Source organism: Lysobacter sp. (assembly GCF_035655815.1).
GTDB lineage: Bacteria > Pseudomonadota > Gammaproteobacteria > Xanthomonadales > Xanthomonadaceae > Lysobacter_J.
Map to the genome: position 1 here is coordinate 1 of NZ_DASRTS010000009.1, position 42,011 is coordinate 42,011.

General features: G+C 68.6%; 39 protein-coding genes and 2 pseudogenes. 34 read left to right on the plus strand and 7 right to left on the minus strand.

Translation table 11 applies throughout. The features are described 5' to 3' along the window. Positions 1–223 (plus strand): annotated as a pseudogene (locus tag VFE83_RS19480) (AAA family ATPase); the annotation flags it as partial. On the opposite strand, the pseudogene VFE83_RS19485 reads toward VFE83_RS19480, so the two are convergent. After that, a pseudogene (locus VFE83_RS19485) lies at positions 194–1,171 on the minus strand (Clp protease N-terminal domain-containing protein); the annotation flags it as partial. The pseudogenes VFE83_RS19480 and VFE83_RS19485 sit on opposite strands and share 30 nt — an antisense overlap. Positions 1,172–1,314: 143 nt before the next feature. On the opposite strand from VFE83_RS19485, the gene otsB reads away from it, so the two are divergent. From otsB to otsA, 3 genes are read left to right on the plus strand one after another with little or no spacing between them, the layout of a single operon-like run. Next, a complete protein-coding gene (otsB, locus tag VFE83_RS01585) occupies positions 1,315–2,064 on the plus strand; it encodes a trehalose-phosphatase (RefSeq protein ID WP_324903112.1) in 750 nt (249 codons plus the stop codon). A gap of 57 nt (positions 2,065–2,121) precedes the next feature. Continuing rightward, on the plus strand, positions 2,122–3,918 hold the full coding sequence (locus VFE83_RS01590) for a glycoside hydrolase family 15 protein (protein WP_324903113.1): 1,797 nt from the start codon (positions 2,122–2,124) through the stop codon (positions 3,916–3,918). Next, positions 3,915–5,279 (plus strand): alpha,alpha-trehalose-phosphate synthase (UDP-forming), encoded by a 1,365-nt coding sequence (gene otsA, locus VFE83_RS01595; RefSeq protein ID WP_324903114.1) that lies wholly within the window; start codon positions 3,915–3,917, stop codon positions 5,277–5,279. Before VFE83_RS01590 ends, otsA begins: the two co-directional genes overlap by 4 nt. 177 nt (positions 5,280–5,456) lie before the next feature. On the opposite strand, the gene gloA is transcribed toward otsA, so the two are convergent. The 6 genes from gloA to flgA form a co-directional block, all read right to left on the minus strand. Continuing rightward, on the minus strand, positions 5,457–5,987 hold the full coding sequence (gene gloA / locus VFE83_RS01600; protein ID WP_324903115.1) for a lactoylglutathione lyase: 531 nt from the start codon (positions 5,985–5,987) through the stop codon (positions 5,457–5,459). Positions 5,988–6,039: 52 nt separating this feature from the next. Continuing rightward, positions 6,040–7,656: a hypothetical protein gene (locus VFE83_RS01605; RefSeq protein WP_324903116.1), complete on the minus strand. Its 1,617-nt coding sequence runs from the start codon at positions 7,654–7,656 to the stop codon at positions 6,040–6,042. Between the two features lie 81 nt (positions 7,657–7,737). Beyond that, positions 7,738–8,985, minus strand: coding sequence for an ATP-binding protein (locus tag VFE83_RS01610; protein WP_324903117.1), 1,248 nt, complete (start codon positions 8,983–8,985; stop codon positions 7,738–7,740). Further along, positions 8,982–9,320, minus strand: coding sequence for a flagellar protein FlgN (locus VFE83_RS01615; protein WP_324903118.1), 339 nt, complete (start codon positions 9,318–9,320; stop codon positions 8,982–8,984). The genes VFE83_RS01610 and VFE83_RS01615 overlap by 4 nt, the downstream gene beginning before the upstream one ends. Before the next feature lie 11 nt (positions 9,321–9,331). Further along, entirely contained in the window at positions 9,332–9,649 is a 318-nt protein-coding gene (flgM, locus tag VFE83_RS01620) for a flagellar biosynthesis anti-sigma factor FlgM (protein WP_324903119.1), read from the minus strand. A gap of 88 nt (positions 9,650–9,737) precedes the next feature. Next, positions 9,738–10,316, minus strand: a complete 579-nt coding sequence (gene flgA, locus VFE83_RS01625; RefSeq protein ID WP_324903120.1) for a flagellar basal body P-ring formation chaperone FlgA — start codon at positions 10,314–10,316, stop codon at positions 9,738–9,740. A gap of 1,229 nt (positions 10,317–11,545) precedes the next feature. Here flgA and VFE83_RS01630 point away from each other — a divergent pair. The 30 genes from VFE83_RS01630 to VFE83_RS01775 all read left to right on the plus strand — a co-directional run. Beyond that, positions 11,546–12,472: a chemotaxis protein CheV gene (locus VFE83_RS01630; RefSeq protein ID WP_324903121.1), complete on the plus strand. Its 927-nt coding sequence runs from the start codon at positions 11,546–11,548 to the stop codon at positions 12,470–12,472. 212 nt (positions 12,473–12,684) lie between these two features. Next, the gene (flgB, locus tag VFE83_RS01635; RefSeq protein ID WP_324903122.1) at positions 12,685–13,044 is read left to right on the plus strand and encodes a flagellar basal body rod protein FlgB; all 360 of its coding nucleotides are present in this window, start codon (positions 12,685–12,687) and stop codon (positions 13,042–13,044) included. 11 nt (positions 13,045–13,055) lie between these two features. Beyond that, positions 13,056–13,463, plus strand: coding sequence for a flagellar basal body rod protein FlgC (flgC, locus tag VFE83_RS01640; protein WP_324903123.1), 408 nt, complete (start codon positions 13,056–13,058; stop codon positions 13,461–13,463). Between the two features lie 83 nt (positions 13,464–13,546). Continuing rightward, complete coding sequence (locus tag VFE83_RS01645; protein ID WP_324903124.1) at positions 13,547–14,212, plus strand: flagellar hook capping FlgD N-terminal domain-containing protein; 666 nt, start codon at positions 13,547–13,549, stop codon at positions 14,210–14,212. 62 nt (positions 14,213–14,274) lie between these two features. Next, entirely contained in the window at positions 14,275–15,498 is a 1,224-nt protein-coding gene (gene flgE / locus VFE83_RS01650) for a flagellar hook protein FlgE (RefSeq protein WP_324903125.1), read from the plus strand. 31 nt (positions 15,499–15,529) lie between these two features. After that, positions 15,530–16,273 carry a flagellar basal body rod protein FlgF gene (locus tag VFE83_RS01655; RefSeq protein WP_324903126.1) on the plus strand — a complete coding sequence of 248 codons (744 nt, stop codon included), beginning with the start codon at positions 15,530–15,532 and terminating at the stop codon, positions 16,271–16,273. Positions 16,274–16,383: 110 nt separating this feature from the next. Beyond that, positions 16,384–17,169 (plus strand): flagellar basal-body rod protein FlgG, encoded by a 786-nt coding sequence (flgG, locus tag VFE83_RS01660; protein ID WP_324903127.1) that lies wholly within the window; start codon positions 16,384–16,386, stop codon positions 17,167–17,169. A 143-nt stretch (positions 17,170–17,312) separates the two neighbouring features. After that, a complete protein-coding gene (gene flgH / locus VFE83_RS01665) occupies positions 17,313–17,996 on the plus strand; it encodes a flagellar basal body L-ring protein FlgH (protein WP_324903128.1) in 684 nt (227 codons plus the stop codon). Between the two features lie 141 nt (positions 17,997–18,137). Further along, positions 18,138–19,256 (plus strand): flagellar basal body P-ring protein FlgI, encoded by a 1,119-nt coding sequence (locus VFE83_RS01670; RefSeq protein ID WP_324903129.1) that lies wholly within the window; start codon positions 18,138–18,140, stop codon positions 19,254–19,256. Between the two features lie 339 nt (positions 19,257–19,595). Continuing rightward, entirely contained in the window at positions 19,596–20,555 is a 960-nt protein-coding gene (flgJ, locus tag VFE83_RS01675) for a flagellar assembly peptidoglycan hydrolase FlgJ (RefSeq protein WP_324903130.1), read from the plus strand. 22 nt (positions 20,556–20,577) lie between these two features. Continuing rightward, the gene (gene flgK / locus VFE83_RS01680; RefSeq protein ID WP_324903131.1) at positions 20,578–22,458 is read left to right on the plus strand and encodes a flagellar hook-associated protein FlgK; all 1,881 of its coding nucleotides are present in this window, start codon (positions 20,578–20,580) and stop codon (positions 22,456–22,458) included. After that, a complete protein-coding gene (gene flgL / locus VFE83_RS01685; RefSeq protein WP_324903132.1) occupies positions 22,455–23,654 on the plus strand; it encodes a flagellar hook-associated protein FlgL in 1,200 nt (399 codons plus the stop codon). The genes flgK and flgL overlap by 4 nt, the downstream gene beginning before the upstream one ends. Positions 23,655–24,078: 424 nt before the next feature. Then, on the plus strand, positions 24,079–25,203 hold the full coding sequence (locus VFE83_RS01690) for a flagellin (protein WP_324903133.1): 1,125 nt from the start codon (positions 24,079–24,081) through the stop codon (positions 25,201–25,203). Between the two features lie 38 nt (positions 25,204–25,241). Then, positions 25,242–26,378, plus strand: coding sequence for a flagellin (locus VFE83_RS01695; RefSeq protein ID WP_324903134.1), 1,137 nt, complete (start codon positions 25,242–25,244; stop codon positions 26,376–26,378). Positions 26,379–26,514: 136 nt separating this feature from the next. Continuing rightward, positions 26,515–27,846, plus strand: a complete 1,332-nt coding sequence (gene fliD, locus VFE83_RS01700; RefSeq protein WP_324903135.1) for a flagellar filament capping protein FliD — start codon at positions 26,515–26,517, stop codon at positions 27,844–27,846. A gap of 18 nt (positions 27,847–27,864) precedes the next feature. Beyond that, complete coding sequence (fliS, locus tag VFE83_RS01705; RefSeq protein ID WP_324903136.1) at positions 27,865–28,260, plus strand: flagellar export chaperone FliS; 396 nt, start codon at positions 27,865–27,867, stop codon at positions 28,258–28,260. Then, positions 28,257–28,547, plus strand: a complete 291-nt coding sequence (locus VFE83_RS01710; RefSeq protein WP_324903137.1) for a hypothetical protein — start codon at positions 28,257–28,259, stop codon at positions 28,545–28,547. Before fliS ends, VFE83_RS01710 begins: the two co-directional genes overlap by 4 nt. Next, positions 28,544–29,107 (plus strand): PilZ domain-containing protein, encoded by a 564-nt coding sequence (locus VFE83_RS01715; protein WP_324903138.1) that lies wholly within the window; start codon positions 28,544–28,546, stop codon positions 29,105–29,107. Before VFE83_RS01710 ends, VFE83_RS01715 begins: the two co-directional genes overlap by 4 nt. 216 nt (positions 29,108–29,323) lie before the next feature. Continuing rightward, positions 29,324–29,953 carry a response regulator transcription factor gene (locus VFE83_RS01720; RefSeq protein WP_324903149.1) on the plus strand — a complete coding sequence of 210 codons (630 nt, stop codon included), beginning with the start codon at positions 29,324–29,326 and terminating at the stop codon, positions 29,951–29,953. A 112-nt stretch (positions 29,954–30,065) separates the two neighbouring features. Continuing rightward, entirely contained in the window at positions 30,066–31,004 is a 939-nt protein-coding gene (locus VFE83_RS01725; protein WP_324903139.1) for a class I SAM-dependent methyltransferase, read from the plus strand. Positions 31,005–31,328: 324 nt separating this feature from the next. Continuing rightward, complete coding sequence (gene rpoN / locus VFE83_RS01730) at positions 31,329–32,711, plus strand: RNA polymerase factor sigma-54 (RefSeq protein WP_324903140.1); 1,383 nt, start codon at positions 31,329–31,331, stop codon at positions 32,709–32,711. 10 nt (positions 32,712–32,721) lie between these two features. Continuing rightward, positions 32,722–33,105 carry a response regulator transcription factor gene (locus tag VFE83_RS01735; RefSeq protein ID WP_324903141.1) on the plus strand — a complete coding sequence of 128 codons (384 nt, stop codon included), beginning with the start codon at positions 32,722–32,724 and terminating at the stop codon, positions 33,103–33,105. Continuing rightward, positions 33,102–34,559 carry a sigma-54 dependent transcriptional regulator gene (locus VFE83_RS01740; RefSeq protein WP_324903142.1) on the plus strand — a complete coding sequence of 486 codons (1,458 nt, stop codon included), beginning with the start codon at positions 33,102–33,104 and terminating at the stop codon, positions 34,557–34,559. The genes VFE83_RS01735 and VFE83_RS01740 overlap by 4 nt, the downstream gene beginning before the upstream one ends. Before the next feature lie 1,129 nt (positions 34,560–35,688). Beyond that, a complete protein-coding gene (gene fliE, locus VFE83_RS01745; RefSeq protein ID WP_324903143.1) occupies positions 35,689–36,048 on the plus strand; it encodes a flagellar hook-basal body complex protein FliE in 360 nt (119 codons plus the stop codon). Positions 36,049–36,179: 131 nt separating this feature from the next. After that, positions 36,180–37,874 carry a flagellar basal-body MS-ring/collar protein FliF gene (gene fliF / locus VFE83_RS01750; protein WP_324903144.1) on the plus strand — a complete coding sequence of 565 codons (1,695 nt, stop codon included), beginning with the start codon at positions 36,180–36,182 and terminating at the stop codon, positions 37,872–37,874. 10 nt (positions 37,875–37,884) lie between these two features. Continuing rightward, complete coding sequence (gene fliG / locus VFE83_RS01755) at positions 37,885–38,871, plus strand: flagellar motor switch protein FliG (RefSeq protein ID WP_324903150.1); 987 nt, start codon at positions 37,885–37,887, stop codon at positions 38,869–38,871. Further along, entirely contained in the window at positions 38,868–39,497 is a 630-nt protein-coding gene (locus tag VFE83_RS01760) for a FliH/SctL family protein (RefSeq protein ID WP_324903145.1), read from the plus strand. Before fliG ends, VFE83_RS01760 begins: the two co-directional genes overlap by 4 nt. A gap of 217 nt (positions 39,498–39,714) precedes the next feature. After that, positions 39,715–41,115 carry a flagellar protein export ATPase FliI gene (gene fliI / locus VFE83_RS01765; RefSeq protein ID WP_324903146.1) on the plus strand — a complete coding sequence of 467 codons (1,401 nt, stop codon included), beginning with the start codon at positions 39,715–39,717 and terminating at the stop codon, positions 41,113–41,115. Next, a complete protein-coding gene (gene fliJ / locus VFE83_RS01770; protein ID WP_324903147.1) occupies positions 41,112–41,558 on the plus strand; it encodes a flagellar export protein FliJ in 447 nt (148 codons plus the stop codon). The genes fliI and fliJ overlap by 4 nt, the downstream gene beginning before the upstream one ends. Next, positions 41,555–42,011 (plus strand): hypothetical protein (locus VFE83_RS01775; RefSeq protein ID WP_324903148.1); only part of this gene is annotated, 457 nt, incomplete at its 3' end. The genes fliJ and VFE83_RS01775, both read left to right, overlap by 4 nt.

Here is a 42,011-nt window from a genome sequence, read left to right on the forward strand (position 1 = left end):
CGGTAAGACAGCCATCGTGGAGGGGCTGGCGCAGCGCATCGTCCGCGGGGACGTGCCGGAGGGGCTGAAGGACAAGACCGTCTTCGCTTTGGACATGGGCTCCCTGATTGCCGGCGCGAAGTATCGCGGCGAGTTCGAGGAGCGGCTGAAGGCGGTACTGAACGAGGTCAAGCAAAGCGACGGGCGTATCCTGCTCTTTATCGATGAACTGGCGGTATTCGTCCAGCGTCGTCGCGCCGATGCAGTGCAGCTCGCCGCGCGCGAGCGCCGGCTTGAGCATGTTGCCGGCATCCATGGCGCCCTCGGCCTTGCCGGCGCCGACCATGGTGTGCAGCTCGTCGATGAAGAGGATGATCTGGCCCTCGTTCTTGGCCAGGTCGTTGAGCACGGCCTTCAGGCGTTCCTCGAACTCGCCACGGAACTTGGCGCCGGCGATCAGCGCGCCCATGTCCAGCGACAGCACGCGGCGGCCGCGCAGGCCCTCGGGCACTTCGCCGTTGATGATGCGCTGCGCGAGACCTTCGACGATGGCGGTCTTGCCGACGCCGGGCTCGCCGATCAGCACGGGATTGTTCTTGGTGCGGCGCTGCAGGACCTGGATGGTGCGACGGATTTCCTCGTCGCGGCCGATCACCGGATCGAGCTTGCCGCTCTCGGCACGCGCGGTCAGGTCGATCGTGTATTTCTCCAGCGCCTGGCGCTGGTCTTCGGCGCTTTCGGACTGCACGGTCTCCCCTCCGCGGATCTTGTCGATCGCTGCTTCCAGTTTCTGCCTGTTGGCGCCGGCGGCCTTCAGTGCGCGGCCGAGGTCGCCGTTGTCGTCCAGTGCGGCCAGCACGAACAGCTCACTGGCGATGAAGGCATCGCCGCGCTGCTGCGCCAGCTTGTCGGTCACGTTGAGCAGGCGCGCCAGATCGTTGCCGACGCTGATGCTGCCGGCCTGCCCGGTGACCCGGGGCAGCTTTTCCAGTGTTTCGCCCAGGCGCTCACGCAGCAGAGGCACGTTGATGCCGGCCTGCGCCAGCAGCGGGCGCGTGCTGCCGCCGCTCTGGTCGAGCAGCGCGGTCATCAGGTGCACGGGCTCGATGACGTTGTGGTCGCGGCCCAGCGCCAGCGACTGCGCGTCGGCCAGCGCCTGCTGGAAACGCGACGTCAGTTTGTCCATTCGCATGGAGGTTCCCTCTCGGTATCGGTGGCGGCCCACTTGTCGTGATCGGGCCGCGATGCGCACCAGATGTGGCCCGTTCCGGGCCAATTCAACCGAATGTCGACGCGTGCACCTGATGCTGACATAGCCGCGTTCACAATGCGTGTATGTCTGCGCTTCCCAACCCCCTGCCCACCCCGCCGGCAGTGTCGTCCGACTGGGCCTTGTTCCTCGACGTGGACGGCACCCTGCTGGATTTCGCCGACGTGCCCGGCGACGTGCTCGTGGACCCCGGCCTGGTCGACGTGCTGGCCGTGCTGCACGGCCGCCTGGACGGCGCGCTTGCGCTGGTGAGCGGCCGGCGCCTGGCGCAGCTGGACGAACTGTTCGCGCCGCTCAAGCTGCCCGCCACCGGGCTGCATGGCCTGGAGCGTCGCGAGGAAGGCCATCTGGAAAAACACCCGCGCCCGCGCGCACTGGACGAAGCCGTCGCGTGGGGCAAGGCGCTGGCGCAGCGCTATCCCGGCGCGCGCGTGGAGGACAAGGGCACCACCATCGCGCTGCACTGGCGCGCCGCGCCCGATGCGGAAGACCTGCTGCGGCAGTACGCCGATTCCATCCTCATCGAACTGCCCGGCTATCACCTGCAGCCGGGCAACATGGTGGTGGAACTGCGACCCGACGGTGCGCACAAGGGCACCGCGGTCATCGACATGCTGCAGCATCCGCCCTTCAAGGGGCGTCGGCCCGTGTTCGTGGGCGACGACCTGACCGACGAGCATGCCTTCGCTGCGGTCAGCAGCCACGGCGGTTTCGGCGTGCTGGTCGGTTCGCGTCCGTCCAGCGGTGCGCGCTATGGCCTGCACGATCCCGCCGCGGTACGCGAGTGGCTGGAGGAAGGCCTGTCGCTGGCCTGAGCCACTGCGCGATGCCGTCCACGCGATCCCGATTGTTCCATTGATCCTGGAGTACGGATGACATCGAACGCCAGCCTTCCTTCCAGTCTCGAGCTGGGCCTCATCGGCAACGGCAGCGTGGCTGCGCTGGTCGACGCGCGAGCGCGCATCGTGTGGGGCTGCGTGCCGGCCTTCGACGGCGACCCGGTGTTCTGTGCGCTGCTCTGCCCGCGCGAGCACGCCGGCGGCGACTGGACCATCGAACTGGAAGACTTCGCCTACAGCGAGCAGCACTACATCACCAACACCGCGATGCTGCGCACGGTGTTGTGCGACACGCACGGCGGTGCGGTGGAGATCGTCGATTTCGCGCCGCGGTGGCACCAGAACGATCGTTTCTATCGACCGGTGATGCTGATGCGCCGCCTGCGTCCGCTGTCGGGCTCGCCGCGCATCCGCATGCGCCTGCGCCCGCTGTGCAGCTACGGCGCGCACCGGCCGGAAACCACCTGGGGCAGCAACCACATCCGCTACCTGGTGCCAGACTTCACGCTGCGACTGACCAGCGACCTGCCCGTGCGCCTGATCCGCGACGAGCTGCCGTTCGTGCTCGATCGCGACGCGCACCTCGTGCTGGGCCCGGACGAAACGCTCACGCAATCGGTGAGCGGATTCGTGCGCAATTCCGAGGAGCAGACCCTCTCGTACTGGCGCAACTGGGTGCGCAACCTGTCGATCCCGCTGGAATGGCAGGACGCGGTGATCCGCAGCGCGATCACGCTGAAGCTGTGCCAGTACGACGAAACCGGCGCCATCGTTGCCGCGATGACCACGTCGATCCCGGAAGCACCGCACACCGTCCGCAACTGGGACTACCGCTACTGTTGGCTGCGCGATTCGGCCTTCGTGGTGCGTGCGCTCAATCGTCTGGGCGCCACGCGCACGATGGAGGAATACCTGCGCTACGTGGGCAACGTTTCGACCTCGATGGGCGAACTGCAACCGCTGTACGGCATCGGCTATGAGCGGCGCCTGGAAGAGTCCGAGGTCGAGTCGCTGACGGGATATCGCGGCATGGGCCCGGTACGCCGCGGCAACCTCGCATGGCTGCAGAAGCAGCACGACGTGTACGGCAGCGTGGTGCTGGCCTCCACGCAGATGTTCTTCGACCAGCGCCTCACGCGCATGGGCGATGCGTCCACCTTCGCGCGGCTGGAACAGGTCGGCGAGCTGGCCTACGCCATGCACAACCAGCCCGACGCAGGCCTGTGGGAATTCCGTGGCCGCGAGGAAGTGCATACCTATTCCAGCGTGATGTGCTGGGCCGCGTGCGACCGCCTGGCGCGCATCGCCGTGCATCTGCGCCTGGCGCCGCAGGTTCGCCTGTGGCGGCACCGTGCCGACGAGATCCACGCGCGCATCCTCGAACACGCCTACAACGAGGAACTGGGCTATTTCGTCGAGGCACTGGACGGTAACCGCCTCGACGCGTCGCTGTTGCTGCTGGCCGACCTGGGCTTCGTCAAGCCGGACGACCCGCGCTTCGTGCGCACGGTGGAAGCCATCGGCAGCCAGCTCAAGCGCGGCGACGCGCTGTTCCGTTACATCGCGCCGGACGACTTCGGTGCGCCTGAAACCAGCTTCACCATCTGCACGTTCTGGTACATCGACGCGTTGGCTGCGATCGGGCGGCAGGAGGAGGCGCGGATCCTGTTCGAACGCATCCTGTCGCGGCGCAATCCGCTGGGACTGCTGTCCGAGGACCTGGACTTCGACGGCGGAGAAGCGTGGGGCAACTTCCCGCAGACCTACTCGCACGTCGGCCTGATCAACGCCGCCATGCGATTGTCCCGACCCTGGCAGGACGCCGCATGAGCCGGCTGGTCGTCGTTTCCAACCGCGTCGCCGTGCCCGGCCAGGCCAGCGCAGGCGGCCTGGCGGTGGCGTTGCAGGCGGCGCTGGAAGAGATCGGCGGACTGTGGTTCGGCTGGAGCGGGCGCATCGATCCGGACGAGTCCGGGCGCCTGAACGAAGTGGACGCCGGCAACATCCGCTACGTCACGATGGACCTGTCGCGGCGCGACCATGACGACTACTACAGCGGCTTCGCCAACCGCACGTTGTGGCCGCTGCTGCACTTCCGCATGGACCTGGTGGACTACAGCCGCGCGACCTACGCCGCGTATCGCCGCGTCAACGCGCTGTTCGCCGAGAAGCTCGCGCCGCTGCTGCGCGAAGACGACATCGTGTGGGTGCACGACTACCACCTGATCCCGATGGCCAAGCTGCTGCGCGAACTGGGCGTGCGTGCGCGGCTCGGCTTCTTCCTGCACGTGCCGATGCCCTCCTCCGACCTGCTGGCGGCATTGCCGCAGCATGAGCGGCTGTTCGAGGGCTTGTCGTCGTACGACCTGGTCGGCTTCCAGACCGAGCGCGACCTGGAACGCTTCCAGGACTACGTGCGCCTGTTCGGACGCGGCCGCGTGATCTCGCACGGCGTGCTGGAAACGCACCGTGGCCGACGTCTGCGCGCGGGCGCGTTCCCGATCAGCATCGACACCGCGCACATCGCCAGCCAGGCGGCCGCGGCGGTGAACCGACCCGGCGTGAAGCGGCTGGACCGCAGCCTGTCGGGGCGCGCGCTGGCGATCGGCGTGGACCGCCTGGACTATTCCAAGGGCCTGCCGGAACGCTTCCGCGCGTTCGGCCGCTTCCTCAAGCGCTATCCCGAGCATCGCGGCAAGCTCACCTTCCTGCAGATCGCGCCGGTCTCGCGCGGCGAAGTGCTCGAGTACCAGAACCTGCGCAACGAACTGGAACAACTGGCCGGCCACATCAACGGCGCGCACGCCGAGCCCGACTGGACGCCGGTGCGCTACGTCAACCGCAACTACCCGCACACCTCGCTCACCGGCTTCTACCGGCTGGCGCGCGTGGGCCTGGTCACGCCGCTGCGCGACGGCATGAACCTGGTGGCGAAGGAATACGTGGCCGCTCAGGACGCGGAGAACCCCGGCGTGCTGGTGCTGTCGAGCTTCGCTGGCGCCGCCCGCGAACTCGACGCCGCGCTGCTGGTGAACCCCTACGACCTGGACGGCGTGTCGGACGCACTCGCCGCCGCGATGGAGATGCCGCTGGAGGAGCGCCGCGAACGCTGGCAGACGATGATGGAACTGCTGCGCGTCAACGACATCACGGCGTGGCGGAAGAAGTTCCTGGCGGCGCTAAGGGAGTGAGGCTGCCGGAGTCTGTCGGTCCTCGGACCTTCACCGTGTACTGTCATTCCCGCGCACGCGGGAATCCATCCGTCCGGGTCGTCACGATTCCCGAAGGCTGCAGGTGCCGGAAAATGGATTCCCGCTTTCGCGGGAATGACGGCGGGAAGGAGCGTCTCGCGATTCGCCCATCGCGCCTTACACCCGCGCCGTCGGCTGCAGGATCTCCACCCAGTAGCCGTCGGGATCCTTGATGAAGGCGATGTCCTTCATGCGACCGTCGGTCAGGCGCTTCTGGAATGGCACGCCGAGTTGCTCGAAGCGTGCGCATGCGGCTTCCACTTCAGGCACCGACACGCAGATGTGGCCGAAGCCACGCGGATCGCTGTTGCCGTCGTGGTAGGCGAAGGACGCGTCGGACTCGGTGCCGTGGTTGTGGGTGAGTTCCAGCACGCCGCGCTGGCTGAGCAGCCACTCGCCGCGCGCGGGTTCCTCGGCGGGGATCTGCGCGGGGTCGTCCACCAGCACCAGGAAGTAGAGGCTGAACTTCGCCTCGTCGAAATCGCGCCGGCGCACCAGGGTGAAGCCGAGCACGCGCGTGTAGAAATCCAGCGACTTCGCGACGTCCCTGACGCGCAGCATGGTGTGGTTGAACACGAAGCCCTGCGTGGCGGGCTCGCGCGCGGCGGTGACGCCGGCGATGGCATTGAGTTCGGACTGCAGGGACATGGCGGGGCTCGCGTGTGGGGATCAGGTAAAGATGCGGACGTACGCGCGCGGATCAATGCGCCGGGCGATCGTCCGCGCCGCTTCCGGCAGGATCGGCATGGCGCTGCAGCGAGAGCAGCAGCAACAGGGCGGCCAGCGCGACGTACGCACCGAAAAACTGCCACAGGATGTTCTTCGCCAGGCCCTGCACCGCCCACGGCCAGTAGATGCTGCCGCGCGGGTCCACCGAGTGGATGAACCCGAACAGCGTCAGCACCGCGCCCACCAGCAGCACCACCGCAGCGCGGCGGAAGCGCTGGTCGATCATCGCCACCAGCGCGGTCGACCAGATCATCGCGGTGATGATGAAGCCGTTGCCCAGCGTGACGATGGTCGCCAGGTCCGGCAGGCCGTGGCCGTCCACGCCGTTGTACAGCGCGGCGAAACGCGACGGATCGATCCACGCCGGATTGCCCAGCTTGATCACCAGCAGGTACGCCACCGACGGCAGGAACGCCAGCGCCACGGCCGACGCATGCCGACGCGGGCTGTCGTGGAAGGCCTGCACGGTGATGTCCATGCCCACGTAGACGATGATCGGTGCCAGCACCGCGATCGGCAGCCACTGCACCAGCCCGGACACGTAGCCGAGCATCCCGCCCACCCCGATGAACAGCCCGGTGAGCAGCGTGTAGCCCATGCGCGCGCCCATGTGCTTGTACGCGGGCTGGCCGATGTACGGCGTGGTCTGCGCGACGCCGCCACAGAAACCCGCCACCAGCGTGGACACCGCCTCGGCCAGCAGCACGTCGCGGGTGCGGTAGTCGTCGCCCGCCGCGCGCGCGCTCTCGCTGACGTTGATGCCGCCCACCACCATCAGCAGGCCGAACGGCAGCAGCAGCGGGAGGTACGGCACGGTGTAGGCCAGCCCGTCGATGAAGCCCAGCGTCGGCAGCGGCAGGGTGAAACGCATCGCCACCGCGTCGGGCAGCCTGAAGCCCGGCGTGCCCAGGCCAGCCAGGCCCAGGCCGTAGTACAGGACGGTGCCGACGATGAAGGCCAGCAGCACGCCCGGCATGCGGATCGGCAGGCGTCCCTTCGCCACCAGCACGTACAGCAGCAGGCCGAAGGTGACGAAGCCCACCACCGGCGAGCGCAGCGTTTCGATCAGCGGCAGGAAGCCCAGCAGCGCCAGCGCGGCACCACCGATGGAGCCCAGCAGCGCCGCGCGCGGGACCGCGCGCGTGATCGCATCGCCGAAGAAGGACAGCACCAGCTTCAGCACGCCCATCACCACCAGCGAGGCCATGCCGAGCTGCCAGGTGGCGTTCGCCGCGGCCGCTTCGTCCATGCCCTGCTGCTTGAAGGCGACGAACGCCGGACCCAGCACCAGCAGCGCCATGCCGATGCTGGTGGGCGCGTCCAGGCCCAGCGGCATCGCGGTGACATCATCGCGCCCGCTCTGTCGCGCCAGCCGGTGCGCCATCCACGTGTAGATGCCGTTGCCCACCAGCACGCCGAACGCGGTGCCCGGGAACATGCGGCCGAACACGACGTCCGCGGGAAATCCGAAGATCCCGATCAGCGCGGCGGAGATGAAGCCCAGGATCGACAGGTTGTCGACCACCAGGCCGAAGAAGCCGTTGAGGTCGCCGGCGACGAACCAGCGGCGTTGCGAAGTGGACGGCATCGGATGCCTCGAGCGTGGGGTCGGCAGATCGTAGCCGCTTTGCGCGCGTGCGATGCGTCGCGAGCGCGCTGCGCCCGAGCGCTACTTGGCGCGCGGCCTCGACAGCTCGGGCTGCGCGATCGGCAGCACCACGCGGAACGTGCTGCCCTCGCCCGGGCGGCTGGTCACTTCGATGCGGCCGTGGTGCTTGGCGACGATGCGATAGGCGATGGCCAGCCCCAACCCGGTGCCGCGGCCGATCGGCTTGGTCGTGTAGAACGGATCGAAGATGCGCTGCTGCACTTCCTCCGGGATGCCGATGCCGTCGTCGGCCACGCTCACCCACACCTCGTCGCCTTCGGTGCCCATCGCCAGCGTGATCAGGCCACGATCGGCGATGGCCTGGCCGGCGTTGATCAAAAGGTTCATGAAGACCTGGTTGATCTCCGAGAGGTAGCACTCGACCAGCGGCACCTCGTCGTAGTGCTTCTCGACGCGCGCCTTGTACTTGAGGTCGTTCCAGACGATGTTGAGCGTGGATTCCAGGCCCTTGCGCAGGTCGGAAGGGCGCATGGGTTCGTCGCGCTCGACGTGCGAGAACTCCTTGAGATCCTGCACGATCTTGGTCACGCGCTCGATGCCCTCGCGCGATTCCTCCAGCAGCTTGGGCAGGTCGCCGACGATGAAGTCCACGTCCAGGCGCTCGCGCAACTGGCGCATCAGCGGGCGGCTGGCCGCCGGGTCGTCCGACTGCAGCGCACCGTTGTAGCCGTCCAGCAGCGCCAGCAGCGCGCCGACGTATTCCTGCAACGTGCCCAGGTTGGAGTGCACGTAGCCGATGGGGTTGTTGATCTCGTGCGCCACGCCCGCGGCGAGCTGGCCGATGGAGGCCATCTTCTCCGACTGCAGCAGTTGTTCCTGCGCGCTGGCGAGACGGTCGTAGGTGGATTGCAGCTCGTCGTGGCGGCGCCGCAGTTCGCCCTCGCGCGCCGAACGCACCGAGATGTCGGTCATCACCACGAAGCGGCGGCAGGCGCCGCGGTCGCGGCCGGCAAACGCCTTGATCTCCAGCACCAGCCCCGGCAATGCGGTCGGCACCTCGCCGATCCAGCGGCCGTCGCGCAGCGCGATCTGCCAGCCCTGGTCGGGGATGTACGACAGCAGCATGCCCGGGTCGGGTTGCCGGTCCTGCGGGTGCAGGCGCATGGCGAGCACGCGGGCGGCGTCGTTGCTGTGCAGCAGCTGTCCCTGGCCATCGAGCAGGAACACGGCCAGGTCGGATATGGACACGGCCCAGAGCATGTCGTCGCTCCAGGCGTTGATCGGTGTGTGGCCGCTGAGTTCGTTCATCCCACTCCGAGACAGCGCGCCTGGGGTCTGGCGCCCGACTGTCCGGTGGCATCGTACACGGTGTCGGCGTCGAGCCGACCGAGGTGGCGCAGCGACCAGTTCACCTCCCGGCGGCGGCGCGCCAGCAGGGCGCCGTTGGCCTGGTTGAGGTCGTTAAGGGCACGCACGCGCGATGCGTCCTGCGGTCCCACGCCCAGCACTTCGGCCTGGCGCAGCGCGTCCAGCTTGGCCCGGGTGGAGCCCAGCAGCGCGTCGACGTCGTGCTCGAGCAGCGCACGGCGCTCCTCGTGCAGCGCGCGCTCCAGCGCATCCAGCGGGTGAAGGTCGGCAGTCACGACGCCGGCGCTCACTTGCCCAGGGCGTTCTCGAGCGAAAGCATGCGGTCGGCGATCGCCTGCGGGTCGACGCGATAGCTGCCGTCGGCCAGCGAGGCGCGGATCGCGTTGACCTTGGCCACGTCGATGCCGGCCGGAGCCGCACCGAGCTCGCGCTCCAGTGCCTGCAGGCCCGCGGCATCGCCGGTGAGGCGCATCTGGTCGGCCGGGGCCGCGGCACCGACCGGCTGGTCGCGCTCCGCACCCGCCTTGGACTGCACGGACTGGCCGGCCGTCGCCTCGATCTGGCGAAGGGCGGGCGACATGGCGCCGTCGATCTTGTGGGTCATGGCTGACTCCTGGATAACGTGTTCGAACTGGATAACGGCCGCCCGCGGGCAGACTTGAGGGGAAAACCTGACAGGTTTGTAAGGGTGGTCACAAATTCACCTCGACCACCCCAGCTTCGACCAGCCGGCCCCGGATGATGCGACGCGAGGCCGTGTTCTCCACCGAGACCCTCCCGCCGATGGCCGCCGCACCCATCGCGCGACCGCCTACCCTGACCTCCATCCCGCCGGCGCGCGAGACTAGGGTGACCGGGTCTCCGCGCAGCACCGCCGGTTTTTCGGCATCGGTCGGGTTGCCCAGCGGCGTGGCCGGACGCAGGCGCCGGCCGACCGTCGCCGTTGGTGCCGCCGGAATGGCCGCCACCGCAGCGGCCGGCGCAGGTGCCTGGGCCTCATCGCCCTGCCGCACCCGCACCGGCACATAAACCTGCCAACCCGGACTATCGGCACAACGCACCGCCACTGAAGTGGCGCCATTGGCCGCCGCCTGCAGCGGCTGCGAGCACGCCGGCATGCGCAGGCGCGCCGCGACCACCACTTCGGCACCGTTGCTCAGCACGCTTGCCGCGGCGGCACGGACCGACTCCGGCGACTGGAATCCGTCGCCCCACGCCAACACCGGCCACAGCGTCAGCGCAGCCAGCAGATACCGGATTGGGGTGTGCATCACGGCCTCCAGGGAGGGAATGCGGAGGGGTGTGCAGGATTTGTGCCGGAGGGTTTGGGCGAGCCGACTCGCCTCCTTATTGCCCGTCATCCCGATTGCCCGTCATCCCGGCGAAAGCGGGGATCCATTGGCTGTTGCTTTTGCTCGTCATCCCCGCGAAGGCCCCGGACCCAGTTGCTATTGCTCCTAGCTCGTCATCCCCGCGAAGGCGGGGATCCAGGGACGTTTCACGCTTTACCGTTGTGCTGTCAGGAGCAACAGCCAAATCTTCCGTCCGTCTAAAGCCGGCCGGGTCTTCCCGACGAAGCAATCCCACGAACTGAAGCGGGTAGGTACCTTCGCGGGTCGGCTCCTGCCTCCGCGCTCAGCAGCGCACGTCCTGTGCGCTGCCCTCCGGGGCTTGCGGCGCGGTTGGCTGCTCAACAGCAACGGCAAAGCGGCTCTGGGTCGCGGCTTTCGTCCGGACCAAGGACGACGGCTAAAGACATCACCGCCGAGAGACGTCCGGTAAAGCGTGAAACGTCCCTGGATTCCCGCCTTCGCGGGAATGACGAGCAAGAAGCCAAAGCGAACCTTGTCGCCGGCGCTTTTGCCTTGCCGTTGCGTTGCCGTTGCTTGCCTTAGCCTTTGGCCTTGCCTTTGCTCTTGCTGTTGCTGTGAACAGCCAACCGCTTTCCTAGACCCGTAGGGCGTCGCACATGGATGTGCGGCGCATAGCAAGGAGGCAGGGACGCCGACTTGCGGGGCGCCGATTCCGTGACCGATCGCGGGATTGCTGTGTCGGGGAAGACCGTTTCTTTTGGTTACTTTTCTTTGGGTCAGCAAAGAAAAGTGACCCGGCCGGCTTTAGACGGACGGACGCTTTGGCTTCGTAGTTCAAGCGTGCCCGGAAAGCGTGAAAAGTCTTTGGATTCCCGCCTTCGCGGGGATGACGAGTAAAGGCAACGGCGGATGGATCCCGGCTTTCGCCGGGATGACGAGCAACGGCTGAAGGCGTCAATACTGAAGGGCGCCCGGTAAAGCGTGAAAAGTCCCTGGATCCCCGCCTTCGCGGGGGATGACGAGCCAAGGCGCATGGCAGTCGCGAGGCAGATGTGAGACTTCGGCAGGAATGACGCGCCAGCCACAAGCGACCGGCCGCGGCACACCCCTGCAACACCGCTACCCGACGACGTCACGTCGCGTCCCAGCCAGCTCAAGTCCCGCCCCTCCCGGCCGACAACCCGTCCATGAGTCAGGACCTGCTCGACCGCATCGACCAACGCACCCGCCTGGCCGGCCACAACCGGCTGGCCCTGCTGCTGTTCCGGCTGGGGTCGCGTCAGCTTTTTGGCGTGAACGTGTTCAAGGTGCAGGAAGTCCTGCCGCGGCCGCCGCTGTTCACCCTGCCGCAACTGCCGCCGGCCTTCAGCGGTGCGGCGGACGTGCGCGGGCGCAGCATTCCGGTGCTGGACCTGGCGCGGGCCATCGGCCATGGCGAAGCCGGTTCGGGCGATCCAAAGTACCTGGTGGTGACCGAGTTCAACCGCTCCGTGCAGGGCTTCCTGGTGTCGGCAGTGGACCGCATCGTCAACATCGCGGTGGAGGACATCCACCCGCCGCCGGAGCATGGCGCCGACCAGCACTACCTGACCGGCGTCACCCGCCACCACGGCGAGCTGATCCAGCTGATCGACGTGGAAAGCGTGCTGGCCGAGTCCGCACCCCGCGCCAGCGACGCCGACCGCATCGCGCCGCTGACCGCGGCCAGCCCGACCGCGCCGCGGCAGGTGCTGGTGGTGGACGACTCGCGCGTGGCCCGCAACCAGATCCGCCTGGTGCTGGAGCAGCTGGGCCTGGAATCGACCCTGCTGTCCGACGGTCGCCAGGCGCTGGAACACCTGCAGCAGCTGGCCCAGAACGGCGTGGTGGCGCACGAGCGATATGCCATGGTCATCTCCGACATCGAGATGCCCGCGATGGACGGCTACACCCTGACGACGGAAATCCGACGCGATCCGGCCCTGCGCGGCCTGTTCGTGCTGCTGCACACCTCGCTGTCGGGCGTGTTCAACATGGCGATGGTCGAGCGCGTGGGCGCCGACGACTTCGTGCCCAAATACTCCGAGCACGAGCTGGCGCAGCGCGTGGCGGCACGGGTGCAGTCGCTGGGGTGAGGTCGGGATCCGGGCGTCGGATCCGGAAAGCCGGCACGATTCCGGCATTCGTCGGCCGTGACGGACTCAGGCATGGATCCCCGCCTTCGCGGGATGACGGCTGAAAGCGCTGCCGCGACAGGCTCGTCCGAGTCCCGAGTCCCGAGTCCCGAGTCCCGACGTTCTGGCACAACCCTTGCCTCTCCTCCGGTGAACACCGACCCGGAGGCGTCATGTCCGACTTCCTTGGCATCCATGGCACTGCGCTGGCCCTGCGCGAGCAGCGGCTGCAGTTGCTGTCGGCCAACCTGGCCAACGCCGATACGCCCAACTTCAAGGCGCAGGACCTCGACTTCAACACGGCGCTGCAGGCCGCCCTGCAGCCCAACGCCGCCGTGGGCGACGGCCTCGACGCGGCGGCGCAGGGCGCGCGCTACGCGCGGCCGTCCAGCCAGCCCAGCGTGGACGGCAACACCGTCGACGGCGAACGCGAGCACGCGCTGTTCGCGCAGGCCGCGCTGGAGTACCGCGCCTCGCTGAACTTCGTCGAATCGAAGGTGCGCACCATGCTCACCGCGATCACCGGGCAATAGGGCGCGCGCGCATGAGCAACCTGCCCATCTTCGACGTCGCCGGTTCGGCGATGAACGCCCAGTCGGTCCGGTTGAGCACCATCGCCTCCAACCTGGCCAACGCCGATTCCGTGTCCGGCAATCCGGACGAGGTCTTCCGCGCCAAGCAGCCGGTGTTCCGCGCCGAAGCGGTGCCGGACCAGCCGGGCCTGGCCGGCGTGAACGTCGTGGAAGTGCGCGAAAGCGACGCCGCGCCGCTCAAGCGCTACGAGCCCGGCCATCCGCTCGCCGACGCGCAGGGCTACGTGTACGCGCCCGCGGTCGATTCGGTGGCGCAGATGGTCGACCTGATCTCGGCCTCGCGCAGCTACCAGGCCAACGTCGAGGTCTTCAACAGCGCCAAGGAACTGGCGCTGGCGACCTTGAACATGGGCCGCTGAGCGTGACCGGTGAATAGCGCTCCATCCGCACTGCCACGTCGCGCCAGCCGCCCGGCGCGCGGTCTCCCCATCAGGACATGCCCATGAGCACCATCGATTCGGACATCTATTCCGCGCTTGGCCAGACGGCCAACACGAACACCACCACCAAGAAGTCCGACTCGCTCGGCCAGGCCGACTTCCTGCGCCTGATGACCGAACAGCTCAAGTACCAGGACCCGCTGAACCCGATGCAGAACAGCGAGTTCCTGGGCCAGCTGGCGCAGTTCTCCACGGTGCAGGGCATCCAGGGCCTGCAGTCGACGATGGACGGCTTCACCTCGTCGCTGGCGACCGACCAGATGCTGCGCGGTGCGGCGCTGGTGGGCCGCGACGTGCTGATTCCCTCGGCCAAGATGACGCTGGGCGCCGAAGGCACCGTCAATGGCGTGGTCGCCGCGCCGGACGCCGGCAGCGTCACCTTCGAGGTCACCGACGCCAACGGCCAGAGCGTGCGCAAGTTCACCGTCAAGGCCGATGCGGCCGGCGAGGTGGCGTTCGAGTGGGACGGCAAGAACGAGGCCGGCGAACGCCTGCCCGCCGGTACCTACGGCGTCACCGCGACGTTAGGCGCGGGTGAAGGCAAGAAGAGCCTGAGCACCTACGTCGAAGCGCGCGTGCAGAGCGTGACCGTGGGCAGCGACGGCGTGTTCCTCGACCTGCCCGGCCTGGGCACCGCGCCGCTGGACTACGTGCTGCGCATCCGCTGACGACTTCCCTTCCCAACCCCTCTCCCGCGCGGGAAGAGGAACTCCACTCCGGAGAACACGCCATGGGCTTCAACACTTCGCTGTCCGGCATCAACGCCGCCAACTCCGACCTCAACGTCACCGCCAACAACATCGCCAACGTCAACACGACGGGCTTCAAGGAATCGCGCGCCGAGTTCGCCGACCTGTTCTCGTCCACCGCCTACGGCCTGTCGCGCAACGCGATCGGTTCGGGCGTGAAGCTGAGCAACGTCGCCCAGCAGTTCTCGCAGGGCAACATCGACCCGACCGGCCGCGGCCTGGACGTGGCGATCGACGGCGAAGGTTTCTTCGTGCTCAACGACAACGGCGCGCGCGTGTATTCGCGTGCGGGCAACTTCCAGCCCGATGCCAACGGCTTCATCGGCACGCCCGACGGCAAGCGCCTGCAGGTGTTCGCGCCCAATGCCAACGGCAATGGTTTCGATGCTGGCCGCATGGTCGACCTGCAGCTGCTGACCACCACCAGCCCGCCGCAGGCCTCCACCAACGTGGCCATGCAGGTCACCCTGCCCGGCAACGCGACGCAGCCGACGGTCGCGCCGTTCGATCCCACCGACACCAACACCTACAGCCACTCCACCGGCGGCGCGACGGTGTACGACTCGCTGGGCGTGGCGCACGTGCAGACCTCGTACTTCGTGAAGACCGCCAATGCCAACGAGTGGCAGGTCTACAACTACATCGACGGCGCGTCGGTCGGTGCGCCGACGACGCTGCAGTTCAACGGCTCGGGTGCGCTGATCGCGCCGGCCAGCGGTCAGATCACGATGGATCCGTACACGCCCACCACCGGCGCCGGCGTCATGAACCTGACGCTGAACCTGTCGGGTTCGGCGCAGTACGGTTCGGCATTCGCGCTGCGTGACATCCGTCCCGACGGCTACGCCGCCGGCAAGCTCAACGAGATCGACATCGATTCCACCGGCGTGGTGTACGCGCGCTTCTCCAACGGCGACGACCAGCCGCTGGGCCAGATCGCGCTGAGCACCTTCACCAATCCGCAGGGCCTGCAGCCGCAGGGCAACAACGTGTGGGCCGAGACCTATTCCTCGGGCACGCCGCGCACCGGTGCGCCGGACACGGCGGACTTCGGCACGCTGCAGTCGGGCGCGCTGGAAGCCTCCACGGTCGACCTGACCGAACAGCTGGTCAACATGATCACCGCGCAGCGCAACTTCCAGGCCAACGCGCAGATGATCTCGACGCAGGACCAGATCACCCAGACGATCATCAACATCCGCTGACGCGCGGATGCATTGAACGGACGACCGTGACATGACCGACCGCGCGCTCTACATCGCCATGACCGGCGCCAGCACGTCGCTGAAGACGCAGGCCTCGGTCGCGCACAACCTGGCCAACGCCGACACCGTCGGTTTCCAGGCCACGCTGGGCGGCAGTACGGCGGTGCCCGTCACCGGCAACGGCCACGCCTCGCGCGTGGCTGCGGCCGGGCAGACCTACGGCGTCAGCGACACGCACGGCGCCATCATCAATACCGGCAACACGCTCGACGTGGCGATGCACGGCGACCGCTGGCTGACGGTGCAGGACGCCGGCGGCGGCGTGGCCTACACGCGCGCGGGCAACCTGCAGCTCACCGCCAACGGCGTGCTCACCAGCAACGGGCGCCCGGTACTGGGCGCCAACGGTGCACCGCTGACGGTGCCGCCGTACCAGTCGCTGGACATCGCGGCCGACGGAACCATCTCGATCGTCCCGCAGGGCCAGCCCGCCTCGACCATCGCCGAAGCCGGCCGCCTGGGCGTGGTGCAGTCGCGCACCGCCGACCTGGTGCGCGGCGACGACGGCCTGATGCGCCCGGCCAACGGCCAGCCGCCGCCGCCCGCGGTGGGCGACTCGCTGGTCCCCGGCGCGGTGGAGAACAGCAACGTCGAGGCCACCTCGATGCTGGTGCAGATGATCCAGACCGCGCGCGCCTTCGAGATGCAGGTACGCGTCTTGCAGAGCGTTGACGAGAACGCACGCAGCGCGAATTCGCTGCTCGGGTCGCGCTGAACCCTCTCGTAGGAGCCAGCTTGCTGGCGACCGTCGAGTCGATTTCCTGTCGCGAGCAAGCTCGCTCCTACATCGCTTCATCCGACACACCGTAGAACCGGAGACACGCCATGAACCAGGCTCTGTGGATCGCCAAGACCGGCCTCGACGCGCAGCAGACGCGCATGGCGGTGATCTCGAACAATCTCGCCAACACCAACACCACCGGATTCAAGCGCGACCGCGCGGAATTCCAGGACCTGCTGTACCAGACCGTGCGCCAGCCCGGCGGCGCCAGCTCCGAGCAGACGCAGCTGCCCACCGGCCTGTCCACCGGCACCGGCGTGCGCGTGGCCGCCACCGCCAAGGAGTTCTCGCAGGGCAGCCTGGCCGTCACCGGGGGCGCGCTCGACGTGGGCATCGACGGTCGCGGCTTCTTCGAGGTGCTGATGCCCGACGGCAGCACCGCCTACACGCGCGACGGCAACTTCAAGCGCAATTCGCAGGGCGAGATGGTCACCAGCTCGGGCTATCCCGTGCAGCCGGGCATCCAGTTCCCCGAGGGCACGCAGAGCGTGACCATCGCCGCCGACGGCACCGTCTCGGTGAAGGTGCAGGGCCAGGCCGAGGACGTGCAGGTCGGCGCGCTGACGCTGGCCGACTTCGTCAATCCGTCGGGTCTGCAGGCCATCGGCGGAAACCTGTTCGTCGAAACCGGCGCCAGCGGCCCCGCACAGCAGGGCGCGCCGGGCACCAACGGCATCGGCCTGCTCGCACAGGGCCAGCTGGAAAGCTCCAACGTCAACGTCGTGGAAGAGCTGGTGTCGATGATCGAGACGCAGCGCGCGTACGAGACCAACGCCAAGGCCATCTCGACCACCGACTCGATGCTCGGCTTCCTCAACAACAACCTGTAATCGCCAGAGCGAATCTCCCCCGGCCCCTCTTTTTCAAAGAGGGGAGAACAGCACAGAGCCAGGTCGTGGATGTCCATCGCGGAGCCCGGCTTCCCCCTTTGAAAAAGGGGGACACAGGGGGATTGGCTTTCCAAGGAAACCCCATGAACGCCCGACTCACGTTCGCCGCACTGCTCACCCTCGCCTGCTCCGGCTGCGCCACCATCGTGGGCGACGTGCGTCCGTACGAACCGATGACCGCACCGCCGGTCGCGTACGCGCCACCGCCGGCATCGGCCAGCGACGGTGCCATCTACCCGGGCAGCCGCAGCCTGCGCCTGTTCGAGGACAACAAGGCGCGTGGCGTGGGCGACCTGGTCACCATCGTGCTGGTCGAGAACACCAGCGCGCGGGCTCAGGCCAACACCTCGGTCAGCAAGGACTCCACTATCGACATGGCCGCGCCGACCATCGCCGGCGTGCCGATCACCTACAAGGGCAACGCGATCCTTCAGGCCTCGGTGGAGGGTTCACGCGATTTCGAGGGCGCCGGCAACAGCAGCCAGAGCAACCGCCTCAGCGGTTCGGTCACCGCGACCGTGGTCCAGGACCTGGGCAACGGCAACCTGCTGGTGCGCGGCGAGAAGCGCCTGCGCCTGAACCAGGGCGACGAGCTGGTCCAGGTTCAAGGAATCGTGCGCACGGCCGATATCGGTCCCGACAACCGCATCCCGTCCGACCGCGTCGGCGATGCGCGCATCGTCTATGGCGGGCGCGGCACGCTGGCAAGGTCCAACGCGATGGGCTGGCTGGGCCGGTTCTTCAATTCCGCTGTCTATCCGTACTGAGGAGGGCGCATGAACATCCGTTTGCTTGTCCTCCTCGCCACTTCGTCATTCCGGCTCAAGCCGGGATCCGGGCCGGGCGCGCGTGGAGTCGCCGCGAGTCTTCTCCATGCGCTGCGGGTCCGGTTCCCGGCTTTCGCCGGGATGGCGTCCCGGGTGGCGTTCGCGCTGGCCTGCGCGCTCGCAGGGCTGGTGCTGACGCTGGCCGTCGTGCCGCCCGCCCATGCCGAACGCATCAAGGACCTGGCCCAGGTGGCTGGCGTGCGCGGCAATCCGCTGGTGGGCTACGGCCTGGTGGTCGGCCTGGACGGCAGCGGCGACCGCACCAGCCAGACGCCCTTCACGGTGCAGAGCCTGAAGACCATGCTCGACCAGCTGGGCGTCAGCATTCCGCCGGGCGTGAATCCGCAGCTGAAGAACGTCGCCGCGGTCGCGATCCACGCCGAACTGCCGCCTTACGCCAAGCCGGGCCAGCCGATCGACGTCACCGTTTCGTCCATCGGCAACGCCGGTTCGCTGCGCGGTGGCAGCCTGCTGATGGCGCCGCTGAAAGGCGCCGACGGGCAGATCTACGCCATCGCGCAGGGCAGCCTGGTCGTGTCGGGCTTCGGCGCAGCCGGCAGGGACGGCTCGCGCATCTCGGTCAACGCGCCCAACGGCGGCCGCATTCCCAACGGCGCGATCGTGGAACGCGCGGTCGCCGGCGCGCCGGCTTCCGGCAACGTCACGCTCAACCTGCACGAGGCGGATTTCACCACCGCCTCGCACATCGTCCAGGCGGTGAACCGCGAGTTCGGCAATGGCCGCGCGCGCGCCGTGGACGCGGTGACCATCGAAGTGACGCCGCCCTCCGACGGCGACCGCGTCGGTTTCCTGGCACGGCTGGAATCGCTGGACGTCAGCCCCGGCGCGGCGGCGTCCAAGGTCATCGTCAATTCGCGCACCGGCACCGTGGTGATGGGCGGCCAGGTCAGCGTGCTGCCGGCGGCGGTGTCGCACGGCTCGCTGACGGTGTCGATCACCGAGAACACCCAGGTCAGCCAGCCCAACGAATTCGGCCGCGGCGCCACCGTGGTCACGCCGCAATCGACGGTGGAAGCCTCGCAGGACGGCGGTCGCATGTTCCTGTTCGAAGGTGGCACGTCGCTGGAGCAGATCGTGCGCGCGGTGAACGCCGTGGGCGCCGCGCCCGGCGACATCGTCGCGATCCTCGAAGCGCTCAAGCGCGCCGGCGCGCTGCGGGCGGAGCTGGAGGTGATCTAGTGGGGAGTGTGGACCGCCTGCTCGAATGCCGTCGCTCTCGCCTGAAGAAGGGTGACCGGGTGTTGGCTTCGCCGGCGGACAGGATGCGGGCCACGGAGCGCCTCCCGGCGCTTGCTCTCCTCTCCCCCAACCCCTCCCCGCAGGGGAGGGGAGCCAAAGCATTCCCCTCTTTGAAGAAAGGGGGCCATGGAAGACTCGCTTCCGCCGTATTCCCCTCTTTGAAAAAAGGGGGCCAGGGAGGATTCGCTTCTGCCGTCTTCCCCCCTTTGAAAAAGGGGGGCGAGGGGGGATTCGCTTCTCCGACCAAGGTGCAGGCACAACTCTTGCCTTGACCCCACCATGCGCCTGCCCGCTTCCATCGCCACGCCGCTCTCGACGCCGGACACCGCGCGTCCGGATCGCGCGCGCCTGCAGCACGCGGCGCAGCAGTTGGAGGCGCAGTTCGCGCAGATGCTGGTGAAGTCCATGCGCAGCGCCAGCTTTGGCGACCCGCTGCTGGGCGACAACAGCACCTACCGCGACATGTACGACCAGCAGCTCTCGCGCGAGCTCGCCAAGGGCCGCGGCCTGGGCCTGGCGCCGCTGATCGTGCGCCAACTGGAACAGGCCACCGGCGCCACCGCGCCTACGGCGTCGCCCGGCGCGTTCCCGTTGAACCCGACCGCTCCGTCGATGTCGATGCCGACGTCGCTGTCGCTCACGCCCAGCAGCGACGGTGTGTCGCTGTCGGCCGTGCACACGCCGGCGTTGCCCTCGGTCGAACCAACCCCGACCGACTGCGTTACGAATGCGCCGCTGGACTGCAGCAGCCCGGAGGCCTTCGTGCGTTCGGTCTGGCCGCACGCGCAGCGCGTGGCGGACGAACTGGGCGTCTCGCCCAAGGCGCTGGTCGCGCAGGCCGCGCTGGAAACCGGCTGGGGCCGGCGCCTGGCCAACCGCGAAGGCGGCGCCACCTCGCACAACCTGTTCGGCATCAAGGCCGGTTCGCGCTGGAGCGGCGACCGCGTCAATGCCTCGACGCACGAATACGTCGACGGCCAGCGCCGCAGCGAACGCGCCGACTTCCGCGCCTACGGCTCGGTCGGCGAGAGCTTCGACGACTACGCGCGCCTGCTCGACAACCCGCGCTACGCGCAGGCGCGCGCAGCCGGCCACGACACGCGGCGATTCGCCCAGGCGCTGCAGCGCGCCGGCTACGCCACCGACCCCGCCTACGCCGCGAAGATCAATGCGATCGCGGAAGGCGCCACGCTCAACCGTGCGCTCGCCTCGCTGGACGGCGGCGCGACGCGCGGCTGACACGCAGGAGGCTGACCCCCCGATGGCCAACGTCCTTTCCACCGGTGCCGGCGCGCTCATCGCCTTCCAGCGTGCGCTGGCCACGGTGAGCCACAACGTCGCCAACGTCGCGACCGAGGGCTACTCGCGCCAGCGCGTCGACCTGGCCACGCGCAATCCCACCGACATGGGCTACGGCTATGTCGGCAACGGCGTGCAGGTGGCGGACGTGCGCCGCGTCGCCGACCAGTTGGCGACTTCGCGGCTGCTCGACACCGGCGGCGAGCTCTCGCGCCTGCAGCAGCTGTCCGCCCTCGCCTCGCGCGTGGACAGCCTGATGTCCGATTCGGCCACCGGCCTGTCCGGCGTGTGGTCCAACTTCTTCGACGCGACCACCGGCCTGAGCAGCAACGCCTCGTCATCGGCCGCGCGCGAGGAAGTGCTGTCCGACGCCAACGCGCTGGCCAACCGCTTCAAGCAGCTCAGCGGCCAGCTCGATTCGCTGGACAACGAGGTCAACAGCGGCCTGCGCAGCGCCGCCGAGGAAGTGAACCGCCTGGGCGCCGAAATCGCGCGCCTCAACGGCGAGATCTCGTCCAATCCGAACCACGTTTCCAACGACCTGCTCGACCAGCGCGACCGCCTGGTGTCCGAGCTGGTCGGCTTCACCGGCGGCACGGCCGTCGCGCAGGGCGATGGGTCGCTCAACGTGTTCACCGCCGGCGGCCAGGCGATGGTGGTCGGCAACACGTCGGCCAAGCTCACCACCGTTACCGACCCGTACCGGCCCGAGCGCCTGCAGCTGGCGCTGGACGCCAATGGCCAGCAGATCCAGCTCAACCAGACTTCGCTGGGCGGCAAGATCGGCGGCCTGATGGATTTCCGCAGCGACGTGCTCGATCCGGCGCAGGCCGAACTCGGCCGCATCGCGGTGGGCCTGGCGGAGACGTTCAACCAGCAGCACCGCGCCGGCATGGACCTCAACGGCCAGATGGGCACGGACTTCTTCAGCCTGCCGGCACCGAAGGTCAACGGCCACAGCGGCAACACCGGCACCGGCACGCTCACCGCCAGCGTCGGCGATCTGTCGAAACTCGACGGCCAGAACGTGCTGCTGAAGTTCGACGGCACCGCGTGGAGCGCCACGCGCGCAGACACCGGCGCCAGCATTCCGCTCACTGGCACCGGCACCGCCGCCGATCCGCTGGTGGTGAACGGCGTGGCGCTGGTCGTGGGCGGTGCGCCGGCCAGTGGCGACCGCTTCCTGCTGCAGCCCACGGCCGCCGCGGCCGGCGGCATCGGCGTGGCCATCGACGACCCCAGCCGGATCGCCGCGGCGACGCCGGTGAAGGCGCAGGCCGACCTGGACAACGTCGGCACCGGCAAGGTCAGCGGCATCAAGGTGACCGACGCCGCCAATGCCGACCTGCTGACGCCGGCCGACATCGAGTTCATCGACGCCACGCAGTACACCGTCAACGGCAGCGGTCCGTTCACCTATACGCCGGGGCAGCCGATCAACGCCAACGGCTGGAGCCTCACGCTCGACGGCGTGCCGGCCGCGGGCGACCACTTCGCCGTCGGCCGCACGGGCGCGGGTTCCAGCGACAACGGCAACGCACTGAAGCTGTCCAACCTGGACGACGCGAAAGCGCTCAACAACGGCACCGTGTCGCTCAACAACGCGCTGGGCGGCCTGACCACCAAGGTCGGTTCGGCCGCGCGCCAGGCCGACTACGCGGCCGAAGCGCAGCAGATCCTGCACGACCAGGCGCAGTCCGCGCGCGATGCGATCAGCGGCGTCAACATCGACGAGGAAGCGGCCAACATGATCCGCTTCCAGCAGGCCTACCAGGCCGCCGCGCAGGTCATCTCCACCGCCGACAGCATGTTCCAGTCCCTCATCAGCGCGGTGAGCCGATGAACACGCGCATTTCCACCAGCGGCGTCTACCTGCAGTCGCTGAGCACCATGCTGGGCAAGCAGGCCAGCCTCTCGCACACGCAGCAACAGCTGGCCACCGGCAAGCGCCTGGTCACCGCGAAGGACGACCCGGTCGCCGCCGGCACGGCGGTATCGCTGGATCGCTCCGCCGCGGAGCTGGAACGTTTCGGTCAGAACGCCAACGTGCTGGGCAACCGGCTCAACCTGCAGGAAAGCGTGCTGGCGCAGGCCGGCGATCGCCTGGCGCGCGTGCGCGAACTCACCATCCAGGCCAACAACGCCAGCCTGTCGAGCGAGGACAAGAAGGCCATCACCGCCGAGCTCAAGGTCATCCGCGAGGAACTGCTCGGCCTGGCCAACAGCCAGGACGGCAGCGGCCGCTACCTGTTCGGCGGCACCGACGACGGCCATGCGCCGTTCGTGCTCGGCGGCGGCGACGTCAGCTACACCGGCGACCAGACGCAGCGCCAGGTCGAGATCGCACCGGACCACTTTGTCTCCGACACGATCCCCGGCAGCGAACTGTTCATGCGCGTGCGCACCGGCGATGGCCGTGTCGACGGCTCGGCTGCCACGGCCAACACGGGCAGCGGCGTGCTGATGGAGTTCGGCGTCGGCAACACCGGCAGCTGGAACGGGCAGAACTACAGCGTGGTCTTCACCGCGCCGGACGCCTATGAGCTGCGCGATGCAGGCGGCGCCGTCGTCGGCACCGGCACGTACGAAAGCGGCGAAGGCATCAGCGTCGGCGGCCTCACCCTGCGCATCGACGGCGCGCCGGCCACGGGCGACAGCTTCAGCGTCGGGCCGGCGCAGACGCAGGACGTATTCGGCATGCTCGACGACCTGGTCACCGCGCTGGAACTGCCCGACGACACGCCGCAGCAGCGCGCCGCGCAGCAGAACCAGCTGCAGGCGTCGCTGCGCAACGCCGCCACCGCGCAGGAACACTTCATCGACGGACGCGCCACCGGCGGTGCGCAGCTCGCCGCGATGGACAGCGCCGCCGAACTGCGCGAGGCACAGTCGGTAACGCTGGAGACCACGCTGTCCGGCATCCGCGACCTGGACTACGCGGAGGCGATCAGCCGCTTCACCCTCGAAAGCACCGCGTTGCAGGCCGCACAAAAGGCCTTCATGCGGCTGCAGTCGAGTTCGCTGTTCGATTTGGTGTGATCGGGACTCGGGACTCGGGACTCGGGAAAACCGTAAGACTGTTTTGGCTCGTCATTCCCGCGCAGGCAGCTCGGCTCTACTTCGGCGGAGCCGAACATGGATCTAGTCGCGATTCCGCCTTTCGAAGGCAGTGAAGCACGCAAGGGTGGATCCCCGCCTGCGCGGGGATGACAGCAATGAAGCAAGAGCTAAAGAGGAAGCGGCGCTCGCCCCGGCCCCGGGCTCCGGGACCGGGCTGGGAAGCCCGACTGAGCATCACGTCACACGTCCACGCCATCCACGAAGACTTGTCAACCAGGAGCTAAAGGTTTCAACAGGGGCGCCGCTATTTACACCAGCAGCGGCAAGGGCCGGCTCCACCGACCAACCTCTGCGGTAAGCCGGCCGGCCAAGCGCCGGAGCCCGAAACCTACGGAGACCCACCATGGCACAAGTCATCAACAGCAACGTCATGTCGCTCAATGCCCAGCGCAACCTGGGTACCAACAGCGCGAGCCTGGCGACCACCATCCAGCGCCTCTCGTCGGGCCTGCGCATCAACAGCGCCAAGGACGACGCCGCCGGCCTGGCCATCTCGGAACGCTTCAGCACCCAGATCCGCGGCCTCGACGTTGCCGTGCGCAACGCCAACGACGGCATCTCGCTGGCCCAGACCGCCGAAGGCGCGATGGTCGAGATCGGCAACAACCTGCAGCGCGTGCGCGAACTGGCCGTGCAGTCGGCCAACGCCACCAACTCGCAGTCCGACCGCGACGCCCTGAACGCCGAAGTCGAGCAGCTGGTCGCCGAAATCGACCGCGTCGCCAACCAGACCAACTTCAACGGCACCAAGCTGCTGGACGGTTCGTTTGCCGGCGCACTGTTCCAGGTCGGCGCCAACTCGGGCCAGACCATCGGCGTGAACAACATCGTCGACGCCAACGCCGCCGCGCTGGGTGACGTCAAGTTCGCCGCCGCCGTCACCGGCACCGTCACCGCGGCCGACATCAGCGGCCTGACCATCAACGGCACCACCATCGCCGACGTGGACGACACGGGCGTGGCCGCCGACAACGCCAAGGCCCTGGCCCAGGCGATCAACGACAAGCTGGACCAGACGGGCGTCTACGCCACCGTCAGCGGCGCCGACGTGACCCTGACCTCGGTCAAGGCCGACAAGGACCTGGTGATCGGGGGCACGGTGGCCGGCACGGGCCTGACCGCCGCCACGACCAGCGCCTCGGCCGCGGCTTCCAGCTTCGCCGACGACATCGACATCTCCACCTTCACCGGTGCGCAGAAGGCGCTCGAGATCGTCGACGCCGCCCTGACCTCGGTGAACTCCGCGCGCGCCGACATGGGTGCCGTGCAGAACCGCTTCACCTCCACCATCGCCAACCTGCAGAGCACCTCCGAAAACCTGTCCGCCTCGCGCAGCCGTATCCGCGACGCCGACTACGCCAAGGAAACCGCCGAGCTGACCCGCACGCAGATCCTGCAGCAGGCCGGCACCGCGATGCTCGCCCAGGCCAACGCAGTCCCGCAGAACGTGCTCAGCCTGCTGGGCTGATCCGGACGACCAAGGCGAATTGAGAGGAGAACATACCCATGGCACAAGTCATCAACAGCAACGTCATGTCGCTCAATGCCCAGCGCAACCTGGGCACCAACAGCGCGAACCTGGCGACCACCATCCAGCGCCTTTCGTCGGGCCTGCGCATCAACAGCGCCAAGGACGACGCCGCCGGCCTGGCCATCTCGGAACGCTTCAGCACCCAGATCCGCGGCCTCGACGTTGCCGTGCGCAACGCCAACGACGGTATCTCGCTGGCCCAGACCGCCGAAGGCGCGATGGTCGAGATCGGCAACAACCTGCAGCGCATCCGCGAACTGGCCGTGCAGTCGGCCAACGCCACCAACTCGCAGTCCGACCGTGACGCGCTGAACTCGGAAGTCTCGCAGCTGGTCGCCGAAATCGACCGCGTCGCCAACCAGACCAACTTCAACGGCACCAAGCTGCTGGACGGTTCCTTCGCCGGCGCGCTGTTCCAGGTCGGCGCCAACGCGGGCCAGACCATCGGCGTGAACAACATCGTCGACGCCAACGCCGCCGCGCTGGGCGACGTGGACTTCGCCGCCGACGTCACCGGTGCGGCGATCGCCGACGCGGCGGCCGACGGCAGCGTGACGGGCCTGACCATCAACGGCCAGACCATCGACACGGTGTCGTACACCAACGGCACCAGCGGCGAGGACATCGCCACCGGCGTGGCCAACGCGATCAACAAGAAGTTCGACCAGACCGGCGTGTACGCGACGGTCGACGGCGACCAGATCACGCTGTCCTCGACCAAGGCCGACACGGCCCTGGTGGTCGGTGGCACGGTCGCCGGCTCGGGCCTGACCGCCGCCACCACCGCGGTTGCCGCCAACTTCGCCGACGACCTGGACATCTCCAGCTTCGGTGGCGCGCAGAAGGCGATGCAGATCGTCGATGCGGCCCTGACGTCGGTGAACTCCGCGCGCGCCGACATGGGTGCCGTACAGAACCGCTTCACCTCCACCATCGCCAACCTGCAGAGCACCTCCGAAAACCTGTCCGCCTCGCGCAGCCGTATCCGCGACGCCGACTACGCCAAGGAGACCGCCGAGCTGACCCGCACGCAGATCCTGCAGCAGGCCGGCACCGCGATGCTCGCCCAGGCCAACGCAGTCCCGCAGAACGTGCTCAGCCTGCTGGGCTGATCCAACCCGGCGGGGGCGCGCACCACGCGCGCTCCCGTCGGCCCTTTTCCAAGGAGACGCCATGACCATCGCCCGACGCTGTCCATCCCGCCACCCGCACCGCACCGCGGTCGCACGGCGCAGGGGCTGAGTCGCCATGGCCATCTCCTCGCTCGGCTCCGGGATGGACATCCCGAGCCTGGTCGCACAACTCGTCGCCGCCGAGCGCGCGCCGACCGAGAACCGCATCGCCCGCGGCGAGAACGCCGCCAAGACCCAGCTGTCGGCGATGGGTTCGCTCAAGAGCGTCTTCTCCGGCCTGCAGAGCGCGCTGGACAAGCTGCGCAAGGACGGCGGAAGCAGCGCCCGCACCGCCACCGTGCCCGAGGAAGCCGGCTTCACCGCCAGCGCCGGCACCACCGCGGCCGTGGGCGACTACGACATCGAAGTGCTGGCCCTGGCCAGCGCGCACAAGCTCACCTCCGCCGGCATGCCGGCCGACACCAGACTCGGCACCGGCAAGCTGGTCATCGAGGCGGGCGACGAGACCATCGAGGTCGAGATCACCGAAGGCCGCAACACGCTGGCCGACATCCGCAGCGCGATCAACACCGCCGCCGCGGGCAAGGGCGTCTCGGCCAGCCTGGTCAACGCCGACGACGGCCAGCATCTGGTGCTGACCGCCACCGACACCGGCACCGAAGGCAAGCTGCGCATCACCACGCAGGGCGGCAACGGCGGCCTGTCGGCGCTGGTGTACGACCCGGGCGTGCAGACCTCGATGAGCGAGACGGTGGCCGCCACCGACGCGCGCGTGAAGGTCGACGGACTGGAGCGCACCTCCAGCAGCAACAGCCTCACCGACCTGCTGCCCGGCGTGACGCTCAACCTCACCGAGGCCAAGCCGGGCGAGACCTTCACCCTGAAGATCGGCACCGACAACGCCGCGCTGCAGAAGACGCTGCAGTCGTTCGTCAGCGCGTACAACGCTGCGATCTCGATGACGAAGTCGCTGACCGCATACAACTCCGAGACCAACACTGCGGCCGCGCTCACCGGCGACAGCATGGTGCGCGGCCTGCAGAGCCAGCTGCGCAACCTGGCCAGCGAGCAGGTGGTGGATTTCAAGGCGCTGGGCCTGAAGATCAACACCGACGGCACGCTGGCGCTGGACACCACCGAACTCACCAAGGGCCTGGCCGAGGACCCCGGCGCGCTCAGCCGCCTGTTCTCCGGCGACGAAGGCTACGGCGCCGGCCTGGAGAAGCTGCTCGACAGCGTGCTCGAGGACGACGGCCTGCTCGACTCGCGCACCGACAGCCTCAACGCGCGGCTGAAGACCTACAACACGCAATACGAAGACCTCGACCGGCGCATGGAGTCGCTGCAGGCCCGCTACACCGCGCAGTTCACCGCGATGGAACAGCTGGTGACCCAGCTGCAGGGCAGCAGCGGCTTCCTTTCGCAGCAACTCGTCTCGATGTCGTAAGCCAGGAGAACACCCGCCATGCTCGGCTCACGCAGCTATGCCCAGCAGTACCGCAGCACCAGCGTCAGCGCTGCCGTGCTCGATGCAGACCCGCACCGCCTCGTCGCGCTCATGCTGTCCGGCGCGCGCGACCGCATCCGCCTGGCCGGCGCATGCCTGGAACGCGGCGACATTCCGCGCAAGGCCAAGGCCATCAGCGATGCCAGCGGCCTGATCGGCGGCCTCAGCGGCGCGCTCAACCTGGAAGCCGGCGGCGAGATCGCGGCCGGACTGCAGTCGCTGTACGACTATGCGCAGCAGCGCCTGGTATCGGCCAACGCCGACAACGACGCGGCCGCGTTGAACGAAGTGGACTCGCTGCTGGGCGACATCGAATCGGCCTGGCAGGCGATCACGCCGAAGGCCGCGCCATGACCGTCGCCGTTCCGTCGCTGCCCGAGGCCGAAGTGCGCGCTGCCGTGCACGCCGGACTGTGGGAGGAGGCCATGGAGTTGCTGGCCAGGCACGACCGCGAACTGCGCCAGGCACTCGACGGCGCCGACGTGTCGCAGCTGTCGGCCGGACCGTGGCGCGAACTGCTGGAACACCAGACCGCGTTGCTCGGCGACCTGAGCCTGATCCGCGACGAAACCGCGCGCACGCTGGCCCGCCTGGGCCGCGACCGCCGCGGCGCGCTCGCCTACCGGGAAGTGTCTGCGTGACGCCGCAGGCGGCCGAGGCGGCGCTGTTCGACGACGTGCTGATGCACGAGGATCGCCGCGCCGCGGCTTTCCTGCCCGACGGTCCCGACGCCGCTCCCATCCACGACTGCGTGGCCCGCGCCGAGATGCTGCTGGTCGCGCTGGCGCACAGCGAGAACGTGCGCGGCACCGAGGACAAGGACGACCTGGCCGAAACCTCGTCCGCGCTGCAACGTGTGGAAGCCAAGGTCGACCTGCTGCTGGGCCTGTTCGGCCGGCTGATGCGCGAACGCGGCCAGCTGCCGCAACCCACCCTGCTGCGCTGGTCGCCGCGGGGCGCGCGCGTGTCGATGCAGGGCGACGCGATCGCCGTGCGCCCGGGCACCGCCGGCGTGCTGCGCGTGCAGCCGGCCGAATGGCTGCCGGACTGCATCGACCTGCCCGCGCGAGTCATCGCCACCGACGGCCGCGAGGTGTGGCTGGAGTTCGGTCCGCTGTCGCCGGCCCTGTCCGATGCCCTGGAACGTCACCTGTTCCGCCTGCATCGCCGCCAGGTGGCGGAAAGCCGTCGCCTGCGCTGACTTTCGGCTAGTGCGGGACCGGATGTAAATCCCTGTAATCGCTCACGTTTCCGCACTCCGGACGGACCATCCAGTCGCGTCCGGTACGCCTGCGGATGGCCGCGCATCTGGAGCGGCCGTCACATTCCTGACGTGAACGCATGGCCGCTCCACGTCACCTCCGCTAAGGTGCCCGGACGGAAATCGGCACTGGGGAACGGAGTGGGTTCGGGGTTGTTGCGCGTACTGATCTGTGACGACCACACCCTGGTCCGAGCGGGGCTTCGCCGTCTGCTTGAGTCCTTCGCGGACATCGAAGTGGTGGGCGAAGCAGCGAACGCCGACCAGGCCGTCGTCGGTTCTCGCCAGCACCAGCCGGACATCGTCCTGCTGGACCTGTCGATGCCCGGTCGCAGCGGCTTCGAAGCACTCGTCGAACTCCGCCGCGACCAGCCAGCCTGCGCGGTGGTGGTGATGTCCATGCACGACGACCCGGCGCACGTGCGCGAGGCCCTCGCCCGTGGCGCCAGCGGCTTCGTCGTGAAGGAAGCCGCGCCGGCCGAGCTAGAGATCGCCATCCGTGCCGCCGCTGCTGGCCGCACCTACCTCAGCCCGCAGGTCTCGGCGCCGCAGTTGTTCGCCCGCCCGCGTACCGAAGACGGCATCGACGCCCTGCCCCCGCGCCAGCGCGAAATCCTCGCCGCCCTGGGCGCCGGCCGCACCAGCAAGCAGATCGCCGCGGACCTGGGCATCAGCATCAAAACGGTGGAAACCCACCGCGCCCGCATCATGGCCGCCCTGGGCTGCCGCAACGCCATCGAACTGCTGCGCATGGCGATGCGTTTGCACGACCGTCCGAACGCGTGACCAAGGGCCAGGCTTAGATCTTCACATCGTCTCGACGTTACTCGAAGCGATATGACCGGCGGCACTCATCCGCTTGAGTCACCACCTCCTTCGATGCGCGCGAGGACCCCAGATGCAAGCCGCCGCCTTCCATTGCTCCGCCCACCTGAGCGAAGACGAACTGTTGCCGCCAGACCCGGCCTGCCCGTTCTGCAACTCCGAGGCGAGGGTCCCGGTGACGTCGCTCCAGGAAAACCCAACCGTTGCTCTGATGCACTGCCGGCACTGCGATGCGACGTCCGCTTCGCGCATGCCACGTCCGGAGGTGCTGGAAAGATATTACGGTGACTATTACGAGGACCAGCCCGAGCAGGTCACGTTCGATAGGCCCGAGAGGCTGGCCAGCCACATCATTCGGCACACGTTCGCCTCGCTTGGTCAGCTCGGGGAGCGCGACGTCCTGATTGTCGATTTCGGCGGTGGCGACGGGACCCATTCGGTGCTCGCGGCGCGCCAACTTCTGGAACGAGGTGCACGCACCGTGCGCATCGTCTTGGTCGACCACAATCCGACCACGACCACCGTCGACGACACGCGGATCGTGGTAGTCCGCGCCAAGGACTTGGCTGAGATTCCCCATGCTGCCGCGGATCTCGTGCTTGCAAGCGCGATCCTGGAGCACATCCCCTACCCCAAGGACACCCTCGCAATGCTGTTTGCGGCGTTACGCCCGGGGGGAATGTTCTATGCGCGGACACCCTACGTAGTGCCCCTGATGAAACTTGCCCGTATCGCACACCTCGACCTAGATTTCACTTATCCCGGACACGTACATGATTTGGGCGCGCGCTTCTGGAATGGCGTCGGCGAACATCTCGACCTCGGTGTCCCCATCGAGATCATCCGTTCAACTCCCTCGATCGTGGAGACGACGTTCGATCAGCATTTCGGTCGGACCCTCGCCGCCTATGTGCTCAAAGCCCCTAGCCACCTGCTCAAGGAGCGCTACGGGCTGGTAGGTGGGTGGGAAGTCTTTATCCGGCGAGTGCCCGGAGAAGCACGCCGCCACTAAGGCGGACACTGGTCTTGAATCGAGCGTATCGGGCCCGCCCCGCCCTCTGGCCCACCCATTGCAGAGCCCACACGTCCGCCGCTTTCCCGACACCGCACCGGCGTCAAAAAACCAGAATGTCACGGCCATCGCCGTGCCCTTGCGCGTCAGCACCTGACGCGGCACAACAGGCGCCGTCGAAAACACGTCGCAAAGTAAGGGACGCCCCGACAAGACGACAGGTTTGCCCCGAAACGTGTCCGGGTTCGCCCCGATTCGTTAGCCGTCACCTTCACATCACGATGACGTCCGTGGCCGCCGGCTCTGGCGGATGGGGACACAGACGTGAAAGCTACGATGAGCCCGAAGCTCGGGCTGGGCGTCAACCTGACGCCGCAACTCCTGCAATCGATCCGCCTCCTGCAGCTCACCGCGCCGCAGCTCGAACTCGAGCTCCGCCAGGCGCTGGAGCGCAACCCGCTGCTCGAGCAGGAGGAGCCGGAGGACGACGCCGAGGACATCGCTGCCGACCCGCGCCTGGACACCGCCGCGTGGGACGAACTGCCCGAACCCTCCTTCCTGTCCGGCGGCAGCGTCGGCGGCGATTACGACGACGCCTCCCTGCGCGTGGCTGCCGGCGAGTCGACCGATCCGCGCGTGCGCCTGCTGCAGGCGCTGTCGCTGCAGTGGAACGCACGCGAGCTCGAACTGGCCGCCTGGTGGCTGGACCAGTGCGACGACCGCGGCTACCTCGAAGCGCCGCTGGACGAACTGCACCGCCTCGGTGCCGATACCTGCAATGTCGATGCCGGCGAGCTCGAAGTGGTCCGCCAGCGCGTGCTGCACGGCGAATGGCCGGGCGTGGCCGCGGTGGACGCCACCGAGTGCCTGCGCGCGCAACTGGCGCTGCAGCCGGCCGGTCTCGCGCGCGACCTCGCAAGCCGCATCCTGCGCGACCACCTGGACCTGCTGGCCGCGCACGACGAGATCGCGCTGGGACGTGCCCTGGGGGCCGACGCCGACGCTGTCCGCGCCGCGGTCGCCCTGATCCTGACTCTGCGCGCGCATCCGATGGACGAGGCGCCGGCCAGCGAGCACGACGTGGTCGTGCCGGACGTGGTGGCCTGGCGTGCCGACGGCCAGTGGCGCGTGGCGCTCAACAGCCGGCACACGCCGCGCGTGCGCATCTCGGCGCACTGCGAGCGCGCCCTGTCCGATGCCCCTGGCGACGTCAGCGTGCTGCGCGGCCTGCTTGACGAAGCGCGCTGGCTGGTGCGCGGCGTCAGCATGCGCAACGACACCCTGCTGCGCACCACGCAGGTGCTGGTCGAGCGCCAGCGCGCGTTCCTGGAGCGCGGCGAGGAAGCCATCGCCCCGCTGACCCTGCGCGAGGTGGCCGACGCCATCGGCATGCACGAGTCCACCGTCTCGCGCATCACCACCGGCAAGTACATCCAGACCCCGCGCGGCACGTTCGAGCTCAAGCGCCTGTTCGCCGTGCGCCTGGAAGGCGCCGAGGTGTCGGGCAGCGCGGTCAAGGCGATGGTCAAGCGCCTTATCGACGACGAACCCTCGCACGCACCGCTGGCCGACGACACCATCGCCGGCCTGCTGGCCCGCCAGGGCGTGCGCGTGGCGCGTCGCACGGTAGCCAAGTACCGTGACCAGCTCGCCATCGCCCCGGCCCGTCTGCGCCGCAGGCCGATGGCCCTGGCGAAGGCCGGCTGAGGACGATTCCATGCGCGAACTGAAGATTCTCATCGTCGACGACCACCCGGGCTTCATCAGTGCGGCGATCCGCCATCTGCGCCGGCAGCCGTGGGCGAACGTGGTCGGCACCGCCGGCAACGGCATCGAAGCCATCACCCAGTGCGAGACCCTGCGTCCGGACGTGGTGCTGATGGACATGGCGATGCCGGAAATGGGCGGCCTGCAGGCCGCGCGCCTGATCAAGGCACAGGACGAACCCCTGCCCTTCATCGTGATCGCCAGCCATTTCGACGACACCGAGCACCGCGAGCACGCGCTGCGCGCCGGTGCCGACGCCTTCGTCAGCAAGCTTGCCTACATCCAGGACGTACTCCCGCTGCTGGAGCGCCTGGCTTCGGAAGAAACGCCATGAGTGAATCGCGCATTCTGTTGATCGACCAGGACATGGCGCGCGCCGAGCGCATCGCCACGCTGCTGGAGTTCATGGATTTCACGCCCCGCATCGTCGCCGATGCCGCCGACCTCAACCTGGAGCGCGCGCGCGCCAGCGACTGGGTCGCGGTGGTCGCGGGCGACACCGGCGACAGCGATGCGTGGGAACGCTTCATCGCGTGGCTGGGCGCGCAGCCGATGCATCCGCCGTTACTGGAACTGCCGGGCCAGGCCGAGCGTGCGCCGTGGCGCGCGCAGATCCACCCGGACACCGTGTGGCCGCTGGAATACCCGATCCGCCGCGCGCAGCTGCAGGACGTGCTGCGCCGCGCCAGCCTCAAGCGCCTGGACGACGACGCGCGCCGCGAACTGCCGCCTATCGGCCCGACCGGCCGCAGCCCGGCCGTGCTGCGCCTGACGCGCATGATCGACCAGGTGGCCGCGTTCGATACCACCGTGCTGATCCTGGGCGAGTCCGGTACCGGCAAGGAGGTCGCCGCGCGTGCGATCCACGCCCGTTCCAAGCGCCGCGAGAAGCCGTTCGTCGCGATCAACTGCGGCGCGATTCCACCGGACCTGCTGGAAAGCGAACTGTTCGGCCACGAGAAAGGCGCGTTCACCGGCGCGCTGACGCAGCGCAAGGGCCGCTTCGAGATGGCCGAAGGCGGCACGCTGCTGCTGGACGAGATCGGCGACATGCCGATGGCGATGCAGGTGAAGCTGCTGCGCGTGCTGCAGGAGCGCTGCTTCGAGCGCGTCGGCGGCGGCGCCACCATGAAGTGCGATGTGCGCGTCATCGCCGCCACGCACCGCAACCTGGAAACGCACATCGCCGAAGGCAAGTTCCGCGAGGACCTGTTCTACCGCCTCAACGTGTTCCCCATCGAGATGCCGTCGCTGCGCGAACGCGCCGCCGACCTGCCCGACCTGATCGGCGCGATCACGCGCCAGCTGGCCGACAGCGGCCGCGGCCGCGTCAACCTGGCCGGCGACGCGGTGGCGATGCTGCAGCAGTACGCCTGGCCGGGCAACGTGCGCGAGCTGAGCAACCTGCTCGAGCGCCTGTCGGTGCTGCATCCGTCCGGGCTGGTGCGTGCCGACGACCTGCCGGCGCGTTATCGCAGCCAGCTGCCGGCGGACGCGACGTTCGAGGACCCGGCCGACGCGGTGCCGGTGATGACGCTGATGAAGCAGGCCGAAGCGCCGGATCCGTCGACGCTGTCGCCGACCACCACGCTGCCGCCGCAGGGCATCGACCTGCGCGGCCACATCGCCAACATCGAACTGGACCTGATCCGCGCCGCCCTCGCCCAGACCGGCGGCGTCGTCGCCCACGCCGCCCCGCTGCTGGGCCTGCGCCGCACCACGCTGGTGGAGAAGCTGCGCAAGTACGGCATCGAGCGCGACACGATGGAGTTCGCGTCGGGGTTCTGAGGGATGGATCGATCGGGGCGGTTGTCGGCGCTCTTTGCAACGGGCCGCTTCGCCGTTGCGGTTGCTGCGGCGGTTGCTGCTGTTGCTGATGCGTTGTCCTTTGCTTTTGACCTGCGACTTAAAGCGAGCCGAGCACCGGAGCTGGGAAGGGGTCGAAGAGCCGTGCATGTTTGAGTGCCGCGCAGCGGCGCGAGTTTGCGCGGCGGCCCCTTTCCAGCGAGGAGCACAGGGCACCGCCGCGTAGCGGCGGCGAGTGTCAGGAGCGAACGGTTTTGGTTACTTTTGCCAAGACAAAAGTAACCCGCCCTTCAGGGCGGAAGCTGTTGCTGGTGATGTTGTTGTTTTCGGCTGATGTTTTTAGGCAACAGCGAAGATCAGAAGCATGAAGCAAGTGCAAAGCTTCCGCTCGCAAGCGAGCGGGTTACTTTTGTTTCGGCAAAAGTAACCAAAACCATTTGCTCCTGACGCGATCCGCCGCTGCGCGGCGGTCCCCTGCGCTCCTCGCCAAAGAGGGGGCGTCGCCAAAACTCGCTGCGCTACGCTCCGCTCAAACAGCTGGCGACTCTTCACCCCCTCTTTGACTCCGGTGCTCGGCTCGCTTTAAGTCGCAGGTCAAAGGCAACACCAATAGCAACGGGCAACCGCAACCACCGTCTCTTTTGCTCGTCATCCCCGCGAAGGCGGGGATCCAAGGACGTTGCACGCTTTACCGGTGCCTTATCAGTAGCAACAGCCACAGCTTCCATCCTTCTGGAAGCCGCCCAGGTCACTTTGCGTCGCCGACATCCAGCGCCTCTGCTGTTGCCATGAACTGCAACAGCTATAGCGCTTTCGTGGCGGAGCCGCCTACCGGAAAGCATGAAACGTCCCTGGATTCCCGCCTTCGCGGGAATGACGAGCAGAAGCAACCGGATTCCCGCCTTCGCGGGGATGATGAGCAAGGGGATAAGCCTCGCGGCGGATTAGCCGTTCACTCCGTCAGTGGCACAACCCTCGCACGCACAACCCGCAGCAGCGCGGCGCCCACGAGGAGCCGCCAAAAACCGGACGCACCCCGCGCCAAAAACCCGTTCATGAACCGTGGCACGCCGCTTGCCTGTACCTGGCAGGTACACCGCAGTCAGCCACGATGACCGACGCGATCTCCTCCATCCTGTCCCAGATCCGCGCGCACGAAATGCGCATGCGCGGGCCTGATGCCGCGCCCGGCAACGCCATCGCGCCCAGCGCGCTCGCGCCCGGCGCCACGGCCGGTTCTGCGGCGGCGCCGGGATTCCAGCAGACCCTCAACAACGCCATCGATAGCGTCAGCCGCGCGCAGAACACCAGCGGCGCGTTGCAGCAGGCGTTCGAAATGGGCGACCCGCGCGCGGACCTGGCGCGGGTGATGGTGGCCATGCAGCAGTCCTCCGTCGCCTTCAAGGCCACGGTGGAAGTGCGCAACCGGCTGGTCCAGGCCTACCAGGACGTGATGAACATGCCGGTGTAGTCCGGCAACGGGGATCGGGAATTGGGAGTCGCACGAAGCAGCGACGCGCCCGGACCGATGACCGTGACGACGCAGCGACGTAATCCGCTTCAACCGATTCCCGACTCCCCATTCCCGATTCCCATCAGCCCATGGCCGTCATCGCCCTTCCCAACCAGAACAAGCTGCGCGAACTGCGCGGACTGCAGGACATTCCGGTGGTGCGCCAGCTGGGGCTGTTCGCGCTGGTCGCCGCAGTCATCGCGCTGGGGCTGTGGCTGTTCTTCTGGACGCAGCGTCCGGACTACGTGCCGGTCTACGCGGGACTGGACGCCAAGTCGACCAGCGAGGCCTCCGACCTGCTGCGCACCGCGCAGATTCCATTCCGCATCGACCCGGGCACGGGCGCGCTGGCGGTGCCGCAGGACCAGCTGGGCCAGGCCAAGCTGGCGCTGGCTTCGGCGGGGCTGCCATCCAACAGCGATTCCGGGTTCGACTCGATCAAGGGCGACCAGGGCTTCGGCACCAGCCAGTTCATCGAGAACGCGCGCTACCAGCACGCGCTGGAAGCCGAACTGGCCCGCACCATCGCCAACCTGCGACCGGTGCGCGAGGCGCGCGTGCACTTGGCGATGCCCAAGCCCAGCGCGTTCACGCGGCAGAAGGAGCCGGCCAGCGCGTCGGTGGTCCTGCAGTTGCACAGCGGCGCCTCGCTGGAACAGGGCCAGGTCGATGCGATCGTGCACCTGGTCGCGTCCAGCATTCCCGGCCTGCCGCCGGAGCGCGTCACCGTGGTCGACCAGTTCGGCCGCATGCTGTCCAACGTCGATCCGGACAGCGATGCCGCCGTAGCCGCGAAGCAGTTCGACCAGCAGCATCGCCTCGAGGCCACCTACGTCCAGCGCATCCATGAACTGCTGGAACCGATGACCGGCGATGGCCGCGTCAGCGCGCAGGTCAGCGTGGACATGGATTTCGCGCAGACCGAGGAAGCGCGCGAGGTGTACGGCCCGCAGCAGCCGATGGTGCGCAGCGAGCAGTTGGCCGAGTCGAACTCGGGCGGTCCGGCCGCGCCGCAGGGCGTGCCGGGCAGCGTGTCGAACACGCCCGCTGCGCCGCCCGCCGCACCGCCGGCCAACGCGACGGCCGCCAATGCCGCGCAGCCGGCCAATGCCGCAGCGGCGCAGCAGCAGGCCACGCAGACCGGTCCGTCCACGCGCAGCTCCGTGCGCAATTACGAAATCGACCGCACGCTCACCCACACCCGCCAGGGTCCGGGCCGCGTGCGCCGCGTGACCGCCGCGGTGCTGGTGGACAACGTGCCCGCCGCCGCAGGCAAGGACGGCAAGCCGGCCGTGCGCGCGCTGACCGAGCCTGAACTCAAGCGCATCGAGGCGCTGGTGCAGCAGGCGATCGGCTTCGACTCGCAGCGCGGCGACGCGGTATCGGTGGTCAATGCGCCGTTCGCCCGCGACATCGCGCAGAACGGCCAGGACGAAGGCGTGCCGCTGTGGGAGCACCCGCGTGCGATGGAATTCCTGCGCATCGCCGTCGGCGGCCTGGCGGTGCTGGTGCTGATCCTGGCGGTGCTGCGCCCGATGCTGCGCCAGCTGCTGGGCGTGAAGCCGCAGCCGAAGAAGAGCAAGGTGACCGAAGCGACGATCGTGCCGACCGAAGAGGAAGACATTCCCGTCGCCCTGTCGGCGCCGTCCGACGCCGCGCCCGCCGCGCTGCCGCCGGGCACGATGACGTTCGACGACAAGCTGGAAGTGGCGCGCGCCGCGGTGAGCAACGACTCCAAGCGCGTGGCACAGGTGGTACGCGACTGGGTGGAATCCGATGGCTGATCCGACGGGACTGACGGGCGTGCAGCGCGCCGCGGTGGTGCTGCTCTCGCTCGGCGAGCAGCAGGCCGCCGAGGTGCTCAAGCACATGAGCGCGAAGGAAGTGCAGAAGCTGGGCCTTGCGATGACCTCGGTCAGCGGCGTTTCGCGCGATGCGGTGGGCAAGGTCATCGACCAGTTCGTCGATCACCTGGCGCAACCCAGCGGGCTGGGCGCGGGCGCCGACGAATACGTGCGCGCGGTGCTGGTGCAGGCGCTGGGTGAGGAACGCGCCAGCAGCCTGATCGACCGCATCCTGCTGGGCCGCAACACCTCGGGCCTGGACACGCTGAAGTGGATGGAGCCGCGTGCCATCGCCGACCTGGTGCGCAACGAGCATCCGCAGATCATCGCGATCGTCATGGCGCACCTGGACAGCGACCAGGCGGCCGAAGTGCTCAAGTGCCTGCCCGAGCGCGTGCGCTCGGACGTGCTGCTGCGCATCGCCACGCTGGACGGCATTCCGCCCAATGCGCTCAACGAGCTCAACGACGTGATGGCGCGCCAGTTCGCCGGCGCGCAGAACCTCAAGTCGTCGTCCGTGGGCGGCGTGAAGGTCGCCGCCAACATCCTCAACTTCATGGACTCCGGCCAGGACGAGACCATCCTGGGCGCCATCGGCGAGATCGACGGCGAGCTGGGCGTGCGCATCCGCGACCTGATGTTCGTGTTCGACAACCTGGCCGAAATCGACGACCGCGCGATGCAGGCCGTGCTGCGCGAAGTGCCCAACGAGCGCCTGGCGGTGGCCCTGCGCGGCGCCGACGCGAAGGTGCGCGAGAAGTTCACCGCCAACATGTCGCAGCGCGCGGCGGAAATCCTGCTGGAGGACATGGAGGCGCGCGGCCCCGTGCGCCTGGCCGAGGTCGAAGCGGCGCAGAAGGAAATCCTCGCGATGGTCCGCAAGATGGCCGACGCCGGGACCATCCAGCTGGCCGCCAAGGCCGAGGCGTTCGTATGAGCCTGGCCGGCTGGAGCGACGAGCTGGCCGGCGCGGTGCGCTGGACCGCGCCGGGCCTGGAACCGCCGGCGCCGGAGCCCGTGCTGGAACTGCCCACGCCGCCGAGCGTGGAGGAACTGCAGGCCATCGAGGAAGCCGCACGCGAACAGGGCTATGCCGATGGCCTGGCGCGTGGGCACGCGGAAGGTTTCGCGACGGGCCAGGCCGAAGTGCGCCGGCTGGTCGCGCAGATCGAAGGCATCCTGGACGGCTTCACCCGTCCGCTCTCGCGCCTGGACGATGAAGTCTCCGAAGCGCTGGCCGAACTGGCCGTGCGCGTGGCGGGCTCGCTGCTGGGCCCGGCGTATTCCGCCGATCCGGCGCTGCTGGCCGATCTGGTGCGCGAAGCGCTGGACGCCGTCGGCACCAGCCAGCGCGACGTCGAACTGCGCCTGCATCCTGACGACATGGGCGTGCTCTATCCGCACCTGGCGGGCCTGGATGGCGTGCGCCTGACCAACGACAGCACCTTGGCGCGCGGCGAACTGCGCGTGCACAGCGAAAGCGTGCGCATCGACGGCACGCTGGCCGCCCGCCTGCAGGCGGTGCTGGAGAGCACGGTGGCGGCGCATGGGGTGGTGAAGTGATCGCCGCGCCGCTTTGCTTCCCTCTTCCCCCGGGAGAGGGATCGAGGGTGAGGGTCGGGGCACGCGGTGTGTCGATGATCGGTGTTGCTCCGGATAAGTGCGTGCTTTCGCGAGTGCAGGCGGCGCCACTCCGCCGACCCTCACCCCCAACCCCTCTCCCGGGGGGAGAGGGGCTCAAACCGCGAGGCGAACGGCCCACATCTTGCACGGCCACCGCATGACCACCCCCGCTTCCCACTGGCTTGAAGCGCGCAACCTGCGCCTGGCTTCGCGACTGGATGCCTCCAACCCGCAGCCGCGCTCGATGGGCCTGGCGCGCGAGGGCGTACTGCGCCGCGCAGTCGGTCTGACGCTGGAAGCCTCCGGCTGCAGCGCGCCGCTGGGTGGACGCTGCCGCGTGGAGACGCACGGCGGCGTGTGGGTGGATGCGGAAGTCGTCGGCTTCTCCGGCGACCGCACGTTCCTGATGCCCAGCGCGCACCTGGAAGGCCTGCTGCCGAATGCCCGCGTGGTGCCCAGCCGGCAACGCGGCGAAGTGGCGGTCGGCGAAGGCCTGCTCGGCCGCGTCATCGACAGCGACGGCGTGCCGCTGGACGGACGCGGTCCGATCCGCGCGGAGAACTGGGTCGGCCTGGCGGGCGCTTCCATCAATCCGCTGATGCGCGAACCAATCACGCGCTCCCTCGACGTCGGCGTGCGCGCGATCAACGCATTGCTGCCCATCGGCCGCGGCCAGCGCGTGGGCCTGTTCGCCGGTTCCGGCGTGGGCAAGTCGACACTGCTGGGCATGATGACCCGCTTCACCGCGGCCGACGTGATCGTGGTGGGGCTGATCGGCGAACGCGGACGCGAAGTGCGCGACTTCGTCGAAGCCACGCTGGGCGAGGAAGGCCTGCGCCGCGCGGTCGTCGTCGCCGCGCCGGCCGACCGTCCGCCGCTGGCGCGCCTGCACGGCGCGCTGCGCGCAACGGCCATCGCCGAGTGGTACCGCGACCAGGGCCTGCACGTGCTGCTGCTGATGGATTCGCTGACGCGCTACGCGCACGCGCAGCGCGAGATCGGCCTGTCGGTGGGCGAACCGCCGACCACGCGCGGTTATCCGCCCAGCGTGTTCGCCAAGCTGCCCGCGCTGGTCGAACGTGCCGGCAACGGCGCCGACGGCCGTGGTTCGATCACCGCGTTCTACACCGTGCTGACCGAAGGCGACGACCAGCAGGAGCCCATCGCCGACGCCGCGCGCGCCATCCTCGACGGCCACATCGTGCTGACGCGCCGCATCGCCGACGCCGGCCAGTACCCGGCCATCGACGTGGAAGTCTCGGTGAGCCGCGTGATGCAGGAGATCACCGACGCGCCGTGGCGCGAACGCATCCGCAAGCTCAAGCGGCTGATGGCCGCGTACAACGCGCAGCGCGACCTCATCGCCATCGGCGCCTACCAGCGCGGCAACGATCCGGTGGTGGACGAAGCGCTGGCGCGCTGGCCGGCCATCCTCAATTTCCTGGGGCAGGACGTGAGCGAGGCGGCCGACGTGGCCGCCAGCCGCGAGGCGCTCGCACGCCTGCTCGACGACATCCGAGAACCTACTGTCGCCACCGCGAAGACGGAGAACGCATGACCCGCTCGCAACGCCTCGACCCCCTGCTGCACGTGATGCAGCAACGCCAGGACGCCGCCGCCCGCGAAGTCGCCGAGCGCGACCGCCAACTGGCCGAACAGGAGCAGCGCCTGGACGCATTGCGCCGCTACGCCGAGGAATACGCCATCACGCCGCAGGAGGCGACCATCGCCCCGGCGCTGCTGGCCAACCGCATCGCCTTCCGCGCCAAGCTGGAGACGGCGGTGGACCAGCAGACGCGCATCGTCGACAGCAGCCGCCAGAACCGCGACGTCGAGCGCGCGCGACTGCTGCTCGCCAGCCGCGACACCAAGGTGCTGGAACAACTGGCCGACAGTTACCGCGCACAGGAATCCCGCGTAGCCGAACAGCGCGTGCAACGCGAGCTGGACGACCTGGGCGCACGCCGCGGACGCGGCGGCAATGAAGGAGCTTCGGAGTGAGCCAGCTGTTCTCCGCGATGCTGTCGGGCGTGGGCGCCGCGCGCGGTGCCGACGCGTCACGCAATGCATCGCCGCCCGCCAACGACGACGCGAACACCGGCGCCGGCAGCGGCACGTTCGACCGGATGCTGCAATCGCAACCGTCGTCGCGCACCGAAAGCACGCGCAGCGCGAACACGCCGCGCGCCAACGAGCGTTCCGCTCCCAGCCAGAAGACGGAGAGCGGCGAACGCACCGGCGACGCACGCGAGGAACCCTCCAGCGAGGCGAAGCCGCGCACCGGGGAAAGCCGCGACAGCCGCGCCGCATCGGAGAGCAAGTCGCGCGAAGCCGAACCCGGCACCGGCACCGGCAGCGACCACGACACCACGGCCGCCCGCGACGACGCCGCGCCGGCAGACGCATCCGGCGCGCCGCAGCCGGAAGCCGCGACCGCCCAGGCGGCCGCTCCTG

Excerpts from the sequence above, each read along its gene's own strand:
- otsB (WP_324903112.1), top strand. The coding sequence starts at position 1,315 with ATGTCTGCGCTTCCCAACCCCCTGCCCACCCCGCCGGCAGTGTCGTCC.
- VFE83_RS01590 (WP_324903113.1), top strand. The coding sequence starts at position 2,122 with ATGACATCGAACGCCAGCCTTCCTTCCAGTCTCGAGCTGGGCCTCATC.
- otsA (WP_324903114.1), top strand. The coding sequence starts at position 3,915 with ATGAGCCGGCTGGTCGTCGTTTCCAACCGCGTCGCCGTGCCCGGCCAG.
- gloA (WP_324903115.1), bottom strand. The coding sequence starts at position 5,987 with ATGTCCCTGCAGTCCGAACTCAATGCCATCGCCGGCGTCACCGCCGCG.
- VFE83_RS01605 (WP_324903116.1), bottom strand. The coding sequence starts at position 7,656 with ATGCCGTCCACTTCGCAACGCCGCTGGTTCGTCGCCGGCGACCTCAAC.
- VFE83_RS01610 (WP_324903117.1), bottom strand. The coding sequence starts at position 8,985 with ATGAACGAACTCAGCGGCCACACACCGATCAACGCCTGGAGCGACGAC.
- flgM (WP_324903119.1), bottom strand. The coding sequence starts at position 9,649 with ATGACCCACAAGATCGACGGCGCCATGTCGCCCGCCCTTCGCCAGATC.
- flgA (WP_324903120.1), bottom strand. The coding sequence starts at position 10,316 with ATGCACACCCCAATCCGGTATCTGCTGGCTGCGCTGACGCTGTGGCCG.
- VFE83_RS01630 (WP_324903121.1), top strand. The coding sequence starts at position 11,546 with ATGAGTCAGGACCTGCTCGACCGCATCGACCAACGCACCCGCCTGGCC.
- flgB (WP_324903122.1), top strand. The coding sequence starts at position 12,685 with ATGTCCGACTTCCTTGGCATCCATGGCACTGCGCTGGCCCTGCGCGAG.
- flgC (WP_324903123.1), top strand. The coding sequence starts at position 13,056 with ATGAGCAACCTGCCCATCTTCGACGTCGCCGGTTCGGCGATGAACGCC.
- VFE83_RS01645 (WP_324903124.1), top strand. The coding sequence starts at position 13,547 with ATGAGCACCATCGATTCGGACATCTATTCCGCGCTTGGCCAGACGGCC.
- flgE (WP_324903125.1), top strand. The coding sequence starts at position 14,275 with ATGGGCTTCAACACTTCGCTGTCCGGCATCAACGCCGCCAACTCCGAC.
- VFE83_RS01655 (WP_324903126.1), top strand. The coding sequence starts at position 15,530 with ATGACCGACCGCGCGCTCTACATCGCCATGACCGGCGCCAGCACGTCG.
- flgG (WP_324903127.1), top strand. The coding sequence starts at position 16,384 with ATGAACCAGGCTCTGTGGATCGCCAAGACCGGCCTCGACGCGCAGCAG.
- flgH (WP_324903128.1), top strand. The coding sequence starts at position 17,313 with ATGAACGCCCGACTCACGTTCGCCGCACTGCTCACCCTCGCCTGCTCC.
- VFE83_RS01670 (WP_324903129.1), top strand. The coding sequence starts at position 18,138 with ATGGCGTCCCGGGTGGCGTTCGCGCTGGCCTGCGCGCTCGCAGGGCTG.
- flgJ (WP_324903130.1), top strand. The coding sequence starts at position 19,596 with ATGCGCCTGCCCGCTTCCATCGCCACGCCGCTCTCGACGCCGGACACC.
- flgK (WP_324903131.1), top strand. The coding sequence starts at position 20,578 with ATGGCCAACGTCCTTTCCACCGGTGCCGGCGCGCTCATCGCCTTCCAG.
- flgL (WP_324903132.1), top strand. The coding sequence starts at position 22,455 with ATGAACACGCGCATTTCCACCAGCGGCGTCTACCTGCAGTCGCTGAGC.
- VFE83_RS01690 (WP_324903133.1), top strand. The coding sequence starts at position 24,079 with ATGGCACAAGTCATCAACAGCAACGTCATGTCGCTCAATGCCCAGCGC.
- VFE83_RS01695 (WP_324903134.1), top strand. The coding sequence starts at position 25,242 with ATGGCACAAGTCATCAACAGCAACGTCATGTCGCTCAATGCCCAGCGC.
- fliD (WP_324903135.1), top strand. The coding sequence starts at position 26,515 with ATGGCCATCTCCTCGCTCGGCTCCGGGATGGACATCCCGAGCCTGGTC.
- fliS (WP_324903136.1), top strand. The coding sequence starts at position 27,865 with ATGCTCGGCTCACGCAGCTATGCCCAGCAGTACCGCAGCACCAGCGTC.
- VFE83_RS01710 (WP_324903137.1), top strand. The coding sequence starts at position 28,257 with ATGACCGTCGCCGTTCCGTCGCTGCCCGAGGCCGAAGTGCGCGCTGCC.
- VFE83_RS01725 (WP_324903139.1), top strand. The coding sequence starts at position 30,066 with ATGCAAGCCGCCGCCTTCCATTGCTCCGCCCACCTGAGCGAAGACGAA.
- VFE83_RS01735 (WP_324903141.1), top strand. The coding sequence starts at position 32,722 with ATGCGCGAACTGAAGATTCTCATCGTCGACGACCACCCGGGCTTCATC.
- VFE83_RS01740 (WP_324903142.1), top strand. The coding sequence starts at position 33,102 with ATGAGTGAATCGCGCATTCTGTTGATCGACCAGGACATGGCGCGCGCC.
- fliE (WP_324903143.1), top strand. The coding sequence starts at position 35,689 with ATGACCGACGCGATCTCCTCCATCCTGTCCCAGATCCGCGCGCACGAA.
- fliF (WP_324903144.1), top strand. The coding sequence starts at position 36,180 with ATGGCCGTCATCGCCCTTCCCAACCAGAACAAGCTGCGCGAACTGCGC.
- VFE83_RS01760 (WP_324903145.1), top strand. The coding sequence starts at position 38,868 with ATGAGCCTGGCCGGCTGGAGCGACGAGCTGGCCGGCGCGGTGCGCTGG.
- fliI (WP_324903146.1), top strand. The coding sequence starts at position 39,715 with ATGACCACCCCCGCTTCCCACTGGCTTGAAGCGCGCAACCTGCGCCTG.
- fliJ (WP_324903147.1), top strand. The coding sequence starts at position 41,112 with ATGACCCGCTCGCAACGCCTCGACCCCCTGCTGCACGTGATGCAGCAA.